The organism is Clostridium sp. Marseille-Q5894 (assembly GCF_946902305.1).
In the GTDB taxonomy this organism is placed as follows: Bacteria; Bacillota_I; Bacilli_A; order Erysipelotrichales; family Coprobacillaceae; genus Thomasclavelia.
Window position 1 is genome coordinate 1 of sequence record NZ_CAMPPT010000011.1, and the last position, 57,671, is coordinate 57,671.

The window sequence follows — 57,671 nt, forward strand, 5'->3', positions numbered from 1 at the left end:
AGTTATAATTTGAAGTGTTAATATTAATATTTGACATGAAAATATTATACCAAAAAAACGCTCGCTTGAGCGCTTTTTTTGTTTTATGAAGCTGTAAAATAATTATTTACTCGTTACAGCCCCTTAAAAACGCAAGAACAATCTTTGTTTTAATTATAATTCTACGTATTCTTTAACTAGAGCAACTACTTCTTCCATAGTTGAGCAATTAATAGCTTTAGCAGCTAATTCATTCATTTCTGATTTTTTCATTGATCTAATTAATTTTCTTTGTGAAAGGATTGATGTAGCTGACATAGAGAATTCATCTAAACCTAAACCAATCAATAACGGTGCGGCAGTAGCTTCACCAGCCATTTCACCACACATACCAGCCCATTTACCTTCATTATGTGCAGATTCAATTACATGTTTAACTAAACGTAAGATTGATGGGTGGAAAGGTTGATATAAATAAGAAACACCTGAAGACATTCTATCAGCGGCAAATGTATATTGAACTAAGTCATTTGTACCGATTGAGAAGAAGTCAACTTCTTTAGCTAATTGATCAGCCAATACAGCTGCAGCTGGAATTTCAATCATGATACCAACTTGGAAATTATCAGATACTGAAATACCTTCATTAACTAATTTTTCTTTTTCTTCTAATAGGATTCCTTTAGCTTTTCTAAATTCATCTAATGTAGCGATCATAGGGAACATGATTCTTAAATCACCATAAACTGATGCTCTAAGTAATGCTCTTAATTGCACTCTAAAAATATCTTCTCTTTGGAAACATAAACGAACAGCTCTAACTCCTAAAAATGGATTCATTTCTTCAGGTAAAGGAAGGGCTTCGATTTTTTTGTCTCCACCAATATCTAATGTACGAACAACAACTGGTTTTCCATTCATACCTTCTAATACTTCTTTATAAACAGCAAATTGTTGTTCTTCAGTTGGTAATTCAGCAGATTCCATATATAAGAATTCAGTTCTAAATAAACCAACACCTTCACCACCGTTGTCTAAAACAGCTTGAATATCTTTTGGAGATCCGATATTTGCAACTAATTCAACATGATGATCATCTAAAGTTACAGATTTTTCATTCTTTAATTTTTTCAATTCTTCTTTATAAGCAATGAATGCTTCACGTTTAACTTGATATTCTTTGATTTCTTCTTCGCTAGGATTTAAAATAACAATTCCCGCTTCACCATCTAAAACGATCATATCATTTTCATTAACTTCTTCTGTAATTGTTTTACAAGAAACAACAGCAGGAATTTCTAATGAACGAGCCATAATAGCTGAGTGAGAAGTTCTACCACCAATATTAGTTGCAAATCCTTTAACTAAGTTTTTATTTAATTGAGCAGTATCAGAAGGAGTTAAATCATCAGCAATAATAACAACTTCTTCATCGATTAAAGCAGGATTTGGCAATGATTTTCCAAGTAAATTTGCTAAAAGACGACGAGATACATCTTTAATATCAGCAGCTCTTTCTTTAAAATAGTTATCGTCCATACTTTCGAACATTGCAATAAACATATTAGCAACTTCATCTAATGCAGCATCAGCATTAACTTTTTCATTTTTAATTTTGTCTTCAACTTGAGTTTTTAATTCAGGGTCTTGTAAAACTAATGCATGTGCATCAAAGACAGCTGCTTCTTCTGCTGATAAATTTTTAGCAGCAGCTTCTTTAATTGCTTCTAATTCTTTTGCAGTTTGAACCATAGCTTCATCAAATTTTTTGATTTCAGCCTCTACATCCTCTACTGTAACTTTAGTTACAGTTAAATCGGGCATAACTAATTTGTAGGCTTTAGCAATTGCGATACCATTAGATGCCCCAATACCTTTTATCATTATAAAAACACCTCCATACATTCTTATTTTACCTTATTTTATATGAAAAATAAAGAAATATCGTCGCTAGGTTAATCTTTTTTCTTAACGTTGTAAATACTTATTTATATAGTATTGTGCTATTTGAAAAGATTTAGTAAATTTAAGCTTTAACTTGAAGTTTAAGGGTAAAAATAGTATCATAATGGTGGAGGGACAGAAAGATGAAACTAATTATTTGTGAAAATTATGAAGAAGCAAGCGCTGAAGCTGCAAAAGTAATGTTAGGAATTATTAAAAATAAGCCAACTGCTAATTTAGGATTGGCTACGGGATCTACGCCAGTCAAAATGTACGAATTAATGGTTGAAGATCATGAGAAGAACGGGACTTCTTATAAAGACATTAAATCGTATAATTTGGATGAATATTATGGTTTAGAACATACTCATCCTCAAAGTTATTATTATTTTATGCAAAAACATTTATTTTCAAAAGTGGACATTAAACCTGAAAATGTGCATGTACCAAAAGGGTCAGGTGATATTCAAGCAAGTTGTGATGAATATAATAAACTTTTGGCAGAAAATGTAATTGATATTCAATTATTAGGAATTGGATCAAACGGTCATATTGGTTTTAATGAGCCAGGAACGTCTTTTGATGCAGTTACTCATGTTGTTGATTTAAAACAAAGTACGATTGAAGATAACGCTCGATTATTCTTTGATGGTAAGATTGAAGATGTGCCAAAGCAGGCGGTAAGTATGGGTATTAGTAATATCATGAATGCAAAAAGTGTTTTACTACTAGCTTTTGGTAAGGGAAAAGCTGAGGCAGTTAAAGGGATGATCGAAGGTCCTGTTACAGAAGAACTACCTGCAAGTATTTTACAAAAACATCAAGATGTTACAGTTATTTTGGATAAGGATGCTGCATCACTTTTAACGAAATAATTTGATTTTAGGGAAAGATGTCTAATCTTTCCTTTTTTATTGGATTTAACATGATATTTTATGGTATATAATTTTTAATAGTTATTTTAAATTCAAAAAATAATTTAAATAATATTGAAGTAATTGAAGACTATAGATAAAAACATTGAAGTTCAAATGTTTAAAATTTGTTAAAATATTAAATCTGTCATATAATATGCTGTATAGGGGGATTGAAATGACAAAAAATTTATTTAAAGACTATGCTTTGAATGAAAAACATCCAGATTTTCAAAAAGCAACAGCAAGGATAGAACCGTTATATCAAAGAAAAAATGATCTAAGAAGTGAATTTGGGCGTGATTATACCAGAATTATTTTTAGTCAGGCTTATCGACGGTTAAAACATAAAACACAAGTTTTTTTTGCAGTAAAAGACGATCATGTATGTACACGAAGTGAACATGTTAATTTAGTTGAATCAATTAGTTATACAATTGCAAATTATTTAGGCTTAAATACGGAACTTACTAAAGCAATTTCTGTTGGTCATGATTTAGGCCATGCCCCATTTGGTCATGGTGGCGAGCAGATAATTAATGAACTTGCTAAAAATAATGGTTTAGAAACTTTTTGGCATGAACGTAATAGTTTACATTTTATTGATGATATTGAAACATTAGAAGATAATTTGCATCATCGCCATAATCTTAATTTAACTTATGCAGTACGTGATGGAATAATTGCTCATTGTGGAGAAATGAATCAAAAAAATATTGTTAAACGAAATGACTATATTGATTTAAATGAGTTTACTAGTGCTGGATTATATAATCCTTATACATGGGAAGGCTGTGTTGTTAAAATGTCTGATAAAATTGCATATTTGGCACGAGATATCGAAGATGCTTTAAGATTAAAAGTTTTAAAAGAAAATAAAGTTGAGGTTTTAAGAGCATCGTTAAATAATATTAGTGGTAGTTATGAGTTTAGTGCTATTAATAATGGAACAGTAGTAAATTATTTTATTCAGGATGTTTGTAAAAACAGTAGTCCAGAAAAGGGAATTTCTTTATCAGATGAAGCATTTGAAATTATGAAAACGATTATGAAATTTAATTATCAGAATATTTATTTAATTGATCGAGTACAGATTCATGCTAATTATGTAAAATTGATTTTGAATTCTATTTTTGATTTCTTTATGAAATATGAATTATTGAATAGAGACAGTGACACTAATATAATTGGCAAATTAATCAAAGATAAAAATGATTTTCCACATACAATTAATGGTTATGTTCATTGGTTAGAAAAATATAGCTGTATGAAGGGAATGAAACGTTTAGATATATATGAAAATAAGATCGTATATAATTTTTTAGAAGATGATAAGGCTTTTGTTAAAAGTATAATTGATTATTTATCTGGAATGTCTGATGAATATATTATTCAGATTTTCAATGAATTGATTTCATTTTAATATTTACTTAAAATCTTAGTTTAAATGTGATAAACTAATCAGTATTAGGAGGTGCATATTATGCCTATTAAAATACCAAATGATTTACCAGCAAGTAAGATCTTAAGAGAAGAAAATATTTTTGTTATGGATGAAAATAGAGCATTAGCACAGCAGATAAGACCATTACAGCTTTTAATTTTAAATATTATGCCAACTAAGATCGTTACAGAAACACAGTTATTAAGAATGTTGTCAAATACACCTTTGCAAATAGAAGTTGATTGGATACATATGGCCAGTCATGATTCTAAAAATACTTCTCAAGAACATCTTTTAGCTTTTTATAAAACTTTTGATGATATTAAAGAAAATAAATATGATGGTTTGATCATAACTGGAGCTCCAGTTGAACGATTAAGATTTGAAGATGTTGATTATTGGCCAGAGATGGAAAAAATCTTAGAATGGTCAAAAACGCATGTGTTTAGCTCATTTTTTATTTGTTGGGCTTCCCAAGCGGCACTTCATTATTTTTATGGTATTGAAAAATATGAATTGAAAGAAAAATTGACAGGTGTGTATTTTCATCATACTAATGTAGACAAGATGAAAAGAAAAATTTTACGAGGTTTTGATTATCAGTTTTATGCGCCACATTCGCGTTATACGACAGTTGCAGCAAAAGATATTGCGAAAATTGATGATCTTGATATTCTTGCTAGTAGTGATGAAGCAGGAGTATATTTAATAGCTGAAAAAGATGGATCGCGTTTTTTTGTAACGGGACATCCTGAGTATGATCCAGATACTTTAGATAAAGAATACAAGCGCGATCTTGCGATATCTAATCAGGCAACCATGCCTAAAAATTATTATAAAGATGATAATATGCATAATGGGATTTTAGTGAAGTGGCGTTCGCATGCATATTTACTTTTTAGTAACTGGTTAAACTATTATGTATATCAGTTGACACCTTATGATTTAAATGAATTGGAAGAAATTAAGAAAAAACAAAAATAAAAAAACGGCATTGCCGTTTTTTTATTATCTTTACTGGTGCCGGAGCCAAGAATCGAACTTGAATTTCATGATTACCATTCATGCGTTCTGCCATTGAACTACACCGGCAAATTAAAAAAATTGGTGCAGACAGCGAGATTTGAACTCGCACGAGCAATTGCCCACTACCCCCTCAAGATAGCGCGTATACCAATTTCGCCATGTCTGCAAGTATAATTAGTTTATCAGATTATTAATAAAAAGTCTAGAGTATACCCTAGACTTTAATTGAATTATATAAAGCATAACAATAAATTTCTGTAGCTTTTAATAAAGACTCAATTTTAATATTTTCATTATTACCATGAATCAAATTATCTTCATTAGGGAATTCGGCACCAAAGGCAACACAATTAGGCATTGATTTAGCATAAGTTCCACCACCAATAGCTTGTGGTTTATTAACATTATCACCAGTAACATTTACATAGGCACTATGCAAATTAGTGATTAGATCAGAATCTGGATCAATGTATAATGCTTTACCTAAATCATGTGTTTCTTTAAATCCATAATTTGTGCATGCTGTTTGAAATTTATTAACCATTCCTTCAAAATCCATATCATGAGGACAACGTAAATCAAGTGTGATTTTAAACTCTTCTTTACAATAAGATATGACACCAAGATTTAAAGTTAAAGGTCCCATAAGACCAACATGATCAATTCCTAGTTTTTTACCATTACAATCATCAAGATATTCTAAAATAAAATCAACTAGTTTATTATCAACTACAGTCGCTAGAAACTTACAAAGTAAAACAACCGCATTTATTCCTTCGTCAGGAGTACTAGCATGAGCAGATTTACCTTTTAAAACAAGTTTTGTATGATTTCCTTCTTCTTCAATTTCACCAGTTAAGTTATTAGCACTTAAAAATTTACGATATGAATCAACATATTGTTTATAGTTACCAGTAATTACAGCTTCACATGTTTCAGGAACAATATTAGGCCTGCTACCAGCACATAAATAAATTAGACCACCCTTTTCTACATGACCCTCGATCTTAAATCCACATCCAGCTTTTTCCCCATAAACTACAGGAAAAGCAGCATCAGGAGTGAATCCCATTTTAGGATAAGGTTTTTTTGTGAAATAATGTTTGACACAGCTGCTGCCTAGTTCTTCATTGCATCCAAAAATGACCCTGATTTTCATCTTTGTAGGAATGTTTAATGAATTAATGATTTTAGCAGCATAATATCCAGCTAATAAAGGACCTTTGTCATCAGCAACACCGCGTCCATATAATTTATCATCTTTAATAATAACATTAAATGGATCACTGTTCCAACCTGCTTCATTTACAGGAACGACATCTAAATGTCCAAGTATTCCAAATGTTTCATCACCTTCACCGATATCGATATGACCAGCATAACCGTCAACGTCTTCAACTTCAAAACCATCACGTTTCCCAATTTCTAACATCGCATCTAAGGCTTCACGATTAGCTTTCCCAAAAGGTGCAAATTCACTAACAGTACTATCATCTTGCATCGAAGGAATTGCACATAACTTTTTTATATCTTCAATCATTTGGTCTTTTATTTTTAAAACTTCTGATTTAAAATCTATCATAAAAATATCACCTCGTGATAATTATAACACTAATGATGATAAAAATTAAACAATTTTATTAATAATAATGTTATGATATAGTTGATTAACGGAGGTAGAAGATGAAAAATGTAAGATTTCATATAACTGTAAAAGGTATTGTCGTATTAAATAATCAAATTTTATTATTAAAACGGGTTCAACCCTCAAGTGATGGGTTGGGTTATTGGGAACTACCAGGGGGTGGTTTAGAATATGGTGAGACACCTAATCAAGCTTTGGTTCGTGAATTGAAGGAAGAAACAGGATTAGATATTATTATTTTAAAACCCGCGTATACATTTACTAAGATAAGAGAGGATTATCAAACAGTAGGAATTGGTTATTTATGCATTCCTAAAAATGATCATGTTCATCTTTCTGATGAACATACTGATTATTTGTTTGCTTCAATAGAAGAGGCTAAAGAATTATTAGATAGTGAAATTTTTAATGATATTATCTATACAATTGAAGAGTATTATAATGCACTTTCTCATAATAAAAATTATAAATAAAATAGTAAAAACTATAAAAGTATTATTTTTAATATCTATAAAAAGAAAGAATATATTGCTCTTTGTTTGAAATGAGTTAATAACGATAAGGGCGTTTAAAGATTACTGATTTATCAATGCAATAAATTTTTTCTTTTTTTAAGTAAAAATTGATAAATATTAGTTTTTTTTACTAATAATGTTGTTATTTTTATTAAGTGATAAATATTTTTGTAATAATTATATAGATGATTTTAATTTGTTGAATAAAAAAATATCGATAATATCAATATAATTGCAGATATGTAATGAATAATAAAATAGTAAAAAATTTACAAAAAAATCATTAAATATTATAAATATTTTACTAAATTATAATGATAACATATTTTTATAGATGCCTATACATAATTACTTAATATAAGTAAAATTTAAAAATAGGCCAAAGGAGGAGATAAAGATATGAAAAAAGGGATTGTCTGTTCGGTCTTGATGGCTTTATTATTAGGAACGACATCTGTAATGACACCATTGATGACAGTACCAATTTATGCAGAAAGTATAGTTGCCCCAACTAATCAGTATTCTACAGATACGATTACTACTGTAAATAATGGTACAGGTGCTATTGATGCTAGCGGAGATGTCAGTAATTATGCAAATCTAAATGATTTTACTATTAATGGAACATTTAGTTTTGCGAGCAATAGTAATAGTGGAGTTAACTCTATTTTCTTTATTGGTGATAATACCACTGCTAATAATTACTTTTCATTATATGCTATTCCAAGCAGTAAAACGTTAGGGATAGAATTAAGAAATGCCTCAGGTGGACAAATGCTTAGCAATTCTAAAGTTACGCTTAGTGATGTGGATTTTACAGCTGAACATAAAGTAACATTTACTATGACTGCTAATGGTTATTATCGCGTTTATTTAGATGGTAAAAAGGTGTTAGAGGGAACAACATCATCTGGATTTACTCAAGGAGTTATCAATAATCCTAATTATATGGGATTTGGAATTGGAAGTAGAGCAGGTGGAGCTAATAATTATCCAATGACAGGAAATTTAAAGAATTTAGAACTGTATACTAGTGCATTGGATGAAAGTGATATAATGTCTTATCATTTAGGAGCTCTTGAAAATGTTGCTTATGAGCATGGAAATGTTTATTACAAAGATACTGATGTGCAAAGAGTGCAGGATAATGATAAATTATCACAAATAGTATCAATGGCAACAGGAAGTATTTCAATCAGATATCGCGTAAATGATGCTAGTGCTGAAAGAATGTCATTGTTCTCTATTTCAAATAATGAAGCAGCGAATGAATACATTGATGTTTATGTAAACCCTAGTAATAATACATTTGGAATTAACGTTGAAGGAACTAAAGATTTTGTTATGCCATCATCTTCAATTACAAGAGCGAATAGAACCGTAAGTGATACAGCATGGCATACTATTACTATTACTAAAGAAAATGGTAGTGGTAAAGGTTTTAAGTGTTATTTAGATGGTGTATTTGTTGATCAATATACTAGCGCTGTAGCTGAAGGATTCTTTAGTTTATTAAGTAATGCTAATACTGTTAACTTAGGTTTTGTTGATACTGCAAATGATGATTTAGAAGCTTTCGCTGGTGCGATTGATTATGTTAAAACATATAATGAAGTATTAGATACTAGTGCAATCAGTCAAGAACATAGTCTAACAAACTGGCAGCCAGGCCAAGAAGTTGATATGACTAATGCAATAAAAACAGATACAGAAGATTTATTCTATACTGGATATGATGGATCTAGTTCATATCGTATTCCTTCATTGTTGAAGACTTCTAAAGGAACAGTTTTAGCTGCTATTGATAAACGTAATTCTGGATCTCAGGACTGTGGAAATATTGATATTTCTGTTAGAAGAAGGGAAGCAGGACAAGATGATTTTGGTGATCCAATCATTATTGCAGATTTGATCTCAAATCAAAATAGTCCTTCATCTTCATCTTTCTTGATTGATAGTAGTATGTTTGAAGATAAAGAAACAGGACGTATTTTCTTGATGGTTGATATGTTCCCAGAGACATCTGGTTTAATGGATACTAGTCAATTAACAACAGGTAGTGGATATAGAGAAATAGATGGTGTTAATTATCAACAATTATTCGATAGTGAAGGAAACGAGTATACGATTCGTCCTGATGGTGATATGGGTTATGTATATGATGACCAAAATAATAAGACAGGATATACGGTTGTTTTAAAAGGTAATGCACCATATCATGAACGTGGAAGCCTTTATTTAAATGGAGAATATAAAGGTAATATTTATATGTTGAAAGATGGACCTGATAAAGGTGAATTACATATTTTAAATACTCAATATCTATGGTTGACTTATTCTGATGATGATGGTAAAACTTGGGCAAATCCAGTTGATATAACACCACAAGTTAAAGAAGATTGGATGATGTTTATTGGAACAGGTCCTGGAAATGGAATTCAATTACAAGATGGAAGTTTAGCAGTACCAGTTTATACTGCTAGTGCTAATGTTAGTGGAAGCCAATCTTCAGCAATGATCATTAGTAAAGATGGTGGTGAAACGTGGACTTTAGGTGAATCACCACAAGTACTACAAGGTAATGACCGTGAAACAATGAATAATGGTAGTCAGATGTTTACCGAATCTCAAGCTATTCAATTAAATAACGGACAAGTTAAATTATTCATGCGAAATACTTATGATAGTGTTTACTATGGTAAGGTTTATGTTGCAACAAGCAGTGATGGTGGAATGACTTGGGATAAAGTTGAAAAGACCGAAATCAATGATACTTATTGCCAGCTTTCAGTAGTAAATTATACTCGAGATGGTAAAGAATATGTTGTAATGACAAATCCAGATCATTATCCAAGAACACAAGGTATGGTTCATATTGGAGAAGTTGATCAAGAAACCGGAGATATTACATGGACTAATAGCCAAATTTTAAATACTGGTAAATTCCAATATTCTTGTTTAAGTATATTACAAAATGATGAAAATGATGTTTTATTTGGATTACTTTACGAAGATGATAGTGATGGAACATTTGATATTAAATATACAGAATTCAATGATGATTTCATTACAGCAGGGACTGTTGCTGAACAGATGAAAGATCCAAAACTTATTAGTTATTCTACAAATGTTGAAAATGGAAAAATTAATGTTACATTGACATTTGATCAAGAATTGATTGCAATAAATAATCCACAATTAAAATTAAGTATCAATGATAAAATTATTTTGGCTGATTATCAAACTGGTTCAGGAAGTGATACGATTACATTTGAAGCTGTATTATCTGAACAAGTTAATGGTGTAATGAAAGCTGTTGAAATCGTTGAAAATGATGGTATTATTGAAAACATTAGAAATGGAAAAGTTGGTACATTAAATACTAATATTCATGATTTTACACAAATCAATAGTGGCATAACTTTAGATAGTTATACTTCGCAGCATTCTTCTAGCACAGCTGAAAATGCTGATGGTGCAGCAAGCAATGTTATCGATAATAATCCAAATACTTATTGGCATTCAACTTGGGGAAATGCAAATATTAATTTACCTCAATCAGTAACACTAAAATTAGAGGAAACAAAGAAATTATATAAATTAGCTTATACTCCTCGTCAAAATAGTAGTAATGGTAGAGTTAAACAATATGAAATTTCTGTAAGTAACGATGGTGAAGAATTCAACGTAGTGGCTACAGGTACTTGGCAAGATAGTAAAAATGTTCAATATGCAGAATTTGTTCCTACAGATGCCCTATATGTTAAATTAACAGTACTTGAAGCATATGGTACAGGAGCTAAACAAAGTTGTGCTGTTGCTGAAATAAACTTATTTGAATATAGTGATGGTGTCATCGAACCTGGTGATAAAACAGCATTAACAAATTTAATAAATGAAGTTAGTGGATTAGATACAGATAGATATTCTAAAACGACAGTTGATGAACTTTTAGCTAGTGTAAATGAAGCTCAGGCTTTATTAGATGCTGAATTAGTTTCTCAAACGATGTTAAATAATGTTTATACAAAAATACTAAATGCTAAAAACGCTTTGATTGATATAAGTGATGCAAAAAATACAATTGCAAGATTAGATGCATTGAAAGAAGAAGATTATACTGCAGATTCATGGGAAACTTTTGCTTCTGAATTAGCTGTTTTAAAAACACAAATAGACAATGTAACATCAAATAGAGAAGTATTAGATATAGTTGTTAAAGCTAATTATCTTGAAGCTCAATTAATTAAAGTTGAAGTTAAAGATGCTGACAAATCATTATTAGCTATTGCTATTGAAATGGCTGAAAAAGCCGACTTAGAAAATGTTGTACCAGCAGTAGTAACTGAATTTAACGAAGCTTTAACAAATGCAAAAGAAGTATATGCAAAAACTAATGCAACGCAAAGTGAAGTAAATAGTGCCTTTGATCGACTAGCAAATGTAATGCATATGTTAGAATTCTACAAAGGTGACAAAACAGCATTACAAAAACAAGTAGATCAAATCAATGGATTAGATGAAAGTAAATACATTGAATCATCATGGTCTAATATGTTACCAGCATTAGATAAAGCAAATGTTGTATTGGATGATGTTAATGCAATGCAAGGTGAAGTAGATGAAGCCTTTACAGAATTAGTAAAAGCTTTCTTGAACTTAAGATTAAAACCAAATAAAGACTTATTACAAGAATTGATCAATAAGGCAAATAGCTTAAACGCTGCAAACTACAGTGCTAAAACATGGGCAGCAGTTGCAGAGGCTTTAAATGAAGCTAAGGTAGTATTAGAAGATCCAGAAGCAACACAGGATCAAGTGGATAATGTAAAAGATGTTTTAACAAAAGCAATTGCGGGATTACAAGTAGAAATAAAAGAAACTAGCAATCCGGTAAAAGCAGGCGATACAACAGCAAGTGTCGCTACTGGTGATACTACTAATTTAAATGCTGCATTAGGAGTTGCTGCTTCATTAAGTATGCTTGCATATTTATCTAAAAAGAAAAAGAAATAACGATATTTTGAAGGAAGCTTGATAATGATAGCTTCCTTTTTTTAAATAAGAGTTGATATTTTATTAATTTTGGATAAAATAATATAGTTAAAGTTTAATTATAAGAGGAGTTATTATGAACGAGGAAATTATTAAAATAGCAGCAAAAGAATTGGAAATAACTGAAAAACAAGTAGTTGCAGTTTTATCATTATTAGAGCAGGGAAATACAGTTCCCTTTATTGCGCGTTATCGTAAAGAAGCAACAGGTGGCTTAGATGAAGACCAAATTAGAAATATTGATAAGTATTATCAATATCAAGTTGGTTTGTTAAAGCGTAAAGAAGATGTTATTAGATTAATAGATGAAAAAGGAATGTTAACAGAGCAGTTAAAAGCAGATATTTTAAAAGCTACTAAATTAAATGAAGTAGAAGATTTATATCGACCTTATAAGGAAAAAAGAAAAACTAAAGCAACTGAAGCAAAAGCTAAAGGTTTAGAGCCATTAAGTAAATGGATATTGTCTTTACCTAAAGGAGATATTAATGAGGAAGCCAAAAAATATTTAAATGATAAAGTGACGACTATTGAAGATGCGATTCAAGGTGCTTTAGATATTATTGCTGAAGTTATTAGTGATGATATCAAATACCGTAAATTTGTTAAAGATATCATGTATAAATCAGGTACGATTGAAACAAAAGTTAAAAAGAAAAATCCCGATGAAACAAAAGTATATGAAATGTATTACGATTATCATGAACGTGTTAATCGAATCGTTTCACACCGTATTTTAGCTGTTAATCGTGCTGAAAATGAAAAAGTAATTACAGTTAATATTGTTATGGATAAGGATTTTTTGATTCAATATATATATCGCGGTGTAACTAAAAAGAGAAACAGTAGTGTTAACGATTATTTATTAAAAGCTGTTGAAGATAGCTTAAATCGTTTGTTATTACCTTCAATTGAACGTGAGGTACGTAATGAATTAACAGAAAAAGCTAGTGAACAAGCATTAAAAGTATTTTCAATCAATTTAGAAAAGTTACTTATGCAAGCGCCATTAAAAGATAAAATGGTATTAGGTGTTGATCCTGCTTATCGTACTGGTTGTAAATTAGCAGTTGTTGATCAAACAGGAAAAGTATTAAAGATCGATAAAGTATTCATTACGATACCTAAAAATAATTATGACAAAGAGAAAAAAACGTTATTAGATATCATTAAGAAATATAAAATTGAAATCATCGCAATTGGTAACGGAACTGCCAGTAGAGAGAGTGAAGCTTTTATTTCACGATTAATCAAGGAAAATAATCTTGATGTCGATTATGCGATTATTTCTGAAGCTGGTGCTTCGGTTTATTCAGCTAGTAAACTTGCTAAAGAAGAATTTCCAGATTATCAAGTAGAAGAGCGTTCTGCGGTATCAATAGCTCGAAGATTACAAGATCCTTTAGCTGAATTGGTAAAAATTGAACCTAAAGCAATCAGTGTTGGTCAATATCAGCATGATATAGCTCAAAAACAACTTGAAGAACAGTTAGATTTTGTTGTTGAAAAAGCTGTTAATAGTGTTGGTGTTGATATTAATACAGCGTCTGCTTCTTTACTGCAATATGTTTCTGGATTGAACAGTGGCGTAGCTAAAAATATTATTAAATATCGTGATGAACATGGTAAATTTACTAACCGTGAAGAGATAAAAAATGTTAATAAATTAGGAGCTAAAACTTATCAACAATCAATTGGATTTTTACGAATTCCTGGTGCTAATGATCCATTCGATGCAACTGCGATTCATCCTGAAAATTATACTCAAGCTAAAGAATTATTAAAATTAATAGGTGCAGATGAAAAAGAACTAGGAACAAAAGAGATTGCTGATAAACTTACAAATCTTAATAAAGAAGAGGCGATAAAGGAATTACAAATCGATAATTATACATTGGATGATATAATTGATAGTTTTATTAAACCGAATCGTTCACCAAGAGATAATTATGCAACCCCACTTTTAAAGAAAGATATTTTAAAAATTGAGGATTTAAAACCAGGAATGGCTTTAGAAGGTACAGTTAGAAATGTCGTGGATTTTGGAGCTTTTATTGATATTGGTTTAAAAAATGATGGTTTAGTACACATTTCTAAAATTTCACATGAAAGAATTAAGCATCCTTTGGATAAACTAAGTATAGGAGACATTGTTGAAGTATATGTTATTGATGTTGATGTTAATAAACATCGTGTTGGTTTAAGTATGATTAAAGATTAAAGGATGAGTTGATGAAAAAATTTCTTTTGGTAATAGTATTAATATTAATGATAAGCGGCTGCTCTTTTAAAAATGAAACAGCCGATCATATTGAAGTTGTCGAAAGTACATCTATAGCAAAAGATGAAGTTATTGAATATGAAGAGCTGTTAAATTATACAAATATTTTTAAAGTTGGCGATATCATAAATATTGAAAATACAAATTATTTAAGTTCATATGCTATTCCTGGAAGATGGAAACATACAGTTTTTTATCTTGGTACATATCAGCAGTTTACAGAGTTTTACCAACCAGATGATAAATATTATCAAGATATAATCAAACATTATCAAAATCAAAATGAAGTTTTAGTTTTAGATAGTAATTCATCAGGAGTTAAAATCAGAACTTTTGATCAGATGGCAAATTTAAAAGAAGAGTCTTATCTCAAGGCTCTTTCAGGCTATCGATTTAACGAAGACAATGAGTTTATCAAATGTTATATTGATCGTGCTCTAGATTATTTAGGAACTCCTTATGACTACAGCATGATTACTTATGATGATACGACTCTATATTGTAGTGAACTTGTATATTATGCTTTGCAGGCAGTTGGCATCGAGGTAACTAAGACGAGTAATATTTTAGATCATGTAGTTATTACACCTACTGATTTAGGGGATTTTCTAGAAACATTAGGTAATGCTGAACATTGTTTCTTGTTGGAAAAGCATGATAATTGCATAATTGATAAGATAAATGATTAATTTTGCTTGTATTTATCGAATAATATCAGTATTATTATATCGAGGTGAACATAAATGAAAATTTCAACCAAAGGACGTTATGCTTTGAGGGTTATGTTGGATATTGCTATGCATGATGATGGTAAATTTATACCGCTGAAAGATATCGCCATGAGGCAGGAATTAACAGTCAAGTATCTTGAACAAATTATATCATTATTAAATAAGGCGGGATATTTACAGAGTTTAAGAGGTAATAGTGGAGGTTATCGCTTAACAAAACGCCCTGATGAGTATATTATCGGAGATATTTTAAGAATTACAGAAGGTGATCTTGCACCTATAGCTTGTTTAAAAGATCATATTAATCATTGTTCACGAAGTAATGAATGTATTACGTTACCTTTTTGGCAGGGATTGGATAAGGTGATAAAAGAATATGTTGATAGTGTTACACTACAAGATCTAATTGACCAAGCTAACAATCAAGTCAATAATTATTCTATATAAAGCCCTCGGGCTTTTTTTGTTGACAAAAAATAAATAAATGATATAATCATATTAAACAAGTAGGAAATATAGGAATTATAAACATATTATTAATTGTTAATAATATAATATAACGGAGGTAAAAAATGACTTACAATAATCATATTAGTGAATTAATCGGAAATACACCAATTTTAAAATTAAATAATTATTTATCTAAACACAGCTTAAATGCTAATATTTTTGCAAAATTAGAATATTTTAATCCCGCAGGCAGTGTCAAAGATAGAATTGCTAATGCAATGTTGAGTAAAGCTATTGAAGATGGAATCTTGAAACCGGATTCTGTTATCATCGAACCAACTAGTGGTAATACAGGAATTGGTTTGGCCGCTATTGGAGCTTCTTTAGGATATCAGGTTATTCTTACAATGCCAGAAACAATGTCGATTGAACGTCGGAATCTGTTGAAAGCATATGGTGCTAAGGTAGTGCTTACACCGGGAAGTTTAGGAATGAAAGGGGCTATTAATAAGGCTAATGAATTAGCAAAAGAAATACCAAATGCTTTTATTCCAAGTCAATTTGATAATCCCGCAAACCCAAATATTCATTATTTAACAACTGGACCAGAAATATATCAACAGTTAGAAGGAAATATTGATATTTTTGTAGCTGGCGTAGGTACTGGCGGAACAATTAGTGGAGTTGGAAAATATTTAAAAGAAAAAAATCCGGATATTAAAGTTGTTGCAATTGAACCAGCAGCCTCACCTGTTCTTTCAAAAGGTGTAGCGGGGCCACACACAATCCAAGGAATAGGTGCCGGTTTTGTACCTAATACATTAGATACAAGTATTTATGATGAAGTTATTGCAGTATCTAATGAAGATGCTTTTGCAACAAGTCGAGAAATTGCTAAAACTGAAGGAGCGTTAGTAGGAATTTCATCTGGAGCAGCAATGTATGGCGCAACTGTTTTAGCAAAACGTGAAGAAAATAAGGGGAAAAACATTGTTGTTCTTTTACCGGATACAGGTGAAAGATATCTTTCAACAGCATTAGTATCATCAGATTAAATATATTAAAAAGCTATCATTAACGATAGCTTTTAAATTATTCAAATAAAGCTGTTGATAAATAACGTTCCCCAGTATCGGGAAGCAAAACGACAACATTTTTATTTTCACCTGATAATGTAGAGGCACCATGTAAGGCAGCTCCAGCAGAGATACCAACTAATAGACCTTCTTTTTTTGCTAATAATCTAGCTGCACTATAAGCTTCATCAGTTGAAACAGTTATTACTTCGTCGATAAGATCTAAATCAAGAATTTCAGGAATAAAATTTGCTCCGATACCCTGAATACCATGACTGCCCGCTTTTCCTTTTGTAATTAAAGGAGAGTCGCTAGGTTCAACACCAATTATTTTTATTTCAGGATATTTCTTTTTTAGCTCTCTAGCGATGCCGGTTATAGTACCACCTGTACCAATTCCAGCGACAAAATAATCGATCGTATCATCAAAATCATCAATTATTTCAAGAGCAGTAGTTTCTTCATGAGCTAATGGATTATTAGGATTGGTAAATTGTCCTGGAATAAAGCTGTTTTCAATTTTACGTGCTAATTCATTTGCTTTATCAACTGCACCCTGCATACCTTTTTCACCAGCTGTTAAAACAATTTTAGCACCATAGGCTTTTAATAACTTTTGTCTTTCTATGGACATTGTTTCTGGCATGGTCAAGATCAATTCATTTTTATAGATGGCACAGGCAATAGCTAATCCGATTCCTGTGTTACCGCTAGTTGGTTCAATAATAGTAGTTTTTTCATTGATTAGTTTTTCCTGATAGGCCTGTTTGATTAATTTTAATCCAACTCGATCTTTAACACTTCCCCCAGGATTAAAAAATTCTACTTTTGCATATAATTTATTAGTTATGTTTTTTGCTTCTTTGAAACGATTGATTTGAATAAGAGGTGTTCTACCGATTACCTCTAAAACACTTTTTTTTACGCTCATATCTTCACTCCCTTTTTTTTGTTATATCATAAAATTGATGATTATGGTATAAAAAAATTAAATATATTTAATTGTCATTATTAAAATAATAATTTATAATGATTTTAAAGGGGACTGTTTATGAAAGAATATAAGTATTTAGAAGTATATGAAACAATTGTTGATGATATTGAAAAAGGGTATTTAAAGTATAACGACAAAATACCATCAATTAGAAAAATGGCTAAACAATTAGATGTTAGTAAGACTACTGTTGAAAGTGCATATTTGCAGTTATTAGTAGAGGGATATGTTTATACAAAAGAGAAAGTAGGCTATTTTGTAGATGTACAATACAATAAGCATGCAATAAATGAAAATCTCGATCAAATTAATGAACAATTTGATAATCATAAATATCGTTATGATTTTAGTGGAAGATTAGTTGATAGTGAGAGTTTTAATTTAGATATTTGGAAAAAATATATTAAGAAAGCTCTCAATCAAAGTGATGACCTGATGAGTTATGGGGAACCACAAGGAGAATTGGTCTTAAAAAAAGCATTACAAAAATATAGTCATGAATACCGAGGGGTAAGAAGACCTGTCAATAATTATGTAGTTGGGGCCGGATTTCAAATCTTACTTTATTATGTCTGTAGTTTGTTTGAAAGGGATAATATTGTTGGAATTGAAGAAGGCGGCTTCAAGCAGGCTGAAGCAGTGTTTCATGATTGTCATATGCAGGTTGTAAAATTACCAGTTGATGATAAGGGAATTACAATTGAAGGATTAAAAAAAGCAAATTTAAAATTACTTTATTTAAATAGTTCATCTGGGGGTTATCATGGACATCCAATCAAACAGCAGCGGCGTTTGGAAATAATCGAATATGCTCAAGAAAATGATGTTTATATAATTGAAGATGATCATAATGGTGAACTAAAATTCAATACTAAACCAATTGATGCGATGGCAAAATTAGATAATGATCATATTATTTATATCGGTTCTTTTTCTAAATTATTATTACCATCAATTAGAATTAGTTATATGGCTTTACCTGATCAATTATTGTCATTATTCAAACAAAAATCAGATGGATATCATCAGACTGCCTCAAAATTAGAACAATTAGCTTTAGCGATGTATATTGAAGACGGACAGTTATCTAGACATTTAAGAAGGTTAAGAAAACATTATCGTGATAAAAGTGAGCATCTTTTAAAAAATTTACAACAAGCTTTTCCTAATTATACTTTTGATTTATATGAAACAGCATTAAAAATCACGATGTCTGTTGAAATCGATTTAATTGATAAGTTTATTGAGATAGCTAAAAAACATGATATTCTAGTATATAAAAATAGAAATAATCAAATAACTTTATCATTTTCAGGAATTCTTGATCAAGATATTGATCAAGCCACAAATATTCTAAAAGATATATGGCAATAATAAAAGGATTAGACAAATCATCTAATCCTTATTTATTAAGATGTTTACAACTATAATAAGCAGGGATACCATTTTGATAGTTGATATGTACTTCTCCTTGAATTAATGGGAACAAATAGTCATATAATTTTTGAGAAATATCATTACCAGCTTCATTGATCCATTCTGTAGGTATTTTTTGTTCTAAATTTGCAACTTCGCGCACATCAGTAGAAATATATTCAATTGTATAAGGATTATTAGAAACGCGCTTAAATCCCATTACTTGACCAGATTTACCAGCAATAGCTGTTTCAACGGCTTTTTGACCAATTACAAAAGATTCATTTAAATCAGTTTTACTACCAATATGCATTGCACAACGTTGTAAAACATTCAATTCGATACTTCTAACTTTACATTGAAATTCCTTAAATACTAATGATTCCAGCATTTTTCCAGTACCAGAATGTAAAACATGACCAAAAGCATCTCTTTGAACATATTTGGAATTATCATCTAAGAAATTACCATTTTTATCCTTGATTCCTTCACTGACAGCAATAACGACACAGCGTTTTCTCTTGAATATCTCACGAATATCATTTAAAAAACGTTCTGTATCAAAAACAACCTCAGGTAAATAGATTAAATCAGGGGCTTCGTTGTATTCATTGCGAGCTAGAGCAGCTGCAGCAGTTAACCAGCCGGCATTTCTACCCATAATTTCAATAATTGTTACTGATTGCAATTGATAAATTAAACTATCATGTACTACTTCTAAAATCGATGAAGCTACATATTTTGCAGCTGAGCCAAATCCTGGCGTATGATCAGTCCCCATTAAATCATTATCAATGGTTTTAGGAATACCAATGAATTTAATCGGGCTATTAATGCTTTTAGCATAATCGTCTAATTTCATTACCGTATCCATTGAATCATTACCACCGATATAATAAAAATCAGTGATTTCTAATTTAGTTAAGATTTCAAATAATTTAACATAGGTATCAACATTTTCTATATGAGTTGGTAATTTAAAACGACAAGAGCCTAAATACATAGCTGGTGTTTGTTTTAGCGCATTAATTTTTTCACCAGTATCAAATTCTTTCAGAAGATCCATATAGCGACCTTCCAACAGACCCTTTATACCATTGATCATGCCATAAACGTTTTGATATTCATTACTATATTTAGCTTTATGAATGATTCCTGCAAGACTTGCATTGATGGCGATTGTGGGTCCTCCAGATTGTCCAATAATACAATTTCTTTTTTTCATCTTATTCTCCTTTTTACTGCCTAATTCTAACATTTTTAGATAGTAAAAAAAAGTAGTTATTTACTTTTTCTTATGATCAAATAGAGAATGATCGATAAACCAGCAATAATTAAAAGATTAATAGGGAAACTGTTTTTATGGGTACTTATGGAATTAATAGAAATCGTAGTTATTTTATCTTGAGTCAATAAATCAATAAGATCTATTTGCACTTGATCATTGACGATCTTACCAACATTAGTTTCTTTGATTGTACCAGGCATTTCAATATTTAAATTAAATTCTAGACCCATCGTTTTTAAATTAGATAGAGAATAATTATTTATATCTTTTAATTCACTAGTATTATAAATATCATTAATTAAATTTAAATCCATCTTAACTTGATAACTTTTTTCTTTTTCATGATATTCAAGAAAAGAGATTAAACCTTTATTAATACTTTCAGGAGCCTTTAAATCTAAAACTAAATACGTTACACCATTGATTGATTCCTTAGATTTTTCACTAGTCCAGTCTTGTAAACCATTTTCTTTCAATTTATCCGTTAACTCATCAATTGATGTATTATACTCATTTAAAAGACTTTCGGGAAAAAACAGTTTAATTTCAATATTAGCATTAGTGCTGTCTTTAAAAGCGATATTTACATCACCTTTAACGCAGCCAGTTAGTAAAATAAGTAAACATGTAATTAAACTAATAGATTTTATAAATTTCATCAATTCACCTCCGTATTTAGTGTGCCACAATCTTAAATTTCTAATATTAAAAAATATATTTTATCCAGTTTATATACAGTTCACAAAAACGATTTAGAATTATAATAGGTGATACTAATGAGAATAGAAGTTTTGTACACAAATAAGTCAAGACATATTAAGCCTGTAGCTGAAGCAATGGCAAGATGGGTCAAGACATACGCTAAAACAATAGATGATTTTGATTATTGTGGTTGTGTTGATTTAATGATAATTGGCTTTGATGATTCATCCTGGAAAGATTGTCAGCTTGAATCTTTTATAAAAAATTTAAATCGCCAAAAAGTTCGTAATGTCGCTTTGTTCAATGCTTTTTATATAAATGATCATAAAATGAAAAATATGATTAAATTATGTCAAGAAACCGATTTACCATTAATGAGAGAGCAATATTCATTTAAATTAACTTTTAAACAACTAAAAGAAATTGACCAAAATGTAATTGATGGAGCTCGCTTATATATTGAAGATATGGTAAATTTGGTAAGGGATTATTATTAGTAGTTTATCTTAGTAATGAATTTTATTAGATATTTTTAAAGTGGTTAGTAAGCCACTTTTTTTAATGTATAAATAAAAAATAAAATTTATTATTGACAATAAATTATTATCTTGATATTATTTTATCAAGATTTAAAGCGCCGAAGCTTAAAATCTAAAAAAATAAAGGGGGATAATAAAAAGATGAAAAAATTAGAAATCATTATTAGACCAGAAAAATTAGAAGATTTAAAAGATATTTTAACTGAATGTAGTATCACTGGTATGATGGTTTCCAATATTATGGGGTTTGGTAACCAGATGGGTTATACTCAGCAATATCGGGGAACCAAATATGCTGTAAACTTAGTTTCCAAATTAAGAGTAGAAACAGTAGTAAAAGATGATGTTGTAAAAAAGGTAATCGATAAGGTTACTGAAAAACTTTCTTCAGGTAATGTTGGGGATGGTAAAGTGTTTGTATATCCTGTAGAAGAGGCGGTTAGAATTCGTACTGGTGAAACTGGTGAAAAAGCATTATAAAATTTAGGGGGTAGTTTTATGGAACAATTAATTAATATCGTTTGGGTATTTTTGGCTGCTGTAATGGTCATGCTGATGCAGGCTGGATTTGCAATTTTAGAGGCAGGTCTTACTAGACAAAAGAATTGTAATAATGTATTGATGAAAAATATTATGGATTTTGCAATTGGTTCAATTATCTTTTTTATAATTGGATTTGGATTAATGTTTGGTGATTCAATTGGGGGATTTATTGGAAGCAGTGGATTTTTTGATCCGACTAAACTTAATTTGCCACAATTTGAAGCTTTATCACCATCAGTATTTATTTTCTTTCAAACGGTTTTCTGTGCAACTGCAGCAACGATCGTTTCGGGAGCTATGGCAGAAAGAACAAAATTTGTATCTTATCTAGTTTATACATTCGTAATTAGTTTAGTCATTTATCCAATTTCTGGTCATTGGATCTGGGGTGGTGGATTTTTATCTAAATTAGGATTTATTGATTATGCAGGATCTACCGCAGTTCATTCAGTAGGTGGCTGGGCTGCTTTGATGGGAGCAATTGCTCTTGGACCAAGAATTGGTAAATATAGTAAAGATGGTAAAGCAAAAGCTATTCCTGGTCATAGTATCATGATGGCTACTTTAGGGGTATTTATTTTGTGGTTCTGCTGGTTTGGATTTAATCCAGGATCATCATTGGAAGCAGCAGGATATGTAGGACATATTGCTTTAACTACTAATTTATCAGCTTGTGCAGGCGCATTGGTAGCAATGTTTTTAACTTGGAAAAAATATGGTAAACCTGATATTTCAATGACTTTAAATGGTATTTTAGCTGGATTAGTAGGAATTACAGCTGGTTGTCATATCGTTTCTGCATATGGTGCACTTATAATTGGAGCAATAGGTGGTGTGTTAGTTGTATATGGATGTGAGATCTTAGATCAAAAATTCCATATTGATGATCCGGTTGGTGCAGTAGGTGTACACTGCTTAAATGGTGTTTGGGGTACTATTGCTGTTGGTTTATTTGCCTGCAATACACCTGCAAGTGAAGGCATTTTAGGATTATTCTATGGTGGTGGTTTCGATTTATTGATTACACAGTTAACTGGAGTTGTAGTAGTTGCTCTTTGGGTTTGTATTACTTCTTTCTTGATGTTTACAATTATTAAAAAGACAATTGGATTACGGGTTACTCCAAAAGAAGAACTAGAAGGACTTGATATCGGAGAACATGGTTCAGAAGCATATCCAGATTTCTTAAAAAAATAATAATTAAAAGACTGGGATACCAGTCTTTTATTATGGAAAGAATATTAGCACTGATGAGTAAAAATTATAAGTGTGAAAACAAAACTATTGTAGGTATTACTTATGATAATATTAAATTTCAATTTTAATCAAATTAATAAAGATAGACGAAAATAGAGGGATATATGAAGTGAAATATGATAATTTTTAAAAAGATTTTTAGTAAATCAAATTTATTGTCGAAATGAGTGACATCAAGAAAACAACCAATAAAATCTATATAATTGGTAACAGTAATATTAGAAAAAGTTTTTCAAGATACTATCATTTTCATTTCACAAGTATGGGATATTGAATGATTTTATCATTTATAGATTTTATATCCATATTTGATCAATTCTTGAAAAAACCATTATTTTGAAGATGACGAGTAAAAATATAGTTAGAAATAGACTAACATGCAGTATTTTAGTACAATTATAATATAAAGATAAGAGGTAAAAATGTTCTTAAATTTATTAAGTCAGCTAAAAGAAAAGCATGTGATGAAGATGAGACAGATATTTTAACAGGATATGTATCAGGCTGGCTAGGATTTTATTTGTATCACGAACTTGCATATCATGATATTTTATGTGTCATACTGGCAACACTGGCATTATCAACACATGGTTCATATAAAGCAATTCATGTGCCAACGGACATGACAATGAAATTAAGGAATATATAGGCTTAAGAGAAGATGTCATTTAGTCAAAAAAGAGAATCAAACAACCAATCAGTACACTTGTATTAAGAAGAGGATTAAGACATCAGGGGAAAAGCAGTAGAATAGTTGCCCATATCAAATAGCTTGAAACGATAGAACTGCCTGAAATCGTAAGAGAAACATTGAATAAATTTCTAAAAGTGGATGATTATTTAAATTTAAATGAACGAATTGAAAGATTCGATGAAAGAATAGAAGAATTTTCATAGGAGGAAGAATACAGGAATTCTGTATCTAAAACTTCATGTTTCAAAGGAATAGATACATTATTAGCAATGAAAATACATGTATTAGTGAGTGATTTTCAGCGTCTTTCAAAGTTATGATAAAAACATATATGTAAGATAGAGGAAATAAATTAGAGTTATAACACTTAAACTATTATATGTTAATAAAGGAGAATGTTTAAAATATATTTAATAAAAAAAGGATTAGAAGTGATATGGTTTTAAATCAAGAGTTGAGAAATATTAGGCATAGAGTTCAAAGTATAGACATAAGCTTGTAAATATTGCTTTGAAACTTAGGGTCTAGAGTTAACATATTTTTTATTTAGAATACATGGAAATCATAGATTAAAACTAATATTTATGTAATTTGTTTAAGTAATGAAGTCGAGCTATGATTAGTATCAAAATGTGATGAATAATCAACAAAAAAATGTTACAATAATGCTACGAAAGGAATGATAAGTATGGGCATTTATTTAAATCCAACAAATCAGAATTTTTATGAAGCGGTTAATAAAGAAATATATGTTGACAAATCTTTATTGATTGAAAGAATTGAGCATTTGAAAGAAAAAGTGAATAAATATCTTTGTATATCACGACCAAGACGTTTTGGAAAGAGTACCGATGCCAATATGTTAGTAGCTTATTATTCCAAAGGCTGTGATTCATCACAAATATTCAATCGTTTAAAAATCAGTCAAACAGAGTTATATCAAAAGCATTTAAATCAGCATAATGTGATTCATATTAATATGCAGGATTTTTTAAGTAAAACACATGATATTGATAAAATGCTTATTCTTCTAACGAAATTAATTTTTAGAGATATAAAAAAAGTCTATCAAGATATAGAATATTTTGATATTAATGATCTTATACAAGTTTTAGAAGATGTTTATGCTGAGGTAAATGAACGATTTATATTTGTTATCGATGAATGGGACTGCATCTTTAGAGAATACAAAAATAATAAAGAAGCCCAGGAAAAATATCTGGATTTTTTAAGGAATCTGTTGAAAGATAAACCTTATGTATCATTATGTTATATGACGGGGATTCTGCCAATCAAGAAATATGGAACCCATAGTGCCTTGAATATGTTTAAAGAAATATCAATACTCAATCCCACACCACTGGAAGAGTTTATGGGCTTTACAGAAAAAGAAGTACAAGATTTATGTTTAAAATATGATATGGACTATGAAAAAATGAAAGAATGGTATGATGGATATAAAATGACAGATGATTTATCAGTTTATAACCACCGTTCTGTTGTTTATGCTTTAATGGACAGAAAATACGAAAACTACTGGAGTGCAACCGAGACGTATGAAGCCTTAAGAGTGTATATCGATATGAATTATGACGGCTTGAAAGATGATGTTGTCAAATTATTGGCTGGAGAAGAAGTATATTTGAATACAGACAAGTTTCAAAATGATATGACGACGTTCAAATCAAAAGATGATGTTTTAACACTGCTGATACATCTAGGTTATCTAGGATATAACAGTTCCAATCAGACATGTTATATACCAAATAAGGAAGTAACCAGTTCATTTATAGCATCGATTGAAGATTCATCATGGAATGAAACAACGAAAGCGTTATTAAACAGTCGCGCCTTATTAGAAGCAACATGGAATAGAGATGAGGAATTAGTAGCTAAGTATATCGAAGAAGCACATCTGGATACAGCGATACTAACATATAATAATGAAAATGCGTTATCCTATACAATTTCGATCGCGTATATGTATGCAAGAAATCATTATACGATAATAAGAGAGATGCCAAGTGGCAAAGGATATGCGGATATGGTATTTATTCCTAAAGATGATAAACCAGCAATGATAGTAGAGTTAAAATGGAATCAGGAAGTAGAAACAGCGATCAGTCAGATCAAAGCGAAGAAATATTATTTTGGATTAGAAAAGTATTTGGATAATTTACTGATAGTAGGAATCAGTTATGATAAAAAGACTAAGAAACATAGTTGTAAGATAGAAAAGGCAATTCATGATAATTAAATAAGATAGTAATAAAATAGCATCTCAATTTGAGATGCTAATAATTTTAAATTTTTTTAAAAGCTTGTTTTAAATCGGCAATCAAATCTTCGGCATCTTCTAAACCAACAGACATCCTAATTGTTTCTTGTTTTACTCCTCCTGCTAAACGTTCTTCTTCTGACATTTGAGCATGAGTAGTGCTGGCTGGATGTGTCAATAAAGAACGAGAATCAGCAAAATTAGTAACATGAATAAATAATTTGATGTTATCGATGACTGTTTTACCACCAGCAACACCGCCTTTTACACCAAATGTATAAAGACCACCAAAACCATTAGGGAAGTATTTTTTTGCTAATTCATAATTAGAATTATCTGGTAGTTCGGCATAACTTACCCATTCAACATCTTCACATTCATTTAAAAACTTAGCTAATATCCGAGCATTTTCAACATGTTTTTTCATTCTTAGAGATAGTGTTTCTAATCCAAGTAGAGTCATATAGGCATTAAATGGTGCCATACAACCACCTAAATCACGTAATGTTTTGGCAACAGCTTTTGTACAAAATGCAGCTTGACCTAAATTCGCATAAATAATATCATGATAGGCTTTATCAGGGGTATTAAATAAAGGATAACGAGGATTGTCTTTCCAATTAAAGTTACCACTATCGACAATGATTCCACCCATGACATTACCATGTCCAGCTAAATATTTAGTCGTTGAATAAACTACTAAATCAGCCCCATGTTCAATTGGTTTAAATAAATATGGTGTTGGGGTCGTATTATCAACAACAAATAAAATACCGTATTTTTTAGCGATTTTATTTATAGCATCAAAATCCAACATATCACCATTAGGATTTCCTACAGATTCTACAAAGATTAATTTTGTTTTATCAGTTATTGCAGCTTCTAAAGCTTTTAAATCTTTAGGATCAACAAAATGAGATTTAAATCCCATTGTTTCCATTGTTCCTGATAAAGAACCAATCGTTCCACCATAAAGATTATTAGCTGCTACGATTTCATCGCCGCTTTGACAAACTGTCATTATCAATCCCATAATAGCTGCTGTTCCTGAAGCAAAGGCAACAGCTCCAAACCCGCCATCAAGAGCTGCCATTCTTGTTTGTAAAGCATCAACAGTAGGGTTAGATAAACGTGAATAAAAATAACCACCTTCTTCTAATGCGAAAATTCTTGCAGCTTGGTCGGCATCTTCAAAGGTAAAAGCATTTGATAAATATAACGGCATACCGGTTGCTTTGGTTACAGGGTCAGGTTTTTGACCAGCATGTATTTGTAATGTTTCAAAACCATAATTTTTATTATCCATTGATATATCCTCCTCAAATTGACAAAATTGTATCACAACTATAATAATATTTCTATAATAAATGCTGTAAATAGCTGCCTTTATCTATTATTTTAAAGCAGGATTTAATTTTATCATGTCATCAAGTATTTTGTATGTTAGATGAATCTTAGTTAAGATCGTATAGCAGTTGAATCAAAAAAAGATTATAAAATTAAATAGTCTATTTTAAAGGCTATTGATAATAATTTGAATTTAAAAACACAAATTGTTGTATCAAATGAATTGATCTTTACCGTTTAATGGTATTTTTAACCGTTAAATTGTGAAATTGAAAATTTTCTTTTTTTTTGTTATAGTAAAAATAAGAAAAGCTTTAAAATATATTTTATTAATTAATTTGACAGGGAGAGGAGGAAAAGTAAGTTTTATGATTAATAAATTATATTTAAAAATATAAGTTTTCAAAATAATAGTTTATCAGATATTAGTATGTATTAGCTGCTTATTAAAAATATACAGCAAATAATAATTAGAAATAAAAAAATGATAGTATATAATAAGGATAAATAAAAATATTGCAGTAATTACATCTTTTAGTGAATCAAAATTATCATCAAAAGATTCTGCTGGAGAGGCAGCTGTTAATAAAAGTGTTGATTTTACTTATAAATATGGCTATGAAAGAATCGAAGCTGGCAGTTATGGAATGGCTTCTACGTATAGATCACCTTATTATACACAAACGATTCATGGGGAATAATTATGTTTAGGTTAAAGAATATTATAATTGTAGTAATTAGATACTTGATTTTGGCTTTTTGGAGCTTTTATGAGTTCGTTACTTTAAATAATTATTTAAGCGCACTTGTTTATGAAGAAGTATTTCCAAATGGATATACTGAAAGTGAAAAGCTTAGAGTAGATAGCATTTCTAACGTGATCAATAAATTATATTATGTAATATTAATATTGGTAATAGCTTACTTATTGATTTTAATTATTAATTATTGGAAAGATAAGGATTTAAAATATAGTCTTATAAATATTGGTTTACTTGCATTGATATTTGCAGTGATAGTATTTGCTAAATATTTTGTTTGTCATTGTTATATGCTAGATGAATTACTTCATTTAAGACTATATGGTGGTTGTGCTGCAATAGCAGTAATAATATTACTGGGATCAAAGTTTGTAAAGAGCAAGAGAATTAAATGATATTAAAAAGACTGCAAAACTTGCAGTCTTTAAACTTTTATTCAATAATCATAGCATTTTCTATCGGTGCAAAAGGATTATCTTTATTGATTCGATCATAGAAAAGTGTTCCTTCAAAATGATCTAATTCATGCTGTAAACAAATTGATAAAAAACCTCGAGCAACAATTTTCACTTCTTGATCAGTCAATATATCATATCCCTTAACTGTCACTTTAGCGTAGCGTGGTACATAACCTTGAACTTCTTCATTTACTGATAAACATCCTTCACCATCTTTTAAATAAGATTTCTTTTCAGTATAAGAAATGATTTTAGGATTAACTAAAGCATAGTCATTACTCTTAGTAATATTTCCGTCTTTATCATAATCTAAAACATGAATAGCACACATTCTTTTAGGAATCCCTAGTTGAATCGCAGCAATCCCAACAGCAGGACGTAAATCATATTTTTCAGAAATTTCTGGGTCTTGAGAGTTGACAAGAAATTCATGCATTTTTAATAAGAGATTACGATCTTCCTCATTTAGAGGCAATGATACTTCTTTTGAAACTTCACGAATTTTTTTGTTATGGTCATCGATTATATCTTTCATTGTTAACATAGTTTCACCTCATTTAAATTCTGATAGTATTATATCATAAAATGAGGTGAAATAAAGACTTTATCCGACTCTAATTCTTGAATTTCCACAAATGATCAATAATAAGAATACTACTAAAACGATTGCAAACCAGTTTGTTGATCCAAAACCGTTGTTACATCCACAGCTGTTGCTGCATCCACAACCACAGTTAGACATTGAAAAACCACTATTGCATCCACAGCATCCAAATGGATTTGTGATGAAAGGACTGTATGAATTGCATCCACATCCAGAATAGTTAAATCCACAGTTCATATTATCACCTCCTTTAGTATATCCTATTCTAATATTTATCTTTTGCCTGGGTTATTGTAGATAATAATTAAATTTTACGTTATAATAGAAAAAAATTAAGGAGTGATTAAATATGGATTATAATTATCCGTTAGACTATAATTGGTCAACTGAAGAAATAATTGATGTAATTGCTTTATATAATGCAGTAGAAAAGGCATATGAAAAAGGTATTAGTAAAGAAGAATTTATGAATGCTTATCGCAAGTTTAAAGTTATTGTTGATAGTAAAAGTGCGGAAAAACAGTTAGATAAACAATTTTATGAGATTTCCCACTATTCAATTTATCAGGTAGTAAAAGCAGCTAAAGAAAATGACTGGATTCAAGTAGGTGAGTAATTTGGTAAAAAAAAGGTTTACAAAGATAAAAAGAATAATTGATCGATTAAAACAGCTTTTTACAAGTCGGGGTGTAGATAAAGGAATCTATATAAGTGTCTTTATTCTTGCTGTTTTTGGAATTATTATGATTGGTTCAGCTTCAATTGGAAGTGTAACTTCATCAGAGAAAACGGTTACTTTAGCGATAAAAAATATGAGTACGCAAACAGTTTATGTTATTGCTGGAGCGGCTGTAATGATTTTTATCGCTAGAGTTTTTAAAACACGCTATATTGATTATACAACGTCAATGAAGTTATATTTATTAGGAATTATTTTGATGACGATATGTAGATTTTGGTCTGATTCTCATGGTTCTCATGCCTGGATCAAGTTTGGTGGGGCGTTTAGTATTCAGCCAGCTGAATTTATGAAAATTGCAATGATTTTGATTATGAGTTATTTTTTAACCGAAAGTGATAAAGCTTTTGTTGTTAAGGGACGATTTAAAACAGCAGCATTGAAAGCTGCATTTTATAAAGAAAAGTTTTTAAAATGCGTATTTTTACCAATGCTCTTAGTTTTTATTGCAGCTGTTGTCGGAGTGTTTATTCAAAAGGATTTTGGAACAACTGTGATTCTGGTAGGTATTTGTTTCGTTTGTTTTATTGGAACCCCAAGACAGTATTTTAAGAAGTATAAAAAAATGGTGTGGATCTTTATTGGTGTTTGTGCAGTAATATTGACAATTATTGGAACCACTGTCTTACAGCCTTATCAGTTAGGCCGAATCTATTCGTGGCTTGATCCAATGTCAGATCCTTATAATAGCAGTTACCAGTTGGTGAATGCGCTGATTGCTTTTAGTGATGGGGGACTATTTGGCTTAGGGTTTGGAAATTCTACCCAAAAATATGGCTATATTCCTGAATCTCACAATGATTTTATTGGAGCTATAATTTATGAAGAGCTGGGAATAATTGGCTTAGGGTTAGTAATTATTCCGACATGTGTTGTCATTTTTAAATTATTAAAATATTCAAACGAAGTAAAAGAAAATAAGTCAAGAATTATTTTGCTCGGAGTGTCATCATATTTCTTTTTACATTTAATAATTAATCTCGGAGGAGTTTCGGGATTAATTCCAATGACAGGGGTACCATTGCTGCTTATTTCTGCTGGTGGTTCGTCAACTGTCAGTGCCTTTGTGGCTATTGGAATCGCTCAGGCAATAATTGCTAAGCATAATCGACAAAAATTTGACACCGATTAGAGATAAAAAACATATAATATACTAGGTGATATTATGGACGAATTTAAAGAGTTTTTAAAAACTGTCCCTAGTGTAAAGCAGGATGTTTTAAATGGTCGTTATACTTGGCAGCAATTATATGAGATTTATGTGATGTATGGTAAAGATGATAAATTTTGGCAGCCATATAAAACTAATAGTAATGTTGATTTAAATGCGATAATTGAAATTATTAAAAATATTGATTTGAATGCTTTATCAAATAGTTTGAGTTCAATTGAAAAAGTTTTGAATGTAGCTAGTTCTTTTTTAGATAAAAAAGAACCGGAAAGAGAAAGAAAATGGTATGATGAATGAAGAAATAAGATATTATCTTCGTTATCATCCCCACTGGTATATTGTTTTATCTAGATATCCTCAAGAATATGGTCGTCTAGTACAAGAATATAAAGATGAAAAAAATCAACAATTTATTGATAAAATAGATCAAGTTTCAATGCTGATAAATATGTTGGAAATGATGATGTAGGTGAATATGCAAGAAATATTAGATAAATTAATAAATGAAATAAAAAGGGATCAACGTTATCTTGATTATCTTGAAGCTGAAAAAAAGCTTCATACAAAAGATATCGAAGAGTTATTGCGGGATTATCAAAATAAACTTGATCAATATGAAGAAATAAGAAAATATGAACAATATATTGATAATACGCAAATTAAAGAAGAAATCAAAGATTTAAAACGTCGGATTAGTTGTAATGAGGATATTATTGATTATTATCAAAAATATCATCGCTTAAATGATTTTTTGGAAGAAATAACTAAAATCGTATTTGGAAATATATCAAAAGAACTGGATTTATCTCCGTATAAGTTATAAGAGGGTTTATGAGAGTAATAGCAGGTAAATATAAAAGTAGACAGTTAAAAACTGTAAAATCAAATCTAACACGTCCTACGACAGATCGTAATAAAGAAAATATGTTTAATATTATCGGACCTTATTTTCAAGGGGGAAATGTATTAGATTTATTTGCAGGTAGTGGTGGATTAGGAATAGAAGCTTTATCGAGGGGCTGTGATTTTCTTTATAGTGTTGATCATCAATACGCTGCTTTTCAAATAATTAGAGAAAATATTAGATCTTTAAAGATTGAAAATGCTAAAGTGTATAAACTTGATTATCGAAAAGCATTAAAAAAATTTAGTGAAGAAAGAATTAAGTTTGATTTGGTTTTATTAGATCCGCCTTATGGCAAAGGATTAGTTGATGGAATATTAGAATTTTTAATTGAGAATGAAATGTTGAATGAGGGCTGTATTATCATGGTAGAAGAATTGAAAGAAGTTGTTTTTAAAGCTTTTGAGCAAATAAATTTGCTTAAAAAAAATGACTATGGTATTACAGCATTGAATGTATTTAAATATCAGGGGTAAGAGTATGAAGAAAAATATTGCAGTATATGCAGGAACATTTGATCCTGTAACTAATGGACATTTAGATATTATTGAACGTGCCAGCAGAATGTTTGATGTTTTGTATGTGACGATTTGTATTAATCCCAATAAACAGGGGCTTTTTACAATTGCAGAAAGAAAAGAATTATTAAAAAAAGTTTGTCAACAATTTGATAATGTGATCGTTGATTCATCGGATAAGCTTTCAGTAGAGTATGCTAAAGATGTCGGATCAAAAATTTTAGTACGCGGAATTAGAGCAACGATGGATTTTGAATATGAACTACAGTTAGCTTTTTCTAATCAATATTTGGATAAAGATGTCGACATGGTATTTTTAATGACAAAACCATCACACTCATTTATTTCTTCTTCAGCAGTAAAAGAAATGGTTAGTCATAAGCGGCATGTTGCTGGCTTAGTACCAGCTTGTGTAGAAGAAGCTTTACAAAAGAAATTCCAGAAATTAAATGGCTGAAATCAAATTGGTTTTGTTTAAAATAATTGTCAAAATCAATGATATTTGATATGATGAATAAAGAAAAAAGATACATCAACTGGGTATAATGAATATTATTTCCCAATTATACCTCGTTAGAGGTATTTTTTATGGAGGAAAACAATGAATATATTTACATTAAAAGATTTTTCAACAACTGATATTAATTTGATTTTAGATGAGGCAGAAGAATTTAAAAAAGGGAAAAAGGTAGATTATAATGGCAAAAAAGTTGTCGCAAATTTATTTTTTGAACCATCAACAAGAACGCATTATAGCTTTGATAAAGCGGCTTATAATTTAGGCTGTCGAACTCAAAATTTTGAAACAGCTAATTCAAGTGTTCAAAAAGGAGAAACTCTATATGATACTGTAAAATTTTTTGAGTCGATCGGTTGTGATGCGGTCGTTATCAGACACCCGAAAGAAAATTATTATGAAGATCTGGTTGATCGAATTACGATTCCTATCGTGAGTGGTGGTGATGGAACAGGAAATCATCCTAGCCAATCTTTATTGGATTTAATGACGATTCGTGAAGAATTTGGACATTTTGAGGGTTTAAAAATAGTAATTGTTGGAGATATCGTTCATTCAAGAGTAGCTCATAGTAATTATGAAATTATGAAACGTTTAGGAATGGAAGTTTATACTAGCGGTCCGCGTGAATTTGAAGAACCAGGGTATAATTATGTTGACTTTGATACGATTTTACCAGAGGTTGATATTGTTATGCTGCTTAGAGTTCAACATGAACGGCATCATAGTTTAATGAAATTAACTACTGATCAATATCATGAATTATACGGATTAAATCGTGAAAGAGTTAATAAAATGAAAGAAAGGGCAATCATAATGCATCCAGCTCCATTTAATCGTAATGTTGAAATTGCTGATGAAATCGTTGAATGTAAACAAAGTCGAATTTTTAAACAGATGGCTAATGGAGTTTTTGTGAGAATGGCATTATTGAATCGGGTGTTAGGCGATGACTAAAGTATTATTTAAAAATGGTGATGTTTTTTATCATGGTAAAATCCAGAAGTTAGATGTTCTAATTGAAAATGATAAAATCATTGATATTAAACAAAATATTGATCAAGCTGATGAAATAATTGATATTGCTGGTAAATTGTTGACTCCAGGATTTATCGATATCCATGTACATTTAAGAGAACCTGGTTTTGAGCATAAAGAAACAATTGCAACAGGGACTAATTCAGCAAAATATGGTGGATATACGCATTTAGTAGCAATGGCTAATACGATTCCCTGCATGGATGATGTCGAGACGATCAGAGATTTTAAAAGACGGGTTGAAAAAGATGCGAAAGTACATACTTATACATATAGCGCAATTACTAAAGAGCTAAAAGGACAAGAACTAGTGGATTTTGATGCGAATAGTAAAGAAACGATCGTTGTCGGTTTTTCGGATGATGGTAAAGGAGTTCAGTCTAAAGATATGATGGAAGCAGCAATGAAAGCTGCTAAGGCAAATGATTCAATTATTGTAGCTCATTGTGAGGATGAAGGTGAATTAAAGCCGGGAGCATGTATCAATGAGGGGAATTATGCTAAGGATCATGATTTAGTAGGAATTAATAATGCTTCTGAATATAATCATGCGGTTCGTGATTTAAAACTTGCTGATGAAATAGGAAATCGCTATCATATTTGTCATATTTCTACTAAAGAAACTGTGGCGGCTTTAAAAGAAGCACGTAAGACAAATAGTCTTGTTAGTGGTGAAGCATGTCCACATCATCTGATTTTAACGGATGATAATATTAAAGATATGAATCCTAATTATAAAATGAATCCGCCATTAAGAAGTAAAGAGGACCTAGAGGCTTTGATTGCTGGCATCAATGATGGTACTGTAACAGTGATCTCAACTGATCATGCACCACATGCAATTGCTGAAAAGAATAAGCCAATCGATAAAGCCCCATTTGGAATAATCGGAAATCAGCATGCCTTTAGTTTAATGTATACATATATTGTAAAAAAAGGACTTATTCCTCTAGAAAAAGTATTGACTTGTATGTCATTAAATCCCGCCAAAGTAATTGAGATCGATCATGATTTAGAAATTGGCTATAAAGCAAATTTAGCTGTTTTCGATCTTGAAGAAGAATATACAATAACTAAAGATAATATTAAATCTAAATCAATTAATACCCCATTTTTGGATACAAAATGTTATGGTGTATTAAAATATCATGTTTTAGATGGTGTAATTACTAAAATATAGGAGGTATTATGGCTAATTTACAAGGGATGATGAAAATCGTTAGTATTGAAAATATTGCTGATGAAGTATATGAAATGGTTTTAGAAGGTGCAGGGGCTAAATATATTAGTGCTAGCGGGCAGTTTATTAATATCAAGATCAATGATAGTTTACAGCCTTATTTAAGAAGACCGATGTCAATTAGTGATTATGATGAAAATCATATCGTTATCGTTTTTAAAGTTGTTGGTGAAGGTACTGAACTTTTAAAGAATAAAGAAATCGGTAGTTATTTAGATTGTTTGATTGGTTTAGGAAATGGCTTTACGATCAAAGATGGTAAAGCATTACTCATTGGTGGCGGATTAGGAACACCACCTTTATATAATTTAGGTAAAAAATTAAAAGCTCAGGGAATTGAAGTTACAACAGTTCTAGGTTTTAATAGTGCTAAAGATGTTTTTTATCAAGAAAAGTTTGCTGAATTTTCTAAAGTCTATGTTGCAACTATGGATGGTAGTGCAGGAACTAAAGGAACGGTTATAGATGTAATTAAAAATGAAGGTTTAATTTTTGATAATTACTATACTTGTGGACCAGAGCCAATGCTAGATGCTTTAGCGCTAAATTATCCTGAAAACGGGCAGCTATCATTTGAAGCTCGTATGGGATGTGGTTTTGGAGCTTGTATGGGATGTTCATGCAAAGTTAAAACTAAACCATATAAACGAATTTGTGTTGAAGGACCGATATTAGAAAGTAATGAGGTGATCGTAAATGGCTAATTTGAAAGTATCATTACCTGGGCTGGAAATGAAAAATCCCATTATTCCTGCTAGTGGAACATTTGGATTTGGATATGAATTTGCAAAATTTTATGATTTAAATATTTTAGGCTCAATGATGTTAAAGGGCACAACATTAGAACCACGTTATGGAAATCCTTTACCCCGAATTGCTGAAGGACCAAGCGGGATGCTTAATGCCATTGGACTTCAAAATCCTGGAGTTGAAGCAGTAATGAATGAGGAACTAGAAAAACTAAGACCATTATATACTGATAAAGTTATTGCTAATATCGGTGGTAGTGCGCCAGAAGACTATGTCGAAACAGCTAAGCGTTTATCAACTCATGATATGGTGGGGGCTTTAGAATTAAATATTTCTTGTCCAAATGTTCATAGTGGTGGAATTCAATTTGGAACTAATCCGCAAATGGCAGCAGATCTAACGCGCCGTGTTAAAGCTGTTTCTAAAGTACCTGTATATGTAAAATTATCACCAAATGTAACCGATATTGTTGAAATGGCAAAAGCTGTAGAGGAAGCTGGAGCTGATGGTATTACAATGATCAATACGCTTGTAGGGATGCGTTTTGACTTAAAAACAGGGAAGCCGATCATTGCAAATAAAACAGGAGGATATTCAGGTCCGGCAATTTTTCCTGTCGCACTTAGAATGGTTTATCAAGTAAGTCAGGCTGTTGATATTCCTGTAATTGGCATGGGGGGAATTCAAAGTGCCCGTGATGTTATTGAGATGATGTCAGCAGGTGCCAGTGCTGTGGCAATTGGATGTCAAAATTTAATTGATCCATATGCCTGTAAGAAAATAGTTGAAGATTTAGATTCTTTACTTACTCAATTAGGAATTGATGATATAAACGATTTAGTTGGACGCTCACATAAATATTAAAAACAGTGTATTATTTATACATTGTTTTTTATTTATTGATAGTATTAGTAATATATATTGAATATTAGTTTTTAGGGCAAAATTATTAATAAAATAGAAATATTATATTTAGTAAGCTGGATGGAATTATAACTAGATCATTTGAGTTTTTAGGTTATATTATCTAGTTTTAAAAAGTAGAAAAATACTTAGAAATAAGTATCTTTTATAAAAGATATAAGCTATAATAAAGCGGTGGTGGTGATGAGATGGATTTAGATAAATTATTAAATAAAAATCAAAAAGAAGCAGCTACTTATCTTGATAGTCATTTAAGAATAATTGCTGGTGCTGGTTCTGGAAAGACGAGAGTTGTTACATATCGAATTGCCTATTTAATTGATGAAGTTGGTGTTGATCCTCATAAGATCCTTGCGATTACTTTTACGAATAAAGCTGCAAATGAAATGAAAGAAAGAGTTACTAATATATTAGGACCATATGGTATGGGTTCTTTAATTTGTACAATTCATTCATTATGTGTAAGAATTTTAAGACAGCATATCAACGTTATTAATTATCCTAGTACTTTTATGATCATGGATGAAGAAGATCAAAAAGCATTGATTAAAAAAATTTATAACAATTTAGATATTGATGCAAAGACGATTAGTATCAAAAGCATGATCGCTTCTATTTCAAGTTATAAAATGGCTAATATAACGCCTCAACGTGCTTTAGAATTAGCTGGACAATTTCAAGGTGAAATAAAAAAAGCCATGGTTTATAAAGAATATTTAGAATATCAGGAAAATCACTTTATGCTTGATTTTGATGATTTATTATTAAAAGCAGTTTATATTTTTGAAAATTATCCTGATGTGCTAGAAAAATGGCAGTACCGTTTTCAATATATTCATGTTGATGAGTTTCAAGATGTAGGTAATATTGAATATCGTTTAGTAAAGTTAATGGCAAAAAAAGCGATTACTTGTGTAGTTGGTGACCCTGACCAAACAATTTATTCATTTAGGGGTGCTGATGTTAATTATATTTTAGATTTTGATAAAGACTTTAAACCATGTAAAACAATTATTTTAGATCAAAACTATCGTTCAACAGGTAATATTTTAAATATTTCTAACTGTTTGATTCGTAAGAATCAAAATCGTTTAGAAAAAGACTTATATACTGAGGCTACCGGTGGTGCTGAAGTCATTCACTTTACTGGTAAAAGTGAACAGGAAGAAGCTGATTATATTTGTGGGCAAATAGAAAAAATCATTAATGATGTTGAAGGTGTCAATTATCGGAATTTTGCTATATTATATCGTGCTAATTATTTATCACGAGTAATTGAACAAAGCTTAATTTCTCATGGGATCGATTATCGAATTTTTGGGGGACTTAAATTCTTTAATCGTAAAGAAGTAAAAGATGCTTTAAGTTATTTACAGTTAGTTTGTAATGCTGAAGATTTAGCTTTTGAACGAATTATCAATGTTCCTAGTAGGGGAATTGGTAAAAAGACATTAGAAAATATTCAGCAGGTTGCTTTGAATAATCAAGTTAGTTTGTATGAAGCATTAACTTTATTTAGTGATCAAATCAGATTGTCTACAAAAGCTAAAAAAGAAGTAAAGATCTTAGTTGAGGCAATTGAAACAGCAAAACATTCAAGTTTACCGATGCATCAAATGTTTGAAGAGTTGATGAATAATACTGGTTATATTGAAATGCTGAAAAAGGATCTTGAAGAAAATAGAATTGATAATATTCATGAGTTACAGCGTTCAATTTATGAATTTGAGAATCAAAATCCTGATTTAGCAACAATTGAAAATTATTTACAAGAAATTTCGTTATATACTGATAATGACAATATTGATGAAAAACAATACGTAAGTTTAATGACAATTCATATGGCTAAAGGTCTGGAATTTGATTATGTTTTTGTTTTAGGTCTATCGGAAGGAATTTTCCCAAGTTTTAGATCGATCAGTGAATCTGATGAAGGCTTGGAAGAAGAGCGCAGATTAGCCTATGTTGCTTTTACCAGAGCGAAGAAGCAGTTGTTTTTAACTGATAGCGAAGGGTTTAGTTTTGTCACTGATTCACCTAAAATAGCAAGTCGTTTTATTGATGAAGTTGGTAAAGAGGGAATCAAACATATTGGAGCAAAACCTCGTTTTAAAACAGCTAATTATATAAATACATCACTTAATAAAGCTGATTTAGTCGGTAATAATCAGGTTAAAGACTGGACTGTTGGTGATTTTGTCATGCATGATACTTTTGGTAAAGGGGTTGTGGTTAAAGTTAACGGAAAGACTCTTGATATTGCGTTTGAATTACCGGCAGGGTTAAAAACCTTGATGGCAGGACATAAGGCTTTAAAGAAGCTGACAAATTAGCACTCTTAGGAGTGCTTTTTATTGTTTATTGAAAATATGTATAGTAAAGTTATATTTATAGATGTAAAATATTTAAAGATGTTAGGAGGAACAAATGCAAGAGTTATTAACTAATAATGATGAATTATTTGTTTGTTTTAATTTAAATTGTCATGATTTGCCATTTGTAATATCAATACTTATAATGGAACTAAAATTATTAAAAAGATGAATGATCAGTTGTTAGAGAGGGGTGTATTAGCTAATACAGACTGATATTTACTAGAATTATATAATTAAGGTTAACTGTAATCATTAATAATATTATTAGATATGTAATTGATTCTAATCGTTAAAGAAATGTTTGGATTGGTAATACTTATGTAACTAATCTTATTTATAAAGAGACGATTCAAGGATATTCAATGTATAAAAATAATATTACAAGTGTCAAAATAGATGAAGGGATATAACTTTTTTAAATGGAATATCACAAATTATTATGGTAATTTAAAAGGATGTGAGGTAGTATAGATTGAATTATGGTATCAAAAATATATTGATGAAAGAAAGTTTGGTAATAAAGAATTACCAGCTATTAATAATAGTATTTGAAAATATAAAACAAAAAATGTTTACTTTTCTTAGATTAATAGAAAGGGTCAAGGAATAAAAATGAAAATAGAAAAAGCAAAAATTAAAGATATTGATGAAATTAAGCAGTTATATCAAGTTTTATTTTTAGATATGGCTAATTTACAACCAGAATATTTTAAAGCAGCTAAACAAGATGAAAAGTTTTTAAAAATGATTATTGAAAGTGATGATAGTGATATATTAGTAGCTAAAAATCAAAAAATTATTGGTTTAGCATTAGTTCAAAAACAACAAACACCTCCATATAGTTGTCTTGTTGAACATAGCTATACATATTTGATGGATTTAGTTGTTGATGTAGATTTCAGAGGACAGGGGATAGGGAAACAGCTAATTGAAAGTGTTAAAAACTGGACTTTAGAAAGAAATTTAGAATATATTGAATTAAATGTTTTAAGTGAAAACAAAAAAGCTATTAATTTATATAAAAAAATTAATTTCAAAGAAAAAATGAAAACAATGAGAATGAAATTATAATGAAAAATTAAAATTTTAAATTAAAAAGAAGTAATTTCTCTAATTATCTTGTAAAAGATAATGAGGAGGAAAAATATGATTCATGAAAAAAATATTATCGATAATAACAATAATGTTCGCTTTAATAATGACCTGTTCTTTAAATACCTGCTTTCCAGAGATACTTTAGAATCTATAAAACTGAGAAAGTTTATCGTTAAATCTGTCACCCATCTTGATTGTCAACAGATGATCGTTAAAAATCCCGAAATCAATCTAAATACGGTCCTCGCTAAAAATATTATCCTCGATATCTGTGCTGTTGATGAAAAGGGTCGAATCATTGATATCGAGATGCAGATGGCTGGCAACAGTAATAGCGAAAGCACCCGCTTTCAGTTCTATGGTGCCAGACTGTTAGTAGAACAGATCGATACCGGTGAAAAATATCATCAGCTAAGACCGGTATATCAAATCATCTTTATCAATGAAGATGATGATCGTTTGATCAAAGATTATGCGTTTCGAGATGATCAGGGAGAGCTGGAAAAAGAAAATCTTAATTACCGCTATTTTATCAAGATGAGACATATCGATAAGATCATCAAAGAAAAAGGAATTGAAGGATTAAATGATCTAGAAAGATTATGTTATTTGTTTATAAAAAATGAATACACTGCTATAATGAAGGAAAGAGAAGAAGATATAGTGGAGATGGTGATAAAGATGTATGACAAGTTTAGAAGTAATGAGCCGATATGGTCATTAGCGAATCAGTTAGCGTTAGCGAAGCTTAGAACAGAATCCTTAGAGATGGAGCGCGAAGAAAAGACAGCCAAAAGAATCGAAGAAGGAATCAAAAAAGGCATCGAGCAAGGTATTGAAAGAGAAAAACGTAATCGCTGTATAAAAATGTTAGAAAAGCGTTACCAAAAAGATTATTCAAAATGGATAGAAGGCTTGAGTGAAAAGCAAATAGAATTAATATATGAATATATATTTGAAGAAGATGATTTTGAAGTATTTAAACAAAGGATAGAAGCTGGTAAATATTAGTGATAAAAAATAAATGGACAAAACATTAAGCAGTTTTGTCTGTTTATATTTTTATTTGAATATTTTTCAATTTATAAAAGCAATTCTCCTTTTTAGATTGTAAAAGATAATGAGGAGGAAAAAATATGATTCATGAAAAAACTGTTATCGATAATAACAATAATGTTCGCTTTAATAATGACCTGTTCTTTAAATACCTGCTTTCCAGAGATACTTTAGAATCTATAAAACTGAGGAAGTTTATCGTTAAATCTGTCACTCATCTTGACTGCCAACAAATGATCGTTAAAAATCCTGAAATCAATCAAAATACGGTCCTCGCTAAAAATATTATCCTTGATATCTGTGCTGTTGATGAAAAAGGCAGAGTCATTGATATCGAGATGCAAATGGCTGGCAATAGTAATAGCGAAAGTACCCGCTTTCAGTTCTATGGTGACAGACTGTTAGTAGAACAGATCGATACTGGTGAAAAATATCATCAGCTAAGACCGGTATATCAAATCATCTTTATCAATGAAGATGATGATTGTTTGATCAAAGATTATGCGTTTCGAGATGATCAGGGAGAGCTGGAAAAAGAAAATCTTAATTACCGCTATTTTATCAAGATGAAACATATCGATAAAATCATCAAAGAAAAAGGAATTGAAGGATTAAATGATCTAGAAAGATTATGTTATTTGTTTATAAAAAATGAATACACTGCTATAATGAAGGAAAGAGAAGAAGATATAGTGGAGATGGTGATAAAGATGTATGACAAGTTTAGAAGCAATGAGCCGATATGGTCATTAGCGAACCAGTTAGCGTTAGCGAAGCTTAGAACTGAATCCTTAGAGATGGAGCGCGAGGAAAAGACAGCCAAAAGGATCGAAGAAGGAATCAAAAAAGGCATCGAGCAGGGTATTGAACAAGGGATTGAACAGGGTATTGAGATTGGACGAGAAGAAGGAATCGGAATTGGCCGTAAACAGGAAATTAAAAGAAACAAGAATAATTGTATTGAATTACTTAAGGGAAGATATCAAAAAGATTGTAGTAAATGGGTAGAGGGTTTGAATGAAGAGCAAATAGAATTAATATATAAATATATATTTGAAGAAGATGATTTTGAAGTATTTAAACAAAGGATAGAAAATAATAAATAAAATTTTATATATATGCTGTTAGTTGCTCTTATTTTAGGTAAACGTTAAAAAGAGATTTCTTAAATGATTGATATATGTCATTTTTGAAATCTCTTATTTTTAGTTATCCATTATTAAGTAAGAATTGTTATTTAAATAAATAATCGATTAAGTAAATTAAAAATATTAGTCTAATTATAATGGTTAAAATATTTATTTTTTGTTTTATAGTTAATTTGATTTTGGTATAATGTTGTGGATTAGGAGTGAAAAAATGAGTGATTTAAATAGATATAATGAATTGAAGCAGACAATTTTATACCATAATGATCGTTATTATAATCAAGATGATCCAGAAATAAGTGATTATGATTATGATATGATGATGCAAGAATTAAAAAAATTAGAAAAAAAGCACCCCGAATATATAACAAGCGATTCTCCAACGCAAAAAGTTGGAGGAACGGCTAAACGTGAAGCTGGGGTTCTTGTAAGACATAATGTTCCGATGTTATCTTTACAAGATGTTTTTACAAAAGAAGAAGTTGAACAATTTGTAAATGATATGCAAGAACAGCTGGATGATCCAACTTTTGTAGTTGAATATAAGATTGATGGACTGTCTTTGGCATTAAGATATGTCAATGGAAAATTAGATGTAGCAGTAACTCGTGGTGATGGTATTCTTCAAGGTGAGGATGTTACAGTTAATGCAAAAGTAATCAAAGATATTAAAAAAACTTTAAAAGATCCTATTGAGTATTTAGAAGTTCGTGGTGAAGTTTATATGACGAATGAGGCTTTTGATAAAGTCAACGAGATTCAGGAAATTAACGGGAAAAAACTTTTTGCTAATCCTAGAAATTGCGCTGCAGGAACATTACGTCAATTAGATAGTAAAATTACTAAAGAAAGAAACTTATCAATGTTTGTTTTTAATATTCAGGATGTTCGTGGTAAAGAGTTTACTAGTCATAGTGAGGGTTATGAATATTTAAAGAAGCAGGGCATTAAGATAATTGAAGATTATAAAGTATGTAAAACTGCTGATGAGGTATGGCAGGCAATCGTAGCAATTGGTGAAAGTCGTGATAAATTAGATTATGATATTGATGGTGCAGTAGTCAAAATAGATAGTTTTGCCGATCGACGAAAATTGGGTAATACAGCAAAAGTACCACGATGGGCAATTGCTTATAAATATCCACCTGAAGAAAAAGAGACAAAGTTATTAGAAATCGAACTTTCAGTTGGAAGAACTGGTAGAATTACACCAACTGCTATTTTTGAACCAATTCGTTTATGTGGAACGACAGTTTCAAGAGCAACATTACATAATCAAGATTTTATAGATGATTTAGATATTCGAATTGGTGATACTATCGTCGTATACAAATCAGGAGAAATTATTCCTAAAGTTCGTCGTGTTGTTAAAGAAAAAAGATCAGCAAATAGCATTCCTTATATTATTGGGGATAAATGTCCTGTATGTGGGGCACCAGCTATGCGAATTGGTGATAGTGCAGATATTAAATGTACTAATCATAGTTGTCCAAGTAAACTAATTAGAAATATCGTTAATTTTGTTGGTCGTGATGCGATGGATATTAAGGGATTTGGTTTTGCTTATGTAGAAACTTTGGTCAATCATGGATATTTAAAGGATTTAAGCGATATTTATGGTTTGATTGATAAACGTCAAGAATTGTTGGATAAAAAGATTATTGGATTAGTAAAAAGCACTGATAATTTATTGAATGCAATAGAAGGTAGTAAAACTAATGATGCAAGTAAACTGCTTACTAGTTTAGGAATTAGTAATGTAGGTAAATCAGCAGCTAAAAGTTTGATGAAAAAGTTTAAAAATATTGATAATCTCATGAATGCAAGTTATGCCCAATTGATAGAAGTTAATGATATTGGTGATATTAGTGCAACTGCAATCATTAAATATTTTAAAAATCCTGAAAATCGTGAGATGATCAAAAAACTTAAAAACTATGGTGTAAATATGGAAATAATCGAAGATAAAGATAGTGATGATCGATTTGCCGATATGACATTTGTAGTAACAGGGACTTTGCCGACTTTATCAAGAAAACAAGCAGGTGAACTAATTGAAAAACATGGTGGTAAAGTTTCAGGTTCAGTATCTAAAAAGACAAATTATTTAGTAGCTGGTGAAAATGCTGGAAGTAAATTAACTAAGGCGCAAAGTTTGGGAATTAATGTTATTAATGAAGAAACTTTATTAGAGATGGTTAAGTAAGGAAAATAATGTTATAATGCTCTAGTATAAGGAGGAACCATAAGATGAAGAAAATTGCTGTTTTATTGAGTGCTATTTTATTACTTACAGGATGTCATGATGCAAAAGAGACTGTTGAAAGTCAGATTGCTAATGACGCCTCAACTGTTGATAGTTTAGATGATTCATTTTATCGGGTAGTTAATTTTAATATAAATTTAAATCGTGATAATTACTATACTTCTTTTGGTCAAACTAGTGATTTTCAAACAATTGGTAGAGAATTACAAGTAATATCAACAGCCTATTTTTCAACTGATGATTATTATATGTCAGAAGGTCAATATTTAGAAACAGAGGATATGAATAAATTATTAAGACGTTCTAGCGATCCTGAAGAATATCCCTATACTTTGCAAGTTCAAAGAGGTGAATCGGTAGGTGGAATCGAAAATCCAATAATGGTATCTACTGTTCACGAACAGGATTATTATTTAAAAGATGGTGATAAATATGAATTGAAAGGGATTTCCTTGGCAATTGTCCTTGATCCTCGTAATGAAGATAATTCACGTTTAACTACTTCTATGGATGATGCAACGGTTGAAGAATTTGGACGACAATCAATTAGTAAATTGTATGATTATCTTCAAACAAAAGATGATTTGAAAGATATTCCCGCAAATATTTGTGTTTATTATGCAACTAATACTAATGAAAGTGATATTAATGGACGTTATATTTTAAAAAGTTATTGTGATGGCAGTGTAGGAAATATCGAAACTTTAGACTATCATATTTATATGTTTACAAGTGAAGAAGCGACAGCAGCAGATGAAGAAACATCATCACAGTTTGAGATCTTTAAAAGTAATATGAAAAAAGCTGCTACTGAGGCAGTTGGAATAGTTGGTTATGGTCGATATAAAGATGGTACGATTCAATCAATGAATATTAATTTAAATATTAATGTAAAAACTTATGAAGAATTGATCTATCTTGTGTCAACTGCTGCAGATGAGATCGATAATGAGTTTACAGGATTTGATATTAAAGTACTGGTATATTCACAAGATGAATTAGAAGCTATTATTATTAAAGATAAAGGTGAAAAGGCTAAGAGCAGTTTATTGTATTAGGAGAATATTATGGAAAGTAAAGAAGAAATGTTAAAAAAGCTAGGTTTAAAAACAATGTTTAATATTAGCGATGGAGAAATGCCAGAATTGGTAGATGAATATGATATATTTATGAATCATGTGGCGGTATTAGAGGAAATTGATACTGAAGGAATTGAACCTTTAGCATATCCATATGAAATTGAGACTACTTTTTTACGGGATGATGAGCCAATTGATATTATTAGCTTAGAGGATGCTTTAAGTAATGCTAAAAGTGTTCAAGAAAACCAAATAAAAGTACCAAAGGTGGTGGGATAATGAAAGTATATACAATAGAAGAATTACATAATTTGATCGTTAATCAAGAGATTGATTTAAATAAATATTATGAAGAATTGTTTGATGAAGTTGATTTTCAACAAAAGCGCTTGAATGCTTTTGTAACAATTACTAAAGATAAAGCATTTGAAAATATTAAAAATATTGAAGTAAAAGAAAATGAGATGTTAAAAGGAATACCAGCAGTATTTAAAGATAATTATAATACTAAAGGAATCAAAACGACAGCTTCAAGTAAAATGTTAGAAGATTATGTACCTGTTTATGATGCTACAGTAGTAGAAAAATTGTATGATCAGGGAATTAGTTTGATTGGTAAAGCTAGTATGGATGAATTAGCAATGGGCGGAACCAATAAATCAGCTTTGACAGGACCAGTATATAATCCTTGGGATTCAACTCGTATTGCAGGAGGATCATCAGGGGGAAGTGCAGCACTAGTTGGTAGTGGTCTGATTCCCTTTGCTCTTGGAAGTGATACCGGAGATTCAATTCGTAAGCCAGCAGGTTTTTGTGGAGTCGTAGGATTTAAACCAACTTGGGGAAGAATTTCACGCTTTGGCGTTATTCCTTATGCTTCAAGTTTAGATCATGTAGGAGCTTTTACTCGTAATGTTCGAGACATGGCAATTGTAACCGAAGCACTTGCTGGAAATGATAAACATGACATGACTTCAAGTACCCAGCCGGTACCACATTATTTAGAAAATTTAAATAGTGATATTAAAGGAATAAAAATTGCTGTTTTAAAAACCGTTAGTGATGAAATTAGAAATGAAGATATTAAAAACAATTTTAATCAAGTGATCGAAACATTCAAACAATTAGGGGCTATCGTTGAAGAAGTAGAAATTCCTTTGCATTTAGCTAAAGCAATATTACCAACATATACGATCATTGCTAATAGTGAAGCTACTAGTAATCATTCATGTTTAGACGGAATTAAATATGGTGATCGTCAAGCTGGTAATTCTACTGATGATGTAATGATCAATTCGCGAACAGATGGTTTTGGAGCTCATATCAAACGTCGTTTTATTTTAGGAAATCTTGCTTTAGCGACTGAAAATCAAGAAAGAATGTTTAGAAAAGCCCAACGAGTAAGACGTTTGATCGTTAATGAACTAAATAAAATTTATCAAGATCATGATATTATTTTAACGCCAAATGGAGGAAGTATTGCGCCTAAAGTTGATGAAGCAATAGATGATCGTTTATCAGATGAATATATTATTTTAGAAAATCATCTAGCATTAGGTAATTTTGCAGGGACCCCAAGTTTATCATTACCTTCAGGGTTTAGTGAAGGAATGCCGATTGCTGTAAATCTAATGGGACGTTTATTTGAAGAACAAACAGTATTTAATGTAGCTTATGCTTTAGAGCAGGCTTTGGGCTTTGCTAATCAATATTCAAGAGAGGGGTAGAAAAGATGAATTTTGAAACAGTTATTGGATTAGAAGTGCACTGTGAGTTAAAGACAAAATCAAAAATGTTTTCTGGAGCCCCAGTTACGTTTGGTGAAGCTCCAAATACAAAAGTTAATATCATTGATATGGGAATGACGGGAGCTATGCCGGTTTTAAATAAAGCTGGAGTTGAGTTTGCAATTAGAGTATGTAGTGCTTTAAATATGGAAATAGATGAACTAGTGTGTTTTGATCGTAAAAATTATTACTATTCAGATTTACCAAAAGGTTTCCAAATTACTCAGGATCGTCATCCAATTGGTCGTAATGGAACAATGAATATTGAAGTTGATGGTCAAAAACAGATCGTGGAAATTGAAAGATTACATATGGAAGAAGATACTGCTAAACAGTTTCACTTTGATGACTATTCTTTAATTGACTATAACCGAGCTGGAATTCCTTTGATTGAAATCGTTACTAAACCAACGATTAGAAGTGGAGCAGCGGCTGCCGCATATTTGGAAAGATTAAGACAGATTTTATTGTTTACTGATGTAAGTGATGCCAAGATGGAAGAAGGATCAATGCGTTGTGATGTCAATGTTTCGATTCGTCCTTTTGGCAGTGAGAAATTTGGAACAAGAACAGAAATTAAAAATTTAAATTCAATTTCAAATGTTCAAAAAGCAATTGAATTTGAAGTGGCTCGCCAAGAAAAAGTACTAATTAGTGGTGGTGAAGTTTTACAAGAAACAAGACGTTATGATGAGGATAAAAAAGAAACAGTAGTTATGCGTGCTAAAGGTGATGCTGTGGACTATAAATATTATCCAGAACCAAATATTTTGCCGATTCGTTTAGATCATCAATGGGTTGAAGAAATTATTTCTAAGATACCCGAAATGCCAGAATCTAGAGTAAATCGTTATATTAATGAATATAAGATTCCTAAAACAGATGCTTTGATTTTAGTACAAACTAAAGAGATGTCAGATTTCTTTGATGCAATCGTAAAATATACTGATTATTATAAGATTGCCTGCAACTGGTTATTAGGTGAAGTACAGGCTTATTTGAATAAAAATAATTTAATTATTAGTGATACTTTATTGACACCAGAATATTTAGCAAAGATGATTAATTTTATTCAGGATGGAACTATTTCTAGTAAACAGGGTAAAAAAGTATTTGAAATATTAATGGCTGAGGGTAAAGATCCTGAAGTTATTATTGAAGAAAATAATATGAAACAAATATCTTCACCAGAAGAATTAACTAAAATTATTAATGAGGTTTTAGATGCTAATCCACAATCAATTGAGGATTATAGTAATGGTAAAGATCGAGCTGTGGGATTCTTAGTTGGACAGATCATGAAGAAAACTGGTGGTCAAGCTAATCCGGGTCTTACAAATAAATTATTGATTGAATTATTAAAGAAAAGAATTTCTTAATGTACAAATATCTATATATTTGGTACAATAGTTGAAGGAGGATATGAATATGTCTCAAAAAAGATTTGTATTTGACGATGAATTAGAAGAAGACTTACAATCATTAAAAAATGAAGATAAGTCAGTTAAAAATATAGAGAAAACTCCCTTAACTAATTCTATTGATAAGGATATTGAAAAAAAGCCAATGGGTAAACGCAAGAAAAAGAGAAAAATAAAGAAAAGATGGATTGCTTTAATTTTATTACTTTTAATGATAATTATCTTTATCGTATATGTGTTCGTAGCAGGAGGTAATGATGGTCCTGTTTATGGTGATCGTTGTGCATCGTTGATATCTATTGACGAAGATAAATTTACGGATGTTGAAAATACTATTAAAGCTGATCCAAATATCAACAGCATTGATATTGAAGTAGATTGTCGGATTATTAAGATTTCAATGAATTTTGTTGATAATATTACTTCAGATGATGCTAAACAATTAGCAACCAATGCCCTACATACATTAGATGATGCATTAGGACAACCCAAAAGCGAAGATAGTACCTATAGTGAATTATTAGGAACTGCTAATGGTCGAGGGCAATATAATGTAGAATTTGTTTTAACTAGTAATGGTGATACAGATTTCCCAATTTTTGGAACTAAGCATCCAAGTAGTGATGAAATCAGTTTTACAGGTGCTAATATGGTTGATGAAAGTGCTACTAATCGTGCTTTAAAGAAAGATGAAACCGAATAGACGAGCGATGCTCGTCTTTTTAGGAGGAAAAGATGAAGAAAAATGATTATTTTTATGGTGAATGTGTTGATTTGACACATGATGGTCAGGGTGTTGTTAAAGTCGATAACTTTACATATTTTGTTAAAGGAATGCTAGTTGGTGAAACAGGAAAACTTAAAGTAATCAAAGTATTGAAGAATTATGCAATTGCTAGATTAATAGAGCTTGATAAAGTTTCTAAATATCGTCAAGAGCCTAAATGTTTGGTTTTTAAACCATGTGGCGGTTGTCAATTACAGCATTTAAATCAAGAAGGACAAATGCTATTTAAGACTAAACGAGTTAAAGATTGTTTAGAAAGAATTGGTAACTGTTATGTTAAAGTAAATGATTGCTTAATGATGGAAGAGCCATGGTATTATCGTAATAAAGTTCAAATGCCAGTGGGAATCAAAGGCAACAAGCTGGTAACTGGTTTTTATAAACAAAAATCAAATGAAATTATTCCTTGTGATGAATGTTCTATCCAAAATAAATTGTCTAATCAAATAACAAAAAGAGTTAAAGAATTAATGGAAGAATATAAGATTTATCCGTATGATAAACTATCACATCAAGGAAATATCAAACATATATTAACGAAGCATGGTTACCATACTAATGAGGTAATGTTGGTATTAATAAGTTATCTTGATCAAATAAACAACATTGATAAACTTGTAACAGCGATTACTAAAGAGTTTCCCATGATTAAAACAGTAATTCAAAATATCAACCATCGAATCGATAATGTTATTTTAGGAGATAAAGAAGTTATATTATATGGTGATGGTTATATTTATGATCGATTATTAGATAATCAGTATAAAATTTCATTAAAATCATTTTATCAAGTAAATCCTATTCAAGTAGAAAAACTCTACCAAAAAGCCATTGAGTTTGCAGAATTATCAAAAGATGATATTGTTTTAGATGCGTATTGTGGAATTGGAACAATTACCCTTTCACTAGCAAAATATGTTAAAAAAGTTTATGGTGTAGAAATCGTTGAAGCAGCTATTAAAGATGCTAAAACTAATGCAAGTCTAAATAATATTAAAAATACTGAATTTAAGTGTGCTGATGCTGGAAAATATATGATTGAACTTGTAAATAATCACCAGCATTTAGACGTTGTTTTTGTTGATCCACCACGTAAAGGATGCTCGGCTGAATTTTTAGATTATTTGATTCAGGCTCATCCTAAAAAAATAGTTTATATTTCTTGTGATGTTGCAACTCAAGCTCGTGATATTAAGTATTTGCAGGGATTTGGTTATCATGCTGATATCTGTCAGCCTGTTGATATGTTTCCCCAAACAACGCATATAGAAAATATTCTGTTATTAAAATGTAGTTAGATCAATACTTTTAAATAATGTAATGCATTTATAAAGTAACAGATAAATAAGTAAATTGATAGATAATTGCTTAATAGACAGTGTAAATATTGGGTCTCTAAACTTCCATGGGATTTTGTTGATCTCGCTTTTGTTTATAGTTGAAAAAGTATCATTCAATACCGTGGGGTCAAGAATGATACTTTTAATATGCTCAAACATTTATTTTATTTAATTAGTATCTGGCCTTACTGGTTCTTTATTTGATTTGTAAATATTGGTATTAGTACATAATACGATTTTTTAATCTTTCAAAATTTTTATATTTTAAAGTTATTTTTAATAGAATCTTAATTCAGCCATTAATAGATTCAATTGGCTTATTTGAGGTCCTTTTTCTATTAATGGGAATAAAATGAATTGATGATTTCTCTTTCCCAATTTTTAAAGATATTAATAACATCTTTAAACTCATTGATATTTAGTGTCACCAACTGATTATCATGCTCATCATATCTTTTTGATGCTATAATCTTCATTGAAGTCAGGATAATCTTTTTTCATTCATATGCTTGTTTTAAAAATAAGTATAGTAAGGAGTATGGTTTTAAATCAATAGTTGAATGCTATGTTTTTGTATCTTATGAAATTTAGACTTAAGCCTGTAAATAATTAAATTATTTTTTAGCATCTTTTTTATTTATAAAAAGTTTATATGATTCAATACTAATATATATGTATGATTAGTATTGAATAGAGATGAATAATCAGCCAAAAAATGTTACAATAATGCTACGAAAGGAATGATAAGTATGGGTATTTATTTGAATCCAAATAATCAGAATTTTTATGAAGCAGTTAATAAAGAAATATATGTGGACAAATCTTTATTGATTGAAAGGGTCGAATATTTAAGAAAAAAAGTAAATAAATATATTTGTGTATCGAGACCAAGAAGATTTGGAAAGAGCACTGATGCCAATATGCTGGTAGCTTATTATTCCAAAGGTTGTGATTCATCACAAATATTCAATCATTTAAAAATCAGTCAAACAGAGTTATATCAAAAGTACTTAAATCAGTATAATGTGATTCATCTTAATATGCAGGATTTTTTAAGTGAAACACATGATATTGAAAAGATGATTCAATTAGTGAATGATTCAGTTATTTGGGAACTGCTTCTGGAATATAAGGACTTGTTATATTTTGATAAAACAAAACTCATCAGAGTGCTCAATGATATATACAGTCAGGTTCAAAATAGCTTTATTTTTGTCATCGATGAATGGGACTGCATCTTTAGAGAATACAAAAATAATAAAGAAGCCCAGGAAAAATATCTGGATTTTTTAAGGAATCTGTTAAAGGACAAACCTTATGTATCATTATGTTATATGACGGGGATTCTGCCAATCAAGAAATATGGGACCCATAGTGCTTTGAATATGTTTAAGGAAGTATCGATACTCAACCCAACACCACTGGAAGAGTTTATGGGATTTACAGAAAAAGAAGTACAAGATTTATGTTTAAAATATGATATGGACTATGAAAAAATGAAAGACTGGTATGATGGATATAAAATGACAGATGATTTATCAGTTTATAACCACCGTTCTGTTGTTTATGCTTTAATGGACAGAAAATACGAAAACTACTGGAGTGCAACCGAGACGTATGAAGCCTTAAGAGTGTATATCGATATGAATTATGACGGCTTGAAAGATGATGTTGTCAAATTATTGGCTGGAGAAGAAGTATATTTGAATACAGATAAGTTTCAAAATGATATGACGACGTTCAAATCAAAAGATGATGTTTTAACACTGCTGATACATCTAGGTTATCTAGGATATAACAGTTCCAATCAGACATGTTATATACCTAATAAAGAAGTTATCGATTCATTTGTTAATTCTATAAGAAGTTCTAACTGGAATGAAACAACGAAGGCGTTATTAAACAGCAGAGCCTTATTAGAAGCAACATGGAATAGAGATGAAGAATTAGTAGCTAAGTATATCGAAGAAGCGTATTTAGATACAGCGATACTAACATATAATAATGAAAATGCGTTATCCTATACAATTTCGATCGCGTATATGTATGCAAGAAATCATTATACGATAATAAGAGAGATGCCAAGTGGGAAAGGATATGCGGATATGGTGTTTATTCCTAAAGATGATAAACCAGCAATGATAGTAGAGTTAAAATGGGATCATGAAGCAGAGACAGCGATAGATCAAATCAAAGAAAAGAAATATCCAAAGGGATTGGAAGGGCATAGAGATAATTTACTGATAGTAGGAATCAGTTATGATAAAAAGAATAAAAAACATAGTTGTAGAATAGAAGAAGTAAATTAGAGATATAACGTTTAAACTATGATAATTATATGTTAATAAGGGTATATGTTTAAATGGTACAGTAGCAGGTACATTAAAGTATATTCAATTAAAAAGTATTGATAAAAGTTATGTTTTTAAAAAATACTTTGTCAAAATAGTTGTTCTAATAAAATAGATTGATTTTGCTTTTTGTTAAATAATTCATTTTAAAAATTTAATTTATGAATACTTTTAAAAAGTATTTTTTATAAAAAATGATGAGATTTAATGGTTAGTGATGGAGGAAAAATAATGATGAATCAAAAAATTTTAGATTTAATTCATCAAGCTGATCTTGCAATCAAAGAAGAAAGATTTGATGATTTAATGGAATTTTATACTGAAGATGCTTTATTAGTTGTAAAACCGGGATTAGAAGTACAGGGCAAAGAAAGAATTAAGCAAGCGTTTATTAAAATTGCAGCATATTTTAAAAATAGCATTGTTCCAACTCAGGGGAAAATGATGATGTTAGAAGCAGGTGATACTGTATTAGTTTTATCGCAAACATTGCTTGATTCTAGTAATAAGGATGAATCAGAATATAGTATGGATAGGCGAGCAACTTATGTTTATCGTTTAGTTGATGAAAAATGGCTATGTGCTATTGATAATTCATATGGAACAACATTGTTGGATTTATAAAAATAGAGCAGGAATCTATGATTGATATTTATTTTAAGTTAAGAAATAAAAGGGAAGAATTAATTTTATTGAAAAATTCAATAGCTTTAAAACTTCCTTATTTTTATTCATAATAATGATATCAAAAGAGATAAAGAGGGGATACAAGAATATGCATGATGAAAAGAAAGTAGCAATATTTGAAACTGTTGCAATACCAAAAGCAATAGCTAATCTAGCAATTCCTACAGTTTTAAGTTCTTTGGTGATGGTTATTTATAATTTAGCAGATACTTATTTTGTCGGAATGCTCAATGATCCGATTCAAAATGCAGCAGTAGCTTTAGCTGCGCCGGTCTTATTAGCTTTTAATGCTGTTAATAATCTTTTTGGGGTAGGAAGCTCAAGTATGATGTCACGGGCTTTAGGACGTAAAGATTATGATACTGTTAAAAAAAGTTCAGCTTTTGGCTTTTATTGTGCTTTATTTTCAGGATTTTTATTTTCTGTTTTGTTTACAGGATTTAAAGATCCATTATTAGATTTATTAGGAGTCGATGTTTCTACAGTTCGGGCTACAAGTGAGTATTTAAAATGGACAGTATCATTTGGTGCAATACCAGCTATTTTAAATGTGGTGATGGCATATTTAGTGCGCTCTGAAGGAGCTTCTTTACATGCTAGTTTAGGGACGATGAGCGGGTGTTTTTTAAATATTATTTTAGATCCTGTTTTTATTCTTCCTTGGGGGTTGAATTTAGGAGCTGAAGGAGCTGGATTAGCTACTTTTTTATCTAATTGTTTTGCTTGTTTATATTTTTTTGTTTTACTATTTTATAAAAGAAATAAGACATATGTTTGCATTGACCTTAAACAATTTTCTTTTAATAAAGATATTGTATTAGGGATTTTTGCAGTTGGAATACCAGCTTCGATTCAAAATTTATTAAATGTCACAGGAATGACGATCTTGAATAATTTTACGTCCTCATTTGGTCCTGATGCTGTTGCTGCTATGGGAATTGTTCAAAAAATATACATGGTTCCGATGCAGATCACATTAGGATCATCGCAAGGGGTTATGCCCTTAATCAGTTATAATTTTTCTAGTAAAAATTATATCCGAATGAAAAATTCAATTATTTTTACAGGAAAAGTTATTGTTGGATTTAATTTGGTTATCTTAGCTGGTTATTATTTGGGTGCTAGTCAATTAATTCAGATTTTTATGAATAATCAGGTAGTTATTGATTATGGAATAAGGTTTTTAAGAGGTTTTTGTTTAGGGTTACCATTTTTATGTTTAGATTTTTTAGCTGTAGGTGTTTTTCAAGCAATTGGTTTAGGTAAAAATGCTTTAATTTTTGCTGTGATGCGAAAAATAATTTTAGAAATACCAGCTATTTATATTTTAAATTATTTATTTCCGCTTTATGGACTTGCTTATGCACAATTTTGTGCAGAATTAGTTTTAGCAATCATTGCAATTATTGTTTTAAAACAGATATTTAATAAATTAGAAAAATAGTTAATATTTTAGTTTTATCATCATTTCAAGATCTTGTTGATAGATTCTATAGAGCATTTAAAAAATCATACTTAATATATTTGTGGTTGTATTTGTATTGAACATGATTCAAACAGAGGATTGCAAAGATGGGATTTTCCCTTCAAATCATTGGAAAACATAAAACTTTATTTATAAACTGCTGATTATATATTGAAAAGTCATGTGGTATCTATGAAATAGAAAACCGTAAGGGAAGAGTAGTTGTTGTCAAATTAATTTAGATAAGATTGGGATAAAATTATCATAATTAATTTTTATATGTTATTTTGAATAATATGTTTATTTTATATTAAAAATATAGTTTTGGAATATTGATAAAATTTAGAAAATTAAATGTCTTCAAGAATGAAAAAGTGACAAAGCATCATTTTGATTTCTGCTTTATCAGCTTTCTAAATGTTATTTACTATTCTTTTTTTATTTATTATTTTTAGTCCTTTGCTACTGTTGTTTTGTCAATTATATTGTTCATGATATTTACTATCTTTTCACTGTTGTAAAATGTATTTCTAAACTGCTTAATGGACTTAACGATGCCAGAATTATGCTTGTAAGTAAGATAAACATACTAAATATAAAACCAACTTTTTTAATGTTATTTCTTCATAATATTTTTCTTTCATAAATTTTTAATTGAAATAATATAAAAAAGACATATTTTATATTTATTTTTTCCATTACTGATACAGCACTGTAAATTTTAGCTAATATAAAAAATGTTTTATTTAGATTTTATCAGCGACAATATTCGAACATATATTTATTATTCTATATGTATAATTTCATAGAATGCACTATTCTACGATATTATCAGAGATAAAATTCTCCCATTTATTCATTTGTTGTATTTTGAATTCTAATGATGAATGAACATATAGATTTAATGTAGTATTGACATTAGAATGTCCTAATATTTCACTAAGTGATTTTACATCTATTCCTAATTTAATACAGTTTGTAGCAAATGTATGTCTTAACATATGAAAATTTATAGCTGATAGATTACATTCATCTAATAACTTTTTAAATTTTAATTATTAAATAAAAGAGG

At 30.1% G+C, this 57,671-nt stretch carries 48 protein-coding genes, 2 tRNA genes and 1 pseudogene; 40 read left to right on the plus strand and 11 right to left on the minus strand.

Going from position 1 to position 57,671, the window contains the following annotated elements; translation table 11 throughout:
• Positions 1–153 precede the first annotated feature (153 nt).
• Positions 154–1,863 carry a phosphoenolpyruvate--protein phosphotransferase gene (ptsP, locus tag OC535_RS13455; protein WP_034595437.1) on the minus strand — a complete coding sequence of 570 codons (1,710 nt, stop codon included), beginning with the start codon at positions 1,861–1,863 and terminating at the stop codon, positions 154–156.
• Positions 1,864–2,066: 203 nt separating this feature from the next.
• On the opposite strand from ptsP, the gene nagB reads away from it, so the two are divergent.
• The 3 genes from nagB to metA all read left to right on the plus strand — a co-directional run bounded on the left by nagB (position 2,067) and on the right by metA (position 5,265).
• Complete coding sequence (nagB, locus tag OC535_RS13460; protein ID WP_024721424.1) at positions 2,067–2,798, plus strand: glucosamine-6-phosphate deaminase; 732 nt, start codon at positions 2,067–2,069, stop codon at positions 2,796–2,798.
• Positions 2,799–3,015: 217 nt separating this feature from the next.
• A complete protein-coding gene (locus OC535_RS13465; protein ID WP_498824052.1) occupies positions 3,016–4,260 on the plus strand; it encodes a deoxyguanosinetriphosphate triphosphohydrolase family protein in 1,245 nt (414 codons plus the stop codon).
• Between the two features lie 60 nt (positions 4,261–4,320).
• Positions 4,321–5,265, plus strand: coding sequence for a homoserine O-acetyltransferase MetA (metA, locus tag OC535_RS13470; protein ID WP_498824053.1), 945 nt, complete (start codon positions 4,321–4,323; stop codon positions 5,263–5,265).
• A gap of 34 nt (positions 5,266–5,299) precedes the next feature.
• Here the strand turns inward: metA and OC535_RS13475 are convergent.
• From OC535_RS13475 to pepV, 3 genes are all read right to left on the minus strand, one after another.
• Positions 5,300–5,373: transfer RNA gene (locus tag OC535_RS13475), tRNA-Thr, on the minus strand.
• A gap of 13 nt (positions 5,374–5,386) precedes the next feature.
• Positions 5,387–5,473, minus strand: a tRNA-Leu gene (locus OC535_RS13480).
• 48 nt (positions 5,474–5,521) lie between these two features.
• The gene (gene pepV / locus OC535_RS13485; protein WP_024721421.1) at positions 5,522–6,889 is read right to left on the minus strand and encodes a dipeptidase PepV; all 1,368 of its coding nucleotides are present in this window, start codon (positions 6,887–6,889) and stop codon (positions 5,522–5,524) included.
• A 101-nt stretch (positions 6,890–6,990) separates the two neighbouring features.
• Here pepV and OC535_RS13490 point away from each other — a divergent pair, with 101 nt between their 5' ends.
• From OC535_RS13490 to cysK (OC535_RS13515), 6 genes are all read left to right on the plus strand, one after another.
• The gene (locus tag OC535_RS13490) at positions 6,991–7,425 is read left to right on the plus strand and encodes an NUDIX hydrolase (protein WP_024721420.1); all 435 of its coding nucleotides are present in this window, start codon (positions 6,991–6,993) and stop codon (positions 7,423–7,425) included.
• A gap of 441 nt (positions 7,426–7,866) precedes the next feature.
• Positions 7,867–12,483 carry a discoidin domain-containing protein gene (locus tag OC535_RS13495; RefSeq protein ID WP_498824054.1) on the plus strand — a complete coding sequence of 1,539 codons (4,617 nt, stop codon included), beginning with the start codon at positions 7,867–7,869 and terminating at the stop codon, positions 12,481–12,483.
• A 115-nt stretch (positions 12,484–12,598) separates the two neighbouring features.
• Complete coding sequence (locus OC535_RS13500) at positions 12,599–14,743, plus strand: Tex family protein (RefSeq protein WP_227053512.1); 2,145 nt, start codon at positions 12,599–12,601, stop codon at positions 14,741–14,743.
• 11 nt (positions 14,744–14,754) lie between these two features.
• Entirely contained in the window at positions 14,755–15,492 is a 738-nt protein-coding gene (locus OC535_RS13505; RefSeq protein WP_024721417.1) for a YiiX/YebB-like N1pC/P60 family cysteine hydrolase, read from the plus strand.
• A 54-nt stretch (positions 15,493–15,546) separates the two neighbouring features.
• On the plus strand, positions 15,547–15,981 hold the full coding sequence (locus OC535_RS13510; protein ID WP_024721416.1) for an RrF2 family transcriptional regulator: 435 nt from the start codon (positions 15,547–15,549) through the stop codon (positions 15,979–15,981).
• Between the two features lie 125 nt (positions 15,982–16,106).
• Complete coding sequence (cysK, locus tag OC535_RS13515) at positions 16,107–17,039, plus strand: cysteine synthase A (RefSeq protein ID WP_227053511.1); 933 nt, start codon at positions 16,107–16,109, stop codon at positions 17,037–17,039.
• A gap of 37 nt (positions 17,040–17,076) precedes the next feature.
• Here the strand turns inward: cysK (OC535_RS13515) and cysK (OC535_RS13520) are convergent, their stop codons facing one another.
• A complete protein-coding gene (cysK, locus tag OC535_RS13520; protein ID WP_227053727.1) occupies positions 17,077–17,991 on the minus strand; it encodes a cysteine synthase A in 915 nt (304 codons plus the stop codon).
• 120 nt (positions 17,992–18,111) lie between these two features.
• Between cysK (OC535_RS13520) and pdxR the strand changes: the two genes are divergently transcribed.
• Positions 18,112–19,428 (plus strand): MocR-like pyridoxine biosynthesis transcription factor PdxR, encoded by a 1,317-nt coding sequence (gene pdxR, locus OC535_RS13525; protein ID WP_227053728.1) that lies wholly within the window; start codon positions 18,112–18,114, stop codon positions 19,426–19,428.
• A 28-nt stretch (positions 19,429–19,456) separates the two neighbouring features.
• On the opposite strand, the gene OC535_RS13530 is transcribed toward pdxR, so the two are convergent.
• Positions 19,457–20,695, minus strand: a complete 1,239-nt coding sequence (locus tag OC535_RS13530; protein WP_024722790.1) for a 6-phosphofructokinase — start codon at positions 20,693–20,695, stop codon at positions 19,457–19,459.
• 56 nt (positions 20,696–20,751) lie between these two features.
• Positions 20,752–21,417: a hypothetical protein gene (locus OC535_RS13535; protein WP_498824055.1), complete on the minus strand. Its 666-nt coding sequence runs from the start codon at positions 21,415–21,417 to the stop codon at positions 20,752–20,754.
• Between the two features lie 117 nt (positions 21,418–21,534).
• Here OC535_RS13535 and OC535_RS13540 point away from each other — a divergent pair, with 117 nt between their 5' ends.
• The 4 genes from OC535_RS13540 (at position 21,535) to OC535_RS13555 (ending at position 26,750) form a co-directional block, all read left to right on the plus strand.
• Positions 21,535–21,957 (plus strand): hypothetical protein, encoded by a 423-nt coding sequence (locus OC535_RS13540; RefSeq protein ID WP_024722792.1) that lies wholly within the window; start codon positions 21,535–21,537, stop codon positions 21,955–21,957.
• Between the two features lie 183 nt (positions 21,958–22,140).
• Complete coding sequence (locus OC535_RS13545; protein ID WP_024722793.1) at positions 22,141–22,479, plus strand: P-II family nitrogen regulator; 339 nt, start codon at positions 22,141–22,143, stop codon at positions 22,477–22,479.
• Positions 22,480–22,497: 18 nt separating this feature from the next.
• On the plus strand, positions 22,498–23,739 hold the full coding sequence (locus OC535_RS13550) for an ammonium transporter (protein WP_227053730.1): 1,242 nt from the start codon (positions 22,498–22,500) through the stop codon (positions 23,737–23,739).
• Between the two features lie 1,442 nt (positions 23,740–25,181).
• Entirely contained in the window at positions 25,182–26,750 is a 1,569-nt protein-coding gene (locus tag OC535_RS13555) for an AAA family ATPase (protein WP_498824056.1), read from the plus strand.
• 46 nt (positions 26,751–26,796) lie between these two features.
• Here OC535_RS13555 and OC535_RS13560 read toward each other — a convergent pair whose 3' ends face one another.
• Positions 26,797–28,077, minus strand: a complete 1,281-nt coding sequence (locus OC535_RS13560; RefSeq protein ID WP_498824057.1) for an O-acetylhomoserine aminocarboxypropyltransferase/cysteine synthase family protein — start codon at positions 28,075–28,077, stop codon at positions 26,797–26,799.
• 744 nt (positions 28,078–28,821) lie between these two features.
• Between OC535_RS13560 and OC535_RS13565 the strand changes: the two genes are divergently transcribed.
• The gene (locus tag OC535_RS13565) at positions 28,822–29,274 is read left to right on the plus strand and encodes a hypothetical protein (protein WP_024722556.1); all 453 of its coding nucleotides are present in this window, start codon (positions 28,822–28,824) and stop codon (positions 29,272–29,274) included.
• 37 nt (positions 29,275–29,311) lie between these two features.
• Here OC535_RS13565 and def read toward each other — a convergent pair whose 3' ends face one another.
• Entirely contained in the window at positions 29,312–29,881 is a 570-nt protein-coding gene (gene def, locus OC535_RS13570; protein ID WP_024722555.1) for a peptide deformylase, read from the minus strand.
• Positions 29,882–29,941: 60 nt separating this feature from the next.
• Entirely contained in the window at positions 29,942–30,178 is a 237-nt protein-coding gene (locus OC535_RS13575) for a hypothetical protein (RefSeq protein ID WP_084300728.1), read from the minus strand.
• 112 nt (positions 30,179–30,290) lie between these two features.
• Between OC535_RS13575 and OC535_RS13580 the strand changes: the two genes are divergently transcribed.
• The 25 genes from OC535_RS13580 to OC535_RS13700 all read left to right on the plus strand — a co-directional run bounded on the left by OC535_RS13580 (position 30,291) and on the right by OC535_RS13700 (position 56,578).
• Complete coding sequence (locus tag OC535_RS13580; protein WP_024722554.1) at positions 30,291–30,557, plus strand: UPF0223 family protein; 267 nt, start codon at positions 30,291–30,293, stop codon at positions 30,555–30,557.
• A gap of 1 nt (position 30,558) precedes the next feature.
• Positions 30,559–31,812 (plus strand): FtsW/RodA/SpoVE family cell cycle protein, encoded by a 1,254-nt coding sequence (locus OC535_RS13585; RefSeq protein WP_264467807.1) that lies wholly within the window; start codon positions 30,559–30,561, stop codon positions 31,810–31,812.
• 33 nt (positions 31,813–31,845) lie between these two features.
• Positions 31,846–32,148: a spore coat protein YlbD gene (ylbD, locus tag OC535_RS13590; RefSeq protein ID WP_227053661.1), complete on the plus strand. Its 303-nt coding sequence runs from the start codon at positions 31,846–31,848 to the stop codon at positions 32,146–32,148.
• The gene (locus tag OC535_RS13595) at positions 32,138–32,320 is read left to right on the plus strand and encodes a YlbE-like family protein (protein WP_024722558.1); all 183 of its coding nucleotides are present in this window, start codon (positions 32,138–32,140) and stop codon (positions 32,318–32,320) included. Before ylbD ends, OC535_RS13595 begins: the two co-directional genes overlap by 11 nt.
• A 6-nt stretch (positions 32,321–32,326) precedes the next feature.
• Complete coding sequence (locus OC535_RS13600; RefSeq protein WP_024722552.1) at positions 32,327–32,674, plus strand: YlbF/YmcA family competence regulator; 348 nt, start codon at positions 32,327–32,329, stop codon at positions 32,672–32,674.
• Between the two features lie 8 nt (positions 32,675–32,682).
• On the plus strand, positions 32,683–33,231 hold the full coding sequence (gene rsmD / locus OC535_RS13605; protein WP_024722551.1) for a 16S rRNA (guanine(966)-N(2))-methyltransferase RsmD: 549 nt from the start codon (positions 32,683–32,685) through the stop codon (positions 33,229–33,231).
• 4 nt (positions 33,232–33,235) lie between these two features.
• Positions 33,236–33,730, plus strand: a complete 495-nt coding sequence (coaD, locus tag OC535_RS13610; RefSeq protein WP_024722550.1) for a pantetheine-phosphate adenylyltransferase — start codon at positions 33,236–33,238, stop codon at positions 33,728–33,730.
• Positions 33,731–33,874: 144 nt separating this feature from the next.
• Positions 33,875–34,747 (plus strand): aspartate carbamoyltransferase catalytic subunit, encoded by an 873-nt coding sequence (locus OC535_RS13615; RefSeq protein ID WP_024722549.1) that lies wholly within the window; start codon positions 33,875–33,877, stop codon positions 34,745–34,747.
• Positions 34,740–36,008 (plus strand): dihydroorotase, encoded by a 1,269-nt coding sequence (locus OC535_RS13620; RefSeq protein WP_498824058.1) that lies wholly within the window; start codon positions 34,740–34,742, stop codon positions 36,006–36,008. Before OC535_RS13615 ends, OC535_RS13620 begins: the two co-directional genes overlap by 8 nt.
• Positions 36,009–36,016: 8 nt before the next feature.
• Positions 36,017–36,772 carry a dihydroorotate dehydrogenase electron transfer subunit gene (locus OC535_RS13625; protein WP_498824059.1) on the plus strand — a complete coding sequence of 252 codons (756 nt, stop codon included), beginning with the start codon at positions 36,017–36,019 and terminating at the stop codon, positions 36,770–36,772.
• A complete protein-coding gene (locus OC535_RS13630; RefSeq protein ID WP_024722546.1) occupies positions 36,765–37,682 on the plus strand; it encodes a dihydroorotate dehydrogenase in 918 nt (305 codons plus the stop codon). Before OC535_RS13625 ends, OC535_RS13630 begins: the two co-directional genes overlap by 8 nt.
• Before the next feature lie 248 nt (positions 37,683–37,930).
• The gene (locus tag OC535_RS13635; protein ID WP_498824060.1) at positions 37,931–40,075 is read left to right on the plus strand and encodes an ATP-dependent helicase; all 2,145 of its coding nucleotides are present in this window, start codon (positions 37,931–37,933) and stop codon (positions 40,073–40,075) included.
• Positions 40,076–40,729: 654 nt separating this feature from the next.
• Positions 40,730–41,188: a GNAT family N-acetyltransferase gene (locus tag OC535_RS13640; RefSeq protein ID WP_227053669.1), complete on the plus strand. Its 459-nt coding sequence runs from the start codon at positions 40,730–40,732 to the stop codon at positions 41,186–41,188.
• A 75-nt stretch (positions 41,189–41,263) separates the two neighbouring features.
• Positions 41,264–42,223 carry a PD-(D/E)XK nuclease family transposase gene (locus OC535_RS13645; protein ID WP_498824061.1) on the plus strand — a complete coding sequence of 320 codons (960 nt, stop codon included), beginning with the start codon at positions 41,264–41,266 and terminating at the stop codon, positions 42,221–42,223.
• A 125-nt stretch (positions 42,224–42,348) separates the two neighbouring features.
• A complete protein-coding gene (locus OC535_RS13650) occupies positions 42,349–43,374 on the plus strand; it encodes a PD-(D/E)XK nuclease family transposase (RefSeq protein ID WP_498824062.1) in 1,026 nt (341 codons plus the stop codon).
• A gap of 253 nt (positions 43,375–43,627) precedes the next feature.
• A complete protein-coding gene (gene ligA, locus OC535_RS13655; protein WP_498824063.1) occupies positions 43,628–45,622 on the plus strand; it encodes an NAD-dependent DNA ligase LigA in 1,995 nt (664 codons plus the stop codon).
• A gap of 44 nt (positions 45,623–45,666) precedes the next feature.
• Positions 45,667–46,740: a CamS family sex pheromone protein gene (locus OC535_RS13660; RefSeq protein ID WP_498824064.1), complete on the plus strand. Its 1,074-nt coding sequence runs from the start codon at positions 45,667–45,669 to the stop codon at positions 46,738–46,740.
• A 9-nt stretch (positions 46,741–46,749) separates the two neighbouring features.
• Complete coding sequence (gene gatC / locus OC535_RS13665) at positions 46,750–47,040, plus strand: Asp-tRNA(Asn)/Glu-tRNA(Gln) amidotransferase subunit GatC (RefSeq protein ID WP_498824065.1); 291 nt, start codon at positions 46,750–46,752, stop codon at positions 47,038–47,040.
• Positions 47,040–48,488, plus strand: coding sequence for an Asp-tRNA(Asn)/Glu-tRNA(Gln) amidotransferase subunit GatA (gene gatA / locus OC535_RS13670; RefSeq protein WP_227053638.1), 1,449 nt, complete (start codon positions 47,040–47,042; stop codon positions 48,486–48,488). Before gatC ends, gatA begins: the two co-directional genes overlap by 1 nt.
• Positions 48,489–48,493: 5 nt before the next feature.
• The gene (gene gatB / locus OC535_RS13675; protein ID WP_227053637.1) at positions 48,494–49,927 is read left to right on the plus strand and encodes an Asp-tRNA(Asn)/Glu-tRNA(Gln) amidotransferase subunit GatB; all 1,434 of its coding nucleotides are present in this window, start codon (positions 48,494–48,496) and stop codon (positions 49,925–49,927) included.
• Positions 49,928–49,976: 49 nt separating this feature from the next.
• Positions 49,977–50,672: a hypothetical protein gene (locus tag OC535_RS13680; RefSeq protein ID WP_024722541.1), complete on the plus strand. Its 696-nt coding sequence runs from the start codon at positions 49,977–49,979 to the stop codon at positions 50,670–50,672.
• A gap of 32 nt (positions 50,673–50,704) precedes the next feature.
• On the plus strand, positions 50,705–52,054 hold the full coding sequence (rlmD, locus tag OC535_RS13685; protein ID WP_024722540.1) for a 23S rRNA (uracil(1939)-C(5))-methyltransferase RlmD: 1,350 nt from the start codon (positions 50,705–50,707) through the stop codon (positions 52,052–52,054).
• Positions 52,055–52,845: 791 nt separating this feature from the next.
• The gene (locus OC535_RS13690) at positions 52,846–54,405 is read left to right on the plus strand and encodes an AAA family ATPase (protein WP_498824066.1); all 1,560 of its coding nucleotides are present in this window, start codon (positions 52,846–52,848) and stop codon (positions 54,403–54,405) included.
• Between the two features lie 273 nt (positions 54,406–54,678).
• Positions 54,679–55,071, plus strand: coding sequence for a YybH family protein (locus tag OC535_RS13695; protein ID WP_227053427.1), 393 nt, complete (start codon positions 54,679–54,681; stop codon positions 55,069–55,071).
• Positions 55,072–55,222: 151 nt separating this feature from the next.
• On the plus strand, positions 55,223–56,578 hold the full coding sequence (locus OC535_RS13700) for an MATE family efflux transporter (protein ID WP_227053426.1): 1,356 nt from the start codon (positions 55,223–55,225) through the stop codon (positions 56,576–56,578).
• An 836-nt stretch (positions 56,579–57,414) separates the two neighbouring features.
• Here OC535_RS13700 and OC535_RS13705 read toward each other — a convergent pair.
• Positions 57,415–57,636: pseudogene (locus OC535_RS13705) on the minus strand (tyrosine-type recombinase/integrase); the annotation flags it as partial.
• Positions 57,637–57,671 lie beyond the last annotated feature (35 nt).

Bases quoted from the DNA above. Each gene is read 5' to 3' on its own strand.
- pepV (WP_024721421.1), bottom strand. From the start codon at position 6,889: ATGATAGATTTTAAATCAGAAGTTTTAAAAATAAAAGACCAAATGATT.
- ptsP (WP_034595437.1), bottom strand. From the start codon at position 1,863: ATGATAAAAGGTATTGGGGCATCTAATGGTATCGCAATTGCTAAAGCC.
- OC535_RS13510 (WP_024721416.1), top strand. From the start codon at position 15,547: ATGAAAATTTCAACCAAAGGACGTTATGCTTTGAGGGTTATGTTGGAT.
- OC535_RS13600 (WP_024722552.1), top strand. From the start codon at position 32,327: ATGCAAGAAATATTAGATAAATTAATAAATGAAATAAAAAGGGATCAA.
- OC535_RS13495 (WP_498824054.1), top strand. From the start codon at position 7,867: ATGAAAAAAGGGATTGTCTGTTCGGTCTTGATGGCTTTATTATTAGGA.
- coaD (WP_024722550.1), top strand. From the start codon at position 33,236: ATGAAGAAAAATATTGCAGTATATGCAGGAACATTTGATCCTGTAACT.
- OC535_RS13490 (WP_024721420.1), top strand. From the start codon at position 6,991: ATGAAAAATGTAAGATTTCATATAACTGTAAAAGGTATTGTCGTATTA.
- ligA (WP_498824063.1), top strand. From the start codon at position 43,628: ATGAGTGATTTAAATAGATATAATGAATTGAAGCAGACAATTTTATAC.
- OC535_RS13615 (WP_024722549.1), top strand. From the start codon at position 33,875: ATGAATATATTTACATTAAAAGATTTTTCAACAACTGATATTAATTTG.
- def (WP_024722555.1), bottom strand. From the start codon at position 29,881: ATGTTAACAATGAAAGATATAATCGATGACCATAACAAAAAAATTCGT.
- OC535_RS13500 (WP_227053512.1), top strand. From the start codon at position 12,599: ATGAACGAGGAAATTATTAAAATAGCAGCAAAAGAATTGGAAATAACT.
- OC535_RS13465 (WP_498824052.1), top strand. From the start codon at position 3,016: ATGACAAAAAATTTATTTAAAGACTATGCTTTGAATGAAAAACATCCA.
- gatC (WP_498824065.1), top strand. From the start codon at position 46,750: ATGGAAAGTAAAGAAGAAATGTTAAAAAAGCTAGGTTTAAAAACAATG.
- metA (WP_498824053.1), top strand. From the start codon at position 4,321: ATGCCTATTAAAATACCAAATGATTTACCAGCAAGTAAGATCTTAAGA.
- OC535_RS13575 (WP_084300728.1), bottom strand. From the start codon at position 30,178: ATGAACTGTGGATTTAACTATTCTGGATGTGGATGCAATTCATACAGT.
- OC535_RS13690 (WP_498824066.1), top strand. From the start codon at position 52,846: ATGGGTATTTATTTGAATCCAAATAATCAGAATTTTTATGAAGCAGTT.
- OC535_RS13620 (WP_498824058.1), top strand. From the start codon at position 34,740: ATGACTAAAGTATTATTTAAAAATGGTGATGTTTTTTATCATGGTAAA.
- OC535_RS13530 (WP_024722790.1), bottom strand. From the start codon at position 20,695: ATGAAAAAAAGAAATTGTATTATTGGACAATCTGGAGGACCCACAATC.
- OC535_RS13555 (WP_498824056.1), top strand. From the start codon at position 25,182: ATGGGCATTTATTTAAATCCAACAAATCAGAATTTTTATGAAGCGGTT.
- OC535_RS13700 (WP_227053426.1), top strand. From the start codon at position 55,223: ATGCATGATGAAAAGAAAGTAGCAATATTTGAAACTGTTGCAATACCA.
- cysK (WP_227053511.1), top strand. From the start codon at position 16,107: ATGACTTACAATAATCATATTAGTGAATTAATCGGAAATACACCAATT.
- OC535_RS13635 (WP_498824060.1), top strand. From the start codon at position 37,931: ATGGATTTAGATAAATTATTAAATAAAAATCAAAAAGAAGCAGCTACT.
- OC535_RS13660 (WP_498824064.1), top strand. From the start codon at position 45,667: ATGAAGAAAATTGCTGTTTTATTGAGTGCTATTTTATTACTTACAGGA.
- OC535_RS13545 (WP_024722793.1), top strand. From the start codon at position 22,141: ATGAAAAAATTAGAAATCATTATTAGACCAGAAAAATTAGAAGATTTA.
- gatA (WP_227053638.1), top strand. From the start codon at position 47,040: ATGAAAGTATATACAATAGAAGAATTACATAATTTGATCGTTAATCAA.
- OC535_RS13680 (WP_024722541.1), top strand. From the start codon at position 49,977: ATGTCTCAAAAAAGATTTGTATTTGACGATGAATTAGAAGAAGACTTA.
- OC535_RS13650 (WP_498824062.1), top strand. From the start codon at position 42,349: ATGATTCATGAAAAAACTGTTATCGATAATAACAATAATGTTCGCTTT.
- OC535_RS13505 (WP_024721417.1), top strand. From the start codon at position 14,755: ATGAAAAAATTTCTTTTGGTAATAGTATTAATATTAATGATAAGCGGC.
- cysK (WP_227053727.1), bottom strand. From the start codon at position 17,991: ATGAGCGTAAAAAAAAGTGTTTTAGAGGTAATCGGTAGAACACCTCTT.
- OC535_RS13535 (WP_498824055.1), bottom strand. From the start codon at position 21,417: ATGAAATTTATAAAATCTATTAGTTTAATTACATGTTTACTTATTTTA.
- nagB (WP_024721424.1), top strand. From the start codon at position 2,067: ATGAAACTAATTATTTGTGAAAATTATGAAGAAGCAAGCGCTGAAGCT.
- OC535_RS13560 (WP_498824057.1), bottom strand. From the start codon at position 28,077: ATGGATAATAAAAATTATGGTTTTGAAACATTACAAATACATGCTGGT.
- pdxR (WP_227053728.1), top strand. From the start codon at position 18,112: ATGAAAGAATATAAGTATTTAGAAGTATATGAAACAATTGTTGATGAT.
- gatB (WP_227053637.1), top strand. From the start codon at position 48,494: ATGAATTTTGAAACAGTTATTGGATTAGAAGTGCACTGTGAGTTAAAG.
- OC535_RS13550 (WP_227053730.1), top strand. From the start codon at position 22,498: ATGGAACAATTAATTAATATCGTTTGGGTATTTTTGGCTGCTGTAATG.
- OC535_RS13625 (WP_498824059.1), top strand. From the start codon at position 36,017: ATGGCTAATTTACAAGGGATGATGAAAATCGTTAGTATTGAAAATATT.
- OC535_RS13630 (WP_024722546.1), top strand. From the start codon at position 36,765: ATGGCTAATTTGAAAGTATCATTACCTGGGCTGGAAATGAAAAATCCC.
- OC535_RS13640 (WP_227053669.1), top strand. From the start codon at position 40,730: ATGAAAATAGAAAAAGCAAAAATTAAAGATATTGATGAAATTAAGCAG.
- rsmD (WP_024722551.1), top strand. From the start codon at position 32,683: ATGAGAGTAATAGCAGGTAAATATAAAAGTAGACAGTTAAAAACTGTA.
- ylbD (WP_227053661.1), top strand. From the start codon at position 31,846: ATGGACGAATTTAAAGAGTTTTTAAAAACTGTCCCTAGTGTAAAGCAG.
- OC535_RS13595 (WP_024722558.1), top strand. From the start codon at position 32,138: ATGATGAATGAAGAAATAAGATATTATCTTCGTTATCATCCCCACTGG.
- OC535_RS13580 (WP_024722554.1), top strand. From the start codon at position 30,291: ATGGATTATAATTATCCGTTAGACTATAATTGGTCAACTGAAGAAATA.
- OC535_RS13565 (WP_024722556.1), top strand. From the start codon at position 28,822: ATGTTTAGGTTAAAGAATATTATAATTGTAGTAATTAGATACTTGATT.
- OC535_RS13645 (WP_498824061.1), top strand. From the start codon at position 41,264: ATGATTCATGAAAAAAATATTATCGATAATAACAATAATGTTCGCTTT.
- rlmD (WP_024722540.1), top strand. From the start codon at position 50,705: ATGAAGAAAAATGATTATTTTTATGGTGAATGTGTTGATTTGACACAT.
- OC535_RS13695 (WP_227053427.1), top strand. From the start codon at position 54,679: ATGATGAATCAAAAAATTTTAGATTTAATTCATCAAGCTGATCTTGCA.
- OC535_RS13540 (WP_024722792.1), top strand. From the start codon at position 21,535: ATGAGAATAGAAGTTTTGTACACAAATAAGTCAAGACATATTAAGCCT.